The 56,040-nt window shown below is 73.1% G+C and carries 48 protein-coding genes, 5 tRNA genes and 2 pseudogenes (1 of these 55 only partly in view); 40 read left to right on the top strand and 15 right to left on the bottom strand.

Translation table 11 applies throughout. The annotated features are described in order from the left end of the window. Both ACZ4U4_RS27495 and ACZ4U4_RS27490 read right to left on the bottom strand, forming a co-directional pair. Nucleotides 1–92, bottom strand: a pseudogene (locus tag ACZ4U4_RS27495) (roadblock/LC7 domain-containing protein); the annotation flags it as partial. A gap of 9 nt (nt 93–101) precedes the next feature. Further along, the gene (locus ACZ4U4_RS27490) at nt 102–3,854 is read right to left on the bottom strand and encodes a sensor histidine kinase (protein ID WP_467879527.1); all 3,753 of its coding nucleotides are present in this window, start codon (nt 3,852–3,854) and stop codon (nt 102–104) included. 668 nt (nt 3,855–4,522) lie between these two features. Here ACZ4U4_RS27490 and ACZ4U4_RS27485 point away from each other — a divergent pair. The 8 genes from ACZ4U4_RS27485 (at nt 4,523) to ACZ4U4_RS27450 (ending at nt 7,963) form a co-directional block, all read left to right on the top strand. Continuing rightward, entirely contained in the window at nt 4,523–4,708 is a 186-nt protein-coding gene (locus tag ACZ4U4_RS27485) for a hypothetical protein (protein ID WP_345080354.1), read from the top strand. An 81-nt stretch (nt 4,709–4,789) separates the two neighbouring features. Then, on the top strand, nt 4,790–5,551 hold the full coding sequence (locus ACZ4U4_RS27480; RefSeq protein ID WP_345080351.1) for a fumarylacetoacetate hydrolase family protein: 762 nt from the start codon (nt 4,790–4,792) through the stop codon (nt 5,549–5,551). After that, complete coding sequence (gltX, locus tag ACZ4U4_RS27475) at nt 5,544–7,022, top strand: glutamate--tRNA ligase (RefSeq protein ID WP_467879523.1); 1,479 nt, start codon at nt 5,544–5,546, stop codon at nt 7,020–7,022. The genes ACZ4U4_RS27480 and gltX overlap by 8 nt, the downstream gene beginning before the upstream one ends. 409 nt (nt 7,023–7,431) lie before the next feature. Continuing rightward, nucleotides 7,432–7,503 (top strand) — tRNA-Gln (locus ACZ4U4_RS27470). A 51-nt stretch (nt 7,504–7,554) separates the two neighbouring features. Then, nucleotides 7,555–7,627 (top strand) — tRNA-Glu (locus tag ACZ4U4_RS27465). 63 nt (nt 7,628–7,690) lie between these two features. Next, nucleotides 7,691–7,763, top strand: a tRNA-Glu gene (locus tag ACZ4U4_RS27460). Nucleotides 7,764–7,779: 16 nt separating this feature from the next. Further along, a tRNA-Gln gene (locus ACZ4U4_RS27455) sits at nt 7,780–7,851 on the top strand. A 39-nt stretch (nt 7,852–7,890) separates the two neighbouring features. Next, a tRNA-Glu gene (locus ACZ4U4_RS27450) sits at nt 7,891–7,963 on the top strand. A gap of 288 nt (nt 7,964–8,251) precedes the next feature. On the opposite strand, the gene ndgR is transcribed toward ACZ4U4_RS27450, so the two are convergent. Continuing rightward, the gene (gene ndgR / locus ACZ4U4_RS27445; RefSeq protein ID WP_026169203.1) at nt 8,252–8,968 is read right to left on the bottom strand and encodes an IclR family transcriptional regulator NdgR; all 717 of its coding nucleotides are present in this window, start codon (nt 8,966–8,968) and stop codon (nt 8,252–8,254) included. Between the two features lie 173 nt (nt 8,969–9,141). Between ndgR and leuC the strand changes: the two genes are divergently transcribed. The 5 genes from leuC (at nt 9,142) to ACZ4U4_RS27420 (ending at nt 12,700) form a co-directional block, all read left to right on the top strand. Continuing rightward, nucleotides 9,142–10,572, top strand: coding sequence for a 3-isopropylmalate dehydratase large subunit (leuC, locus tag ACZ4U4_RS27440; RefSeq protein WP_467879520.1), 1,431 nt, complete (start codon nt 9,142–9,144; stop codon nt 10,570–10,572). Nucleotides 10,573–10,578: 6 nt separating this feature from the next. After that, nucleotides 10,579–11,172: a 3-isopropylmalate dehydratase small subunit gene (leuD, locus tag ACZ4U4_RS27435; RefSeq protein ID WP_467879517.1), complete on the top strand. Its 594-nt coding sequence runs from the start codon at nt 10,579–10,581 to the stop codon at nt 11,170–11,172. Between the two features lie 135 nt (nt 11,173–11,307). Then, entirely contained in the window at nt 11,308–11,553 is a 246-nt protein-coding gene (locus tag ACZ4U4_RS27430) for an SCO5555 family protein (protein WP_467879514.1), read from the top strand. Nucleotides 11,554–11,677: 124 nt separating this feature from the next. Beyond that, on the top strand, nt 11,678–12,367 hold the full coding sequence (locus tag ACZ4U4_RS27425; protein WP_467879511.1) for an HU family DNA-binding protein: 690 nt from the start codon (nt 11,678–11,680) through the stop codon (nt 12,365–12,367). 129 nt (nt 12,368–12,496) lie between these two features. Then, complete coding sequence (locus ACZ4U4_RS27420; RefSeq protein WP_467879544.1) at nt 12,497–12,700, top strand: hypothetical protein; 204 nt, start codon at nt 12,497–12,499, stop codon at nt 12,698–12,700. Between the two features lie 15 nt (nt 12,701–12,715). Here ACZ4U4_RS27420 and cofC read toward each other — a convergent pair. Then, a pseudogene (gene cofC / locus ACZ4U4_RS27415) lies at nt 12,716–13,354 on the bottom strand (2-phospho-L-lactate guanylyltransferase); the annotation flags it as partial. A 141-nt stretch (nt 13,355–13,495) separates the two neighbouring features. Here cofC and ACZ4U4_RS27410 point away from each other — a divergent pair. From ACZ4U4_RS27410 to ACZ4U4_RS27400, 3 genes are all read left to right on the top strand, one after another. Further along, nucleotides 13,496–14,305, top strand: a complete 810-nt coding sequence (locus ACZ4U4_RS27410; RefSeq protein WP_467879509.1) for a lysophospholipid acyltransferase family protein — start codon at nt 13,496–13,498, stop codon at nt 14,303–14,305. After that, entirely contained in the window at nt 14,302–15,303 is a 1,002-nt protein-coding gene (locus tag ACZ4U4_RS27405; RefSeq protein WP_467879506.1) for an NAD(P)H-dependent glycerol-3-phosphate dehydrogenase, read from the top strand. The genes ACZ4U4_RS27410 and ACZ4U4_RS27405 overlap by 4 nt, the downstream gene beginning before the upstream one ends. 109 nt (nt 15,304–15,412) lie before the next feature. Further along, the gene (locus tag ACZ4U4_RS27400) at nt 15,413–16,549 is read left to right on the top strand and encodes a D-alanine--D-alanine ligase family protein (RefSeq protein ID WP_467879503.1); all 1,137 of its coding nucleotides are present in this window, start codon (nt 15,413–15,415) and stop codon (nt 16,547–16,549) included. A 37-nt stretch (nt 16,550–16,586) separates the two neighbouring features. On the opposite strand, the gene ACZ4U4_RS27395 is transcribed toward ACZ4U4_RS27400, so the two are convergent. Then, nucleotides 16,587–17,075, bottom strand: a complete 489-nt coding sequence (locus ACZ4U4_RS27395; RefSeq protein ID WP_467879501.1) for a DUF3515 domain-containing protein — start codon at nt 17,073–17,075, stop codon at nt 16,587–16,589. Nucleotides 17,076–17,083: 8 nt separating this feature from the next. Further along, entirely contained in the window at nt 17,084–17,317 is a 234-nt protein-coding gene (locus tag ACZ4U4_RS27390; RefSeq protein ID WP_467879498.1) for an Lrp/AsnC family transcriptional regulator, read from the bottom strand. Nucleotides 17,318–17,475: 158 nt separating this feature from the next. Between ACZ4U4_RS27390 and ACZ4U4_RS27385 the strand changes: the two genes are divergently transcribed. After that, a complete protein-coding gene (locus ACZ4U4_RS27385) occupies nt 17,476–18,486 on the top strand; it encodes a thiamine-phosphate kinase (RefSeq protein ID WP_467879496.1) in 1,011 nt (336 codons plus the stop codon). Nucleotides 18,487–18,496: 10 nt separating this feature from the next. Then, entirely contained in the window at nt 18,497–19,300 is an 804-nt protein-coding gene (thiD, locus tag ACZ4U4_RS27380) for a bifunctional hydroxymethylpyrimidine kinase/phosphomethylpyrimidine kinase (RefSeq protein WP_467879494.1), read from the top strand. Between the two features lie 176 nt (nt 19,301–19,476). Here the strand turns inward: thiD and metX are convergent, their stop codons facing one another. The 3 genes from metX to rpmB form a co-directional block, all read right to left on the bottom strand. Beyond that, nucleotides 19,477–20,631, bottom strand: coding sequence for a homoserine O-acetyltransferase MetX (metX, locus tag ACZ4U4_RS27375; protein ID WP_467879541.1), 1,155 nt, complete (start codon nt 20,629–20,631; stop codon nt 19,477–19,479). Beyond that, nucleotides 20,628–21,992 carry a bifunctional o-acetylhomoserine/o-acetylserine sulfhydrylase gene (locus tag ACZ4U4_RS27370; protein WP_467879491.1) on the bottom strand — a complete coding sequence of 455 codons (1,365 nt, stop codon included), beginning with the start codon at nt 21,990–21,992 and terminating at the stop codon, nt 20,628–20,630. The genes metX and ACZ4U4_RS27370 overlap by 4 nt, the downstream gene beginning before the upstream one ends. A 418-nt stretch (nt 21,993–22,410) precedes the next feature. Continuing rightward, entirely contained in the window at nt 22,411–22,596 is a 186-nt protein-coding gene (gene rpmB / locus ACZ4U4_RS27365) for a 50S ribosomal protein L28 (protein WP_030287328.1), read from the bottom strand. Nucleotides 22,597–22,827: 231 nt separating this feature from the next. Here rpmB and ACZ4U4_RS27360 point away from each other — a divergent pair, with 231 nt between their 5' ends. The 9 genes from ACZ4U4_RS27360 to mutM all read left to right on the top strand — a co-directional run bounded on the left by ACZ4U4_RS27360 (nt 22,828) and on the right by mutM (nt 32,235). Continuing rightward, nucleotides 22,828–24,531, top strand: a complete 1,704-nt coding sequence (locus ACZ4U4_RS27360) for a DAK2 domain-containing protein (protein ID WP_467879488.1) — start codon at nt 22,828–22,830, stop codon at nt 24,529–24,531. 93 nt (nt 24,532–24,624) lie between these two features. Then, nucleotides 24,625–26,856 (top strand): ATP-dependent DNA helicase RecG, encoded by a 2,232-nt coding sequence (gene recG, locus ACZ4U4_RS27355; RefSeq protein WP_467879486.1) that lies wholly within the window; start codon nt 24,625–24,627, stop codon nt 26,854–26,856. A 165-nt stretch (nt 26,857–27,021) separates the two neighbouring features. Then, nucleotides 27,022–27,621: a 16S rRNA (guanine(966)-N(2))-methyltransferase RsmD gene (gene rsmD, locus ACZ4U4_RS27350; protein WP_467879484.1), complete on the top strand. Its 600-nt coding sequence runs from the start codon at nt 27,022–27,024 to the stop codon at nt 27,619–27,621. Then, nucleotides 27,618–28,127 carry a pantetheine-phosphate adenylyltransferase gene (gene coaD, locus ACZ4U4_RS27345; RefSeq protein ID WP_030287336.1) on the top strand — a complete coding sequence of 170 codons (510 nt, stop codon included), beginning with the start codon at nt 27,618–27,620 and terminating at the stop codon, nt 28,125–28,127. Before rsmD ends, coaD begins: the two co-directional genes overlap by 4 nt. 131 nt (nt 28,128–28,258) lie before the next feature. Beyond that, nucleotides 28,259–29,344: an ATP synthase F0 subunit B gene (locus ACZ4U4_RS27340; RefSeq protein ID WP_467879480.1), complete on the top strand. Its 1,086-nt coding sequence runs from the start codon at nt 28,259–28,261 to the stop codon at nt 29,342–29,344. Between the two features lie 205 nt (nt 29,345–29,549). Continuing rightward, complete coding sequence (locus ACZ4U4_RS27335; protein ID WP_467879477.1) at nt 29,550–30,158, top strand: YceD family protein; 609 nt, start codon at nt 29,550–29,552, stop codon at nt 30,156–30,158. A 2-nt stretch (nt 30,159–30,160) separates the two neighbouring features. Further along, entirely contained in the window at nt 30,161–30,334 is a 174-nt protein-coding gene (gene rpmF / locus ACZ4U4_RS27330) for a 50S ribosomal protein L32 (protein ID WP_030287342.1), read from the top strand. A gap of 7 nt (nt 30,335–30,341) precedes the next feature. Continuing rightward, nucleotides 30,342–31,196: a ribonuclease III gene (gene rnc, locus ACZ4U4_RS27325; protein ID WP_467879474.1), complete on the top strand. Its 855-nt coding sequence runs from the start codon at nt 30,342–30,344 to the stop codon at nt 31,194–31,196. Nucleotides 31,197–31,284: 88 nt separating this feature from the next. Then, complete coding sequence (gene mutM, locus ACZ4U4_RS27320) at nt 31,285–32,235, top strand: bifunctional DNA-formamidopyrimidine glycosylase/DNA-(apurinic or apyrimidinic site) lyase (protein ID WP_467879472.1); 951 nt, start codon at nt 31,285–31,287, stop codon at nt 32,233–32,235. Between the two features lie 24 nt (nt 32,236–32,259). On the opposite strand, the gene ACZ4U4_RS27315 is transcribed toward mutM, so the two are convergent. Continuing rightward, nucleotides 32,260–32,457: a hypothetical protein gene (locus ACZ4U4_RS27315; protein ID WP_467879469.1), complete on the bottom strand. Its 198-nt coding sequence runs from the start codon at nt 32,455–32,457 to the stop codon at nt 32,260–32,262. 205 nt (nt 32,458–32,662) lie between these two features. On the opposite strand from ACZ4U4_RS27315, the gene ACZ4U4_RS27310 reads away from it, so the two are divergent. Together ACZ4U4_RS27310 and ACZ4U4_RS27305 are read left to right on the top strand one after the other, a co-directional pair. Beyond that, nucleotides 32,663–33,436 carry a MerR family transcriptional regulator gene (locus ACZ4U4_RS27310; RefSeq protein ID WP_467879467.1) on the top strand — a complete coding sequence of 258 codons (774 nt, stop codon included), beginning with the start codon at nt 32,663–32,665 and terminating at the stop codon, nt 33,434–33,436. After that, nucleotides 33,433–33,945: a hypothetical protein gene (locus ACZ4U4_RS27305; RefSeq protein ID WP_467879464.1), complete on the top strand. Its 513-nt coding sequence runs from the start codon at nt 33,433–33,435 to the stop codon at nt 33,943–33,945. Before ACZ4U4_RS27310 ends, ACZ4U4_RS27305 begins: the two co-directional genes overlap by 4 nt. Before the next feature lie 27 nt (nt 33,946–33,972). On the opposite strand, the gene ACZ4U4_RS27300 is transcribed toward ACZ4U4_RS27305, so the two are convergent. Further along, the gene (locus tag ACZ4U4_RS27300) at nt 33,973–34,866 is read right to left on the bottom strand and encodes a CAP domain-containing protein (RefSeq protein WP_467879462.1); all 894 of its coding nucleotides are present in this window, start codon (nt 34,864–34,866) and stop codon (nt 33,973–33,975) included. 135 nt (nt 34,867–35,001) lie between these two features. On the opposite strand from ACZ4U4_RS27300, the gene ACZ4U4_RS27295 reads away from it, so the two are divergent. From ACZ4U4_RS27295 to ACZ4U4_RS27280, 4 genes are all read left to right on the top strand, one after another. Further along, nucleotides 35,002–35,283: an acylphosphatase gene (locus ACZ4U4_RS27295; RefSeq protein ID WP_467879460.1), complete on the top strand. Its 282-nt coding sequence runs from the start codon at nt 35,002–35,004 to the stop codon at nt 35,281–35,283. 381 nt (nt 35,284–35,664) lie between these two features. Beyond that, nucleotides 35,665–35,859, top strand: coding sequence for a hypothetical protein (locus ACZ4U4_RS27290; protein ID WP_467879458.1), 195 nt, complete (start codon nt 35,665–35,667; stop codon nt 35,857–35,859). 281 nt (nt 35,860–36,140) lie between these two features. Next, nucleotides 36,141–39,821 (top strand): AAA family ATPase, encoded by a 3,681-nt coding sequence (locus ACZ4U4_RS27285; RefSeq protein WP_467879456.1) that lies wholly within the window; start codon nt 36,141–36,143, stop codon nt 39,819–39,821. A gap of 207 nt (nt 39,822–40,028) precedes the next feature. Further along, entirely contained in the window at nt 40,029–41,447 is a 1,419-nt protein-coding gene (locus ACZ4U4_RS27280; RefSeq protein ID WP_467879454.1) for a sugar porter family MFS transporter, read from the top strand. A gap of 196 nt (nt 41,448–41,643) precedes the next feature. On the opposite strand, the gene ACZ4U4_RS27275 is transcribed toward ACZ4U4_RS27280, so the two are convergent. Beyond that, nucleotides 41,644–42,666 (bottom strand): helix-turn-helix domain-containing protein, encoded by a 1,023-nt coding sequence (locus tag ACZ4U4_RS27275; protein WP_467879451.1) that lies wholly within the window; start codon nt 42,664–42,666, stop codon nt 41,644–41,646. Nucleotides 42,667–42,737: 71 nt separating this feature from the next. Here ACZ4U4_RS27275 and ACZ4U4_RS27270 point away from each other — a divergent pair, with 71 nt between their 5' ends. After that, complete coding sequence (locus ACZ4U4_RS27270) at nt 42,738–43,151, top strand: cupin domain-containing protein (RefSeq protein WP_467879449.1); 414 nt, start codon at nt 42,738–42,740, stop codon at nt 43,149–43,151. A gap of 117 nt (nt 43,152–43,268) precedes the next feature. On the opposite strand, the gene ACZ4U4_RS27265 is transcribed toward ACZ4U4_RS27270, so the two are convergent. Beyond that, nucleotides 43,269–44,255: an LLM class flavin-dependent oxidoreductase gene (locus tag ACZ4U4_RS27265; protein ID WP_467879447.1), complete on the bottom strand. Its 987-nt coding sequence runs from the start codon at nt 44,253–44,255 to the stop codon at nt 43,269–43,271. Nucleotides 44,256–44,522: 267 nt separating this feature from the next. After that, on the bottom strand, nt 44,523–45,995 hold the full coding sequence (locus tag ACZ4U4_RS27260; protein ID WP_467879445.1) for a purine-cytosine permease family protein: 1,473 nt from the start codon (nt 45,993–45,995) through the stop codon (nt 44,523–44,525). Between the two features lie 379 nt (nt 45,996–46,374). Here ACZ4U4_RS27260 and ftsY point away from each other — a divergent pair, with 379 nt between their 5' ends. Next, complete coding sequence (gene ftsY / locus ACZ4U4_RS27255) at nt 46,375–47,610, top strand: signal recognition particle-docking protein FtsY (protein WP_467879443.1); 1,236 nt, start codon at nt 46,375–46,377, stop codon at nt 47,608–47,610. Nucleotides 47,611–47,694: 84 nt separating this feature from the next. Here ftsY and ACZ4U4_RS27250 read toward each other — a convergent pair whose 3' ends face one another. Beyond that, entirely contained in the window at nt 47,695–48,372 is a 678-nt protein-coding gene (locus ACZ4U4_RS27250; RefSeq protein WP_467879440.1) for a bifunctional DNA primase/polymerase, read from the bottom strand. 500 nt (nt 48,373–48,872) lie between these two features. Between ACZ4U4_RS27250 and nsdA the strand changes: the two genes are divergently transcribed. The 5 genes from nsdA to ffh all read left to right on the top strand — a co-directional run. Continuing rightward, on the top strand, nt 48,873–50,342 hold the full coding sequence (gene nsdA, locus ACZ4U4_RS27245; protein WP_467879538.1) for a transcriptional repressor NsdA: 1,470 nt from the start codon (nt 48,873–48,875) through the stop codon (nt 50,340–50,342). Nucleotides 50,343–50,604: 262 nt separating this feature from the next. Then, nucleotides 50,605–51,987, top strand: coding sequence for an ammonium transporter (locus ACZ4U4_RS27240; RefSeq protein WP_467879438.1), 1,383 nt, complete (start codon nt 50,605–50,607; stop codon nt 51,985–51,987). Further along, nucleotides 51,984–52,322, top strand: a complete 339-nt coding sequence (locus ACZ4U4_RS27235) for a P-II family nitrogen regulator (RefSeq protein ID WP_467879435.1) — start codon at nt 51,984–51,986, stop codon at nt 52,320–52,322. Before ACZ4U4_RS27240 ends, ACZ4U4_RS27235 begins: the two co-directional genes overlap by 4 nt. Next, nucleotides 52,312–55,209, top strand: a complete 2,898-nt coding sequence (locus ACZ4U4_RS27230) for a [protein-PII] uridylyltransferase (RefSeq protein ID WP_467879432.1) — start codon at nt 52,312–52,314, stop codon at nt 55,207–55,209. Before ACZ4U4_RS27235 ends, ACZ4U4_RS27230 begins: the two co-directional genes overlap by 11 nt. Nucleotides 55,210–55,315: 106 nt before the next feature. After that, nucleotides 55,316–56,040, top strand: the 5' portion of a protein-coding gene (ffh, locus tag ACZ4U4_RS27225) for a signal recognition particle protein (RefSeq protein ID WP_467879430.1). Its footprint extends 832 nt past the window's final position; 725 of the gene's 1,557 nt are visible here — the first part of the coding sequence; the start codon lies at nt 55,316–55,318; the stop codon falls past the right edge of the window.

Here is a 56,040-nt window from a genome sequence, read left to right as displayed (position 1 = left end):
TCCGCGGAGACCACGACCGTGTGGGACACACCGGGGGTGTTGTCCACGAAGTTGGTGATCAACCAGTTCAGGTTCTGCGCCGCCTGGCTCATCGGACTCAACTAACGCTCCTGCTGGTGAGTGGGGTCCACCACGCCGTGCTGCCCGGTGTCGCCACCGGCCTGCCGACCCTGCTGGATACCCCGGCGAAGACTGGTCAGCCGGCCACGTACGTCGCTGGGCGCGCGCGAGACCTGCGGACCGCTCTGGGCGGGCTGCTGCTGTGCCGTACCGGCGACGAGGTTGGCGCGCGGCACCCGGCGGGGCAGCCCCGACGTGGTCACCCCGCCCGCGGCCGGCTGACGGATCTGCTCCGCCTGCCGCCACGTCTCGTCGTTCGGCGAACTGCGCCAGCCGGTGGTGTCGAAGCCTCCGGCGGGGGTGGCGTCCGGGGCGTCCGCGGGCTGCGGGGCCTGAGGCGCCTGCGGCTGCGGCACCTCGGCGGTGACGGAGGGCTGCGGCTCCACCCCGGCGGCGGCCGCCTCCGGCGTGTGGAACCAGCTCGACTCGATGGTGTCGAAGATCGGCGTCCCGCCGCCACCGGTGCCGGCCGACGGGTCGCCGAGCCAGTCCGCCGACGGGGCGGGCTCCGGCGCGGCGTCCGGCGACGGCTGCGCCGGGACCTGGCCGGTGGTGTGCGGTGCCTCGGGGGCGACACCGAAGAGGCTCGTGGCCTCCGCCGGTGCCTCGCCGCTCTCCTGCGGCGCCGGACGCGAGGCGTCGGGCCGTGCGGTGTCCCGCATCGGGAGCCCGGAAGGGGTCTGCCCGAAGTGCTCGGGAGCCCCGGCGGCGCCGCCGGGCGCCGGGTACCGGCCGGTGTCACCGGGCGCCCCGGCGTCGGCCCGCGGGGTGCCGGGCGGCGGCCCGTTGAAGTCGGGCCGGGCGAAGGCGGTGGTGTCACCGGGGCCACCGGTCGTCCCGGGCGCCACGGGGCGCTCGAAGGTGCCCGTGGTCTCCGGGGGAGCCGGACGCTCGAAGGCGCCGGTCGTCTCGGGGGGCGCCGGACGCTCGAACGTGCCCGTGGTCCCGGGCGCCGCCGGGCGCTCGAAGGTGCCGGTGGTCTCCGGCTCCTCGTGGCCGCGCGGGGTGTCCTGGGGCTCACGGGGCGCGAGCGGCCAGTCGTCGGTGGCGCCGCGGTCGCGGCGCACGCCCCAACTGGTGCCCGGCTGCGGGGAGTCGGCGGCCGGTGCGGCCTCGGCGGGGGAGCCGGCCAGCTCCGCGGCCGGACCACGGGGCGGCAGCTGCGGGCGCTCGTCGCGGCCCGGCGCACCGGTGGGCGGCGCCACCGTCGGCGTGGCACCGGAGGTCTCGGCGGGCGCCTCACCGCGCTGGACGTGACGGGTGGGCAGCGCGGGACGGCCGCCGTCATCCGGGGCGTTCGCCGGGCGGGCGGTGCCGCGGGGCGACGCGTCCGGCGCCGCGGGCGGCTGCGCGGTGGGGCCACCGGAGGGGACCGGGCCGCCGAAGCCGCCGGGGGCGGTGCGCCCACCACCGGGACCGCCGCGGCCGGGCAGCGCGGGCCGCCCGGCGCCGCCGGGGCCCGAACCGACCTGGCCGCGCGGCTGCAGCCCGGCGAGACGGCTGGTCCCGCCGGAACCGGAGCCCGGACCGGCACCCGTACCGCCCTCGGACGCATGGCCCTTCGCGGTGGACGGCGCCGGCTTCTTGCCGCCCTGCGCGACGTCGACGGGCAGCATGACCAGCGCGGTCGTGCCACCGGAGTCGGAGGGCCGCAGCTGGATGCGGATGCCGTGGCGCAGCGAGAGGCGGCCGACCACGAACAGACCCATCCGGCGGGAGACCGAGACGTCCACGGTCGGCGGGCTGGCCAGCCGCTCGTTGATGGACGAGAGGTCCTCGGGGGAGAGGCCGATACCGGTGTCGTGGATCTCGACCAGCACCCGCCCGTCGGGCAGCGCGTGACCGGTCACCTTCACCTTGGTCTGCGGCGAGGAGAACGACGTGGCGTTCTCCAGCAGCTCCGCGAGCAGGTGGACGAGGTCGTTGACGACGCGGCCGGCGACCTCGGTCTGCGGCACGGCGCTCAGCTCGATGCGCTCGTACTGCTCCACCTCGGAGGCGGCGGCGCGGAGCACGTCGACCAGCGGGACCGGACGCGTCCAGCGACGGCCCGGCTCCTCACCGGCGAGGACGAGGAGGTTCTCACCGTTACGGCGCATACGCGTCGCGAGGTGGTCGAGCTTGAAGAGGGAGGACAGCTGGTCCGGGTCGGCCTCGCGGGACTCCAGCTCGGAGATGAGCGAGAGCTGGCGCTGGATCAGACCCTGGGAGCGGCGCGAGAGGTTGGTGAACATCGCGTTGACGTTGCCCCGCAGCAGCGCCTGCTCGGACGCCAGCCGGACCGCCTCACGGTGCACGTCGTCGAAGGCCGCGGCCACCCGGCCGATCTCGTCCCGGCTGTGCACACCGACCGACTCGACGGAGGTGTCGACGTCCTGCGGGTCGGTGTCGGACAGCTGCTTGACCAGCTCCGGCAGCCGCTCCTGGGCCACCTTCTGCGCGGTGTCCTGGAGACGGCGCAGCGAGCGGACCATGGACCGCGCCACGACGAACGCGCCGACCAGCGAGACGCCGAGGACGAGGAAGATCAGCGCACCGTTGATGATCGCTTCCTGCGTCGCCGCGTTGCGCAGCTCGCGGGACTTCTGCTCCATCTCGGTCAGCAGCGAGGTCTCGATCCGCGACATCTCGTCGATCTTGACGGTGTCGGAGTCGTACCAGTCCAGGTACTTGTAGTCCTGGCTGCGGATGCCGCTGCTGCTGGCGAAGGCGCGGTGCGCGAAGGCGACCGCGGCCTTGATCTCGTCGTTGTTGCCGTCCAGACCGCGGGTGAGGGCGCCGGCGTTGTTGGCGTAGATCTGCGAGAAGCGGTCACGGGCCGCCTTCTCGTCGTCCTCGGCGGTACGGCCGGCCAGCCGGTCGTTGGCGGAGAGCTGGGGGCCGCCCTTGTGGGCGAGACCGGCACTGACCAGGGCACGCTGCATCGACGCGTACTCCTTGGCCGAGGAGAACGCCGCCAGCGCACGGGTCGCCCGGATCATCTCCGGGTTGCTGGTGGCCTGCGCCATGTCCTGGGAGAGGGAGAGCAGCGAGTCGATCAGCTGGTTGTAGTTGCTGATGGTGCGCGCGGCGTTGCCGTCGTCCTTGTACGCGCTGCTGCGGATCTCGTTGAGGGTGTTGAGCTGGCGGCCGATCTCCAGGACGGTCGCCCGCACACCGGTCATCGTGGCGTCGACACCCTGGATGTCGCCGGTGCCCTGGTTGAACGCGATCCGCGCGTGGTCGGTGGCCTCCCGCGGTGCGACGACGTTGGCGTCGTCCTTGGCGTTGCCCGAACCGGCCAGCGGGCCCGCCGACTTGTCCCGCTCGGTCTGGAGCGCGTCGGCCAGCTCGGTGGCCTGCCGCGTCATGTCGGTGAGCATCTTCATCTTGTCCAGCTGCTCGATGTTCTCCATCGAGTCCTGGATACGGATGGCGCCCAGCGAGGTCGCGGCGACGACGGGCAGTGCGAGCAGGGAGATCAGACGGGTGCTGATGCGCCAGTTGCGCAACGCGACCCGGGAGCCGGGACCGCCCGGACCCGACTGCTCCTTGGCCGGTCCCCGGTCGGCGTCCCCGCCGCTCCGGTCGCTGCGATCGGACGGTGCCGGGGTGTTCGCCGGACCGCCCCCCTGGGCACGCTGGGGAGAGGAGGCGCGGTCGGTCCCGCCGCGCGGCTCCGGCTCCGCCGCAGCTTCCCGGCCCTGGCGGGCCTGGGAAGGCTCCGTGCCATCCCTCTTGAAACGTCCCTGCACTAGCGTCGCAACCTCTGGACCAGGCGTCCCCCCGCGCGAGCGGCGGGACGGTGTCGAGTCGTGGGGGACCGCAAGTCCCCCGTGCGGTCGTGAATTGACCGGCGGGCTTCCCCCTCTGGCCGAGAGAGCAACTCCACCGCGCTGCGCCACATCGCGCTCTGCGCGCCGGTTGATACATGCGGCGGTCCGTGGAATTCCAGCACAGTGCCGGATCTCCAACAAGAGCGGAACCGCGCGGTGCGACATGGGTGACACACGGTGCGGATCGTGTCACGACACGTAGAGGGATCCATGGTCGATAACGGACTTTTGATATCGAACTGCTTCGACTTGTCGCCTGTCCCAGGTGCGGTGATCGGCGGCGAAATAAAGCCTTCTGATGATCGATGTCCCGTTCATCCCTTGATGTTGATCATGGGAATTGCGGCATTTGTCACGGACTCAGTGAGGAAACTCACAGGTTGGCCGGTGACTTTCCCTCCGCATCGCAGGGAATGGCCCGCTTAGTCTGATGCTTTACACAGGCAGCCGGCGCGACAAGGACCCCCTGCGCGACCTCCCCGTTTCCCGCCTCCGCCCTTCCCGCGGACGCGACGGGCCGGTCCGCACCGCCCTCCGGGCCGGCCGTCCTTTTCCGATGCATCCCGATCTACGCGAGGCGTGAAGCAGTGAAGACCACGATGATGTTCCGCAACATAGCCAACCCGCGGCGCACCACGCTGGCACACCTCAAGGACGCCGACGAGCTGACCGCCACCCCGGCCCCGGAGCACGCCGTCGAGCTGCCCACGCAGACCGCCAACCCCCGCCGTACCGTCCTGATGGACGCCCCCGGCCAGGACACCGCGGCGTAATGCCGTAGCGGGTGAGCCGCGCCCCCGCGTTAGCCTGGAGTGTCCACTCCGGCCAGTGATCAATGAGGGGCAGCGGCACCCGTGCGCATCGCCAGATTCTCCATCGACGGCAACGTCGGCTTCGGCGTCCTAGAGGGCGACGAGATCGACGTCATCAAGGGCCACCCCTTCGCGGAGTTCGAGCGCTCCGGCCAGAAGGTCCCCCTCGACAAGGTCCGTCTGCTGCCGCCGGTGCTGCCCAACAAGGTCGTCGCGGTGGGTCGCAACTACGCCGCCCACGCCGCCGAGCTGGGCCACGACGTCCCCGACGCCCCGTTCACCTTCTTCAAGCCCTCCACCTCCGTGGTCGGCCCCGGTGACCCCATCGCGTACCCCTCCTTCTCCGAGGAGGTGCACCACGAAGCGGAGCTGGCCGTCGTCATCGGCCGGATGTGCCGCGAGGTGCCCCGCGAACGCGTCAAGGACGTCATCCTCGGCTACACCTGCGCCAACGACGTCACCGCGCGTGACGTCCAGCGCCGCGAGAAGCAGTGGGCGCGCGCCAAGGGCTTCGACACCTCCTGCCCGCTCGGCCCCTGGGTCGAGACCGAGCTGGACCCCTCCGATCTGACCATCCAGTGCACCGTCAACGGCGAACAGCGTCAGCTGGGCCGGACGAGCGAGATGGTCCGCTCCGTCGAGGACCTGATCGTCCACATCACCGAGGCGATGACGCTGCTCCCCGGCGACGTCGTCCTCACGGGCACCCCGGCCGGGGTCGGCCCGCTCACCGTCGGCGACGAGGTCGCCGTCACCATCGAAGGCATCGGCACTCTCACCAACAAGGTGATCAAGCGTGGCTAACGCGACCCCCGTCCGCGTCCGTTTCTGTCCCTCCCCGACCGGCAACCCCCACGTGGGACTGGTCCGCACCGCCCTGTTCAACTGGGCGTTCGCGCGCCACCACCAGGGCACCCTGGTCTTCCGCATCGAGGACACCGACGCGGCCCGCGACTCCGAGGAGTCCTACAACCAGCTGCTCGACGCCATGAAGTGGCTGGGCTTCGACTGGGACGAAGGCCCCGAGGTCGGCGGCCCGCACGCGCCCTACCGCCAGTCGCAGCGCATGGACCTCTACAAGGAGGTCGCCGACAAGCTGCTCGCCGGCGGCTACGCCTACCCCTGCTACTGCACCACCGAGGAGCTGGACGCCCGCCGCGAGGCCGCCCGCAAGGCCGGCAAGCCCTCCGGCTACGACGGCACCTGCCGCTCGCTGACCGAGGAGCAGAAGGCCGCCTACGAGGCCGAGGGCCGCGCCTCGATCATCCGCTTCCGGATGCCCGACGAGCCGATCACCTTCACCGACCTCGTCCGCGGTGAGCTGACCTTCACCCCGGACAACGTCCCCGACTACGGCATCGTCCGGGCCAACGGCGCGCCCCTCTACACGCTCGTCAACCCCGTCGACGACGCGCTGATGGACATCACCCACGTCCTGCGCGGCGAGGACCTGCTCTCCTCCACCCCCCGCCAGATCGCCCTCTACAAGGCGCTCATCGAGCTGGGCTACGCCAAGTACATCCCGGCCTTCGGCCACCTGCCGTACGTCATGGGTGAGGGCAACAAGAAGCTCTCCAAGCGCGACCCGCAGGCATCCCTCAACCTCTACCGCGAGCGCGGCTTCCTCCCCGAGGGCCTGCTCAACTACCTCGCGCTGCTCGGCTGGTCGTTCTCGGCCGACCGGGACCTCTTCTCCGTCGCCGAACTGGTCGAGAAGTTCGACATCGGGGACGTCAACGCCAACCCGGCCCGCTTCGACCTCAAGAAGGCCGAGGCGATCAACGCCGACCACATCCGGCAGCTGGACCTCCCGTCCTTCATCGCCGCCTGTGAGCCCTGGCTGACGGCCCCGCACGCCAACTGGGCGCCCGAGGACTTCGACCAGGCCGCGTGGGAGGCCATCGCCCCGCACGCCCAGACCCGGCTGACGGTCCTCTCGGACATCACCGCCAACGTCGACTTCCTGTTCCGCAAGGAGCCGGTCGAGGACGAGGCGTCCTGGACGAAGGCGATGAAGGGCGACCCGGTGGCGCTGCTCACCACTGCCCGCGCCAAGCTGCTGGACGCCGACTGGTCCAGCGCCGAGTCGCTGAAGAACGCCGTCCTCGCCGCCGGTGAGGAGCACGGCCTCAAGCTCGGCAAGGCCCAGGCCCCGGTCCGCGTCGCGGTCACCGGCCGCACCGTCGGCCTGCCGCTCTTCGAGTCCCTGGAGATCCTGGGCAAGGACCGCACGGTGTCCCGCATCGACGCCGCCCTGGCCAAGCTCGCCGCCTGACCTCGTACGCGCCCGAAGGGCCCGGAAGCCGTATCGGCCTCCGGGCCCCTCGGCGTATCCGGAGGGGCCGCATTGCCGGGCGAGCGGCCCGGAAGGCGCTCAGCGGGGCGGTGAGGGCCGCGGACGGCCCGATTCCGCTGCTGCCTGCCCTGTGGGGTCTTGACAGGGCGGGGGAGCGGCTCCGGGGCCGCTGCGGCAGCCTCGTACGACCGGGCCGCCGGCCGTCGCGACCACCGCCGTCAGGCGTCCGGGAGGGCCGGACGGCGCCTCCCGCCCTGCTCCGCGGCCTATCGGTTTTGGAGCCCCGTCCACCTTCGGGTAATGTTCTTTCTGCGCCGCCCGGGAGGGCCGAGAGGCCCGGCCGGAAAGCGCAAGCCGAACAAAATCCCCTCTGGGGGTTGCGTTTTGGTGGGCTATGGTGTAATTGGCAGCACGACTGATTCTGGTTCAGTTAGTCTAGGTTCGAGTCCTGGTAGCCCAGCAAGAGATCTTTCTCTTCGAGAATTCCATGGTCTCTTGAGTGCAGTATCAGGCCCCCGTTGTGTAGCGGCCTAGCACGCCGCCCTCTCAAGGCGGTAGCGCCGGTTCGAATCCGGTCGGGGGTACAGATCCTTTCTTTCCGTCACCTTCGGGTCGCTCCCGGATGTGCCGATGTGAGGATCGCTAGGGCCCCCGTTGTGTAGCGGCCTAGCACGCCGCCCTCTCAAGGCGGTAGCGCCGGTTCGAATCCGGTCGGGGGTACTGGTCTAAACCACCATGGGCTATGGTGTAATTGGCAGCACGAGTGATTCTGGTTCATTTAGTCTAGGTTCGAGTCCTGGTAGCCCAGCGCAGAGAAGTCGCCCAGCGGCTCAACTGCACAAAGCAAGCCCCCGTTGTGTAGCGGCCTAGCACGCCGCCCTCTCAAGGCGGTAGCGCCGGTTCGAATCCGGTCGGGGGTACGCAATAACAAAGGCCCCTGCTTCGGCAGGGGCCTTTGTTATTGGAATTCGGGAAAGGGCCCGGAAAGGAATCCGTGTGGCTCGCGCGCACGGATTCCCTCTCCCGGGCCGTGGCGGCGGGCGGGGCGTCGAAGCCGTGACCGGCCACGGGCGCCATCTGCCGTGCGTACGGCGTGAGTTCGGCCTCGGTGGCCGGGTGGTCCCGCTCCAGCAGGCGGGCCGTGGCCCGGGGCGCCCGTCGTGGGGCTTTTCCCCGGGCCACGGCCCGTAAAAGGGGTGGGAGATCTCTCAGCCGGTGCGGCGCAGGCCCTCGGAGAGGCGGGCGGCGGCGTCGATGACGGCCTGGGCGTGCATCCGGCCCGGGTGGCGGGTCAGGCGCTCGATCGGGCCGGAGACCGAGACGGCGGCGACCACGCGGTTCGAGGGGCCGCGGACCGGCGCCGAGACGGAGGCCACGCCCGGCTCCCGCTCGCCGATCGACTGGGCCCAGCCGCGGCGGCGGACGCCGGAGAGCGCGGTGGCGGTGAAGCGGGCGCCCTGGAGGCCGCGGTGGAGCCGCTCGGGCTCCTCCCAGGCCATGAGGATCTGCGCCGCGGAGCCGGCCTTCATCGGGAGCGTGGAGCCGACCGGGACGGTGTCCCGCAGTCCGGACAGCCGTTCCGCCGCCGCCACACAGATCCGCATGTCGCCCTGGCGACGGTAGAGCTGGGCGCTCTCGCCCGTCACGTCGCGCAGATGTGTGAGCACCGGTCCGGCCGTCGCCAGCAGGCGGTCCTCACCGGCCGCTGCGGCCAGTTCGGAGAGCCGGGGGCCGAGGATGAACCGGCCCTGCATGTCCCTCGCCACCATCCGGTGGTGTTCCAGGGCCACGGCCAGTCGATGGGCCGTGGGCCGTGCGAGCCCGGTCGCCGCGACCAGCCCGGCGAGGGTGGCCGGACCGGACTCCAGAGCGCTCAATACGAGAGCCGCCTTGTCGAGAACGCCGACGCCGCTAGAGTTGTCCATGCAACGATACTTGCGTCTCACAGTGTGAAACGCAAGTTCAATTTTCCGTGGAAGTCGTCACTCTGTAGCCACGGCCCTCGACCAGGGCCCGGTGCGGGGCCCGGCACGGGGATGCGGGGACCGTGCGCACAGTACGAGTTGGGCCGGCGAAGCGGCCGGTCGGAGGGAAAGCGATGGGACGGACACTCGCGGAGAAGGTCTGGGACGACCATGTCGTCCGGCGCGCGGAAGGCGAGCCCGACCTCCTCTTCATCGATCTCCACCTGCTGCACGAGGTCACCAGCCCGCAGGCGTTCGACGGCCTCCGCAAGGCCGGACGGCAGGTGCGCCGTACGGACCTGACCATCGCCACCGAGGACCACAACACCCCCACCCTCGACATCGACAAGCCGATCGCCGACCCGGTCTCGCGCACCCAGCTGGAGACGCTGCGCAAGAACTGCGCGGAGTTCGGCGTGCGGCTGCACCCGCTGGGCGATGTCGAGCAGGGCGTTGTCCACGTGGTGGGACCGCAGTTGGGACTGACGCAGCCCGGCACCACCGTGGTCTGCGGTGACAGCCACACCTCCACGCACGGTGCGTTCGGCGCGCTGGCGTTCGGCATCGGCACCAGTCAGGTCGAGCACGTCCTCGCCACCCAGACGCTGCCGCTGGCCCCCTTCAAGACCATGGCGATCACCGTCGAGGGTGAGCTGGCCGAGGGCGTCACCGCCAAGGACCTGATCCTGGCGATCATCGCGAAGATCGGCACCGGCGGCGGCCAGGGCTACGTCCTGGAATACCGCGGCCCGGCCATCGAGAAGCTGTCGATGGAAGCCCGGATGACCGTCTGCAACATGTCGATCGAGGCGGGCGCCCGGGCCGGGATGATCGCCCCGGACGACACCACCTTCGCCTACCTGCGCGGGCGGGCCCACGCCCCCGAGGGCACCGACTGGGACGACGCCGTCGCCTACTGGCGCACGCTGCGCACCGACGACGACGCGGTCTTCGACGCGGAGGTCGTCATCGACGCCGCCGAGCTGGCGCCGTTCGTCACCTGGGGCACCAACCCGGGCCAGGGCGCGCCGCTGACCGCGCGCGTCCCCGACCCCGCTTCGTACGAGGACGCCTCGGAGCGGTTCGCCGCCGAAAAGGCGCTGGAATACATGGGGTTGACGGCTGGTCAGCCGCTGCGCGAGATCGGTGTGGACACCGTCTTCGTAGGTTCCTGCACCAACGGCCGGATCGAGGACCTGCGCTCCGCCGCCTCCGTGCTGGAGGGGCGTTCGGTCGCCGACGGCGTGCGGATGCTGGTCGTTCCCGGCTCGGTGCGGGTCGCCCTCCAAGCGGTCGACGAGGGGCTGGACAAGGTCTTCACCGCGGCGGGGGCCGAATGGCGGCACGCCGGTTGCTCGATGTGCCTGGGTATGAACCCCGACCAGCTGGCGCCGGGCGAGCGCTCCGCGTCCACCTCCAACCGCAACTTCGAAGGGCGGCAGGGCAAGGGCGGCCGCACCCACCTGGTCTCGCCGCAGGTCGCCGCCGCCACCGCGGTCCTCGGCCACCTGGCCTCGCCCGCCGACCTGTCCGACGCCGACGTCTCTACGCCCGCGGGGGTCTGAGGAACCATGGAAGCTTTCACCACCCACACCGGCCGGGCCGTGCCGCTGCGCCGCAGCAATGTCGACACCGACCAGATCATCCCGGCCCACTGGCTGAAGAAGGTCACCCGCGACGGCTTCGAGGACGGGCTCTTCGAGGCGTGGCGCAAGGACCCGCAGTTCGTCCTCAACCAGGAGGCGTACCAGGGCGCCACGGTGCTCGTCGCGGGCCCCGACTTCGGCACCGGCTCCTCCCGTGAGCACGCCGTCTGGGCGCTGCAGAACTACGGCTTCAAGGCCGTCATCTCCTCGCGGTTCGCGGACATCTTCCGCGGCAACTCCCTCAAGAACGGGCTGCTGACGGTGGTCCTGCCGCAGGAGACCGTGGAGCGGCTGCAGCAGCTGGCCGAGGCGGACCCCACCGCCGAGGTGACCGTCGACCTGGTCGCGCGCAAGGTGCTCGCCCCGGGCGTGGAGGCCGACTTCGCGCTGGACGAGAATGCGCGGTGGCGTCTGCTGGAGGGGCTGGACGACATCAGCCTCACCCTCCGGGAGGAGCCGGCCATCGCCGCGTACGAGGCGAACCGACCGTCGTTCAAACCGCGGACCATGGTGGCCTGACCTCGGACTTTTGGCTCAAAGGCATATTGCGTACGATGCGCCCTCTGTGCAGTTGGCAGGGGGCGCATCGGCGTGTTCAGGCGCCTGTTGAGGCCCCGTGAAGCGACAACTCGCCGCAGATGGCACAATTAGCGCATGGAACGCGACGACCAACTCCAGCTCTACGGTTTCGTCGCCGACCAACTCAAGGACGCACACGCAAGGGTGCGGACACTGCAAGTCCCGGAGGGCGTACGGATGGCGCTGACCCGGAAGCTGCTCGTCATCACGGCCGCGGCACAACACGATCTTGCGAACGCGGCAAGGCGTCTGGAGAGGTTCATGGCCGACCTCGACGAAGGTCGTTATCCCGAAGACGTGCACACCGACGGAAGTGCGTGAGGTCGAGTGCGTTGCGGCACAAGGGTGATTAGCCCGTTTCGTGTTTGATTTGCGGTATATATCTGCCTAACGTGCGAAAAAGCTTGGAATCTATCGTTCCAGCAATGTCTCCGAAGGGGAAGACGTGAACAAGGCGCAGCTCGTAGAAGCCATTGCCGACAAGCTCGGCGGCCGTCAGAACGCCGCGGACGCGGTGGACGCCGTACTGGACGCAATCGTCCGTGCAGTTGTCGCCGGCGACCGCGTTTCGGTCACCGGATTCGGGTCGTTCGAGAAGGTCGACCGCCCGGCCCGCTACGCGCGGAACCCGCAGACCGGCGAGCGCGTGCGGGTCAAGAAGACCTCGGTGCCGCGTTTCCGTGCGGGTCAGGGATTCAAGGACCTGGTGAGCGGTTCCAAGAAGCTCCCCAAGAACGACGTGGCCGTCAAGAAGGCCCCCAAGGGCAGCCTCTCGGGCGGCGCTTCCACGCGTACGACCGTGAAGAAGGCGGCCGCGAAGAAGGCCACCACCGCCAAGAAGGCCACGGCGAAGAAGACCACCGCAGCGGCGAAGAAGACCACCGCCGCGAAGAAGACCACCGCCAAGAAGGCGACGCCGGCGAAGAAGACCACGGCCGCCGCCAAGAAGACCACGGCGGCGAAGAAGACCACCGCGAAGAAGGCCGCCCCGGCGAAGAAGACCGCCACCGCCGCCAAGAAGACCACGGCGAAGAAGACGGCGCCCGCGAAGAAGACCACCGCGAAGAAGGCTCCCGCGAAGAAGACCACGGCACGCAAGACCGCCGCGAAGAAGACCACCGCCCGCAAGCGGTAACGACCGGGGGAGCAATTCCCTCAGCGGTGACGCTTCGCGCCGGGCCGGTCTCCCTCCGGGGAGCCCGGCCCGCGGTGCGTGGCGACCGCGCGTTCACCCGGGCCGACCGGCTCCTTTAGGCTCTGCACCATGCAGGCCACCGCGTACACCTACGACTCGGACACCCGCTCCGGCAGCGTGCTGCTGGACGACGGCACCCCCGTGCCCTTCGACGCCGCCGCCTTCGACGCGGGGGGTCTGCGGCTGCTCCGCCCCGGCCAGCGGGTACGGATCGAGACCACCGGCGAGGGCGACGCCCGCCGGATCACGCTCGTCACGCTCCTGACCCTCTGAGCCGCCCGCGGCGCCCGCCGCCGCGGCCACCCGCGCCGTGTGCGCGCCCACCCCGAGCGCCAGCGCCTGCCGCAGATCCGCGCCGGTGTCCACGTCCCGGCGCGCCGAATCCGCCCGTACGGTGATCTCCCGCGCCCCCGAGGCGCGGTGCCGCTCCCGTGAACGGCCGCCGAATGCCGGGGCCAATTCCGTACCGGAACGCGCGGTGAGAAGAGTTGTTCCGATATCCGCCGCGTCGGCGAGAAAAGCCCGCGGAAATTGTGCCGCGCTTTGCAGTACGGCTTCCAGTTCGGCGGTGCGCAGGGCCGGCAGATCGGCGTTGAGCGCCGCGACCGACGCGCCCGGGCGGTGTGCGCGGACGCGCGCCGCGCCGTGGGCCAGTGCCGCGTTGAGGCCGCGCCCCGGGGTGTCGGGCACAATCCGCGCGCCGAGCGCCGAAAGCGGACCGGCGGCCACCGGATCGTCCGTGACAACCGCCACATCCATGACATCGTCGCAGGCCAGTGCCGCGCCGATGGTGTCCAGGGCGAAAGCGAGCGCCCACCGCGGACGGAACTCCTCACCGACCGCCGGGGAAAGCCTGCTCTTGGCCCGCACCAGCGGCTTCAGCGGCACGACCAGGCTCCAGCCCACATCCACTCCGTCTCCTCGCATAGGATTCGATTTTCCCTGCTGCCGCAGCTCGCCGGGGACCGCGGGGTTACGGTGTTCTCGACATAGCGGGTACCTGGGGCGACACTTGTGCGGCTGCCGGCTCGCAGCAGCTCAGCAGGTCCCCACAAGGAGGGTGTCCACGTGTCCCGCCGCAGAATCGGCTTCTGGTACCGCCTGGCCGCGGTCATCTGCAAACCGCCGCTCTTGGTTCTGTTCAAGCGGGACTGGCGAGGAATGGAGAACATTCCGGCCGACGGCGGATTTATCACCGCCGTCAACCACAACTCGTATCTCGATCCGCTGTCGTACGCGCACTATCAGTACAACACCGGGCGGGTTCCCCGATTCCTCGCCAAGTCCGGGCTCTTTCGCAGCGGCTTTGTCGGCGTGATGATGCGCGGCACCGGTCAGATCCCCGTGTACCGGGAAACCACCGACGCCGCCAACGCCTTCCGCGCCGCCGTGACCGCCATCGAGAAGGGCGAATGCGTCGCCTTCTATCCCGAGGCGACGCTCACCCGCGACCCGGCGATGTGGCCGATGCAGGGCAAGACCGGCGCCGCGCGGGTCGCCCTGCTCACCAAGGCGCCGGTCATCCCCGTCGCGCAGTGGGGCGCCAACGAGGCGATGCCGCCGTACGCCAAGGAGAAGAAGCTCCGCCTGCTGCCGCGCAAGACGCTGCGGGTGCAGGCCGGCCCGCCGGTCGACCTCAGCGCGTACTACGGCAAGGAGCCCACCGCCGAGGTGCTCCGCAAGGTCACCGAGACGATCATGGCGGCGATCACCGCACAGCTGGCGGACGTTCGGGGCGAGACCCCGCCCGCCGAACCGTTCGACCCGCGGCGGGCGCTCGCCCGTGAGCGGCGCGCGGCCCGCGAGGCGGCCCGGACGGCGGCCGCCACCGAGCCGGCACACAGCACCCGGCAGGCACAGGAGGATGAAGGCAAGTGACGCGCTGCGCCGTCTACGGCACGGGGTCCTGGGGCACCGCATTCGCGATGATCCTCGGCGACGCGGGCTGCGAGGTGACCCTCTGGGCCCGCCGCTCCGACGTCGTCGACGGGATCAACAAGGACCGGACCAACCCCGACTACCTGCCAGGGGTCGAACTGCCCGCGTCCGTGCGGGCCACCACCGACCCCGCCGAGGCCGCCGCGGGCGCCGACTTCACCGTCCTCGCCGTGCCCTCGCAGACGCTGCGCGACAACCTCGCCGACTGGTCTGCGCTGCTGCCCGCCGACACCGTCCTGGTCTCCCTGATGAAGGGCGTGGAGCTGGGCACCGCCAAGCGGATGAGCGAGGTGATCGAGGAGGTCGCCAAGGTCCCCGCCGAGCGGGTCGCGGTCGTCACCGGCCCCAACCTCGCCAAGGAGATCGCCGCCCGGCAGCCCGCCGCCGCGGTCGTGGCCTGCGCCGACGAGTCCGTCGCCCGCCGGTTGCAGACCGCCTGCCACACCCCGTACTACCGCCCGTACACCAACACCGACGTCGTCGGCTGCGAGCTGGGCGGCGCCGTCAAGAACGTCATCGCGCTCGCCGTCGGCATCGCGGGCGGCATGGGCCTGGGCGACAACGCCAAGGCGTCGCTGATCACCCGCGGCCTGGCCGAGACCACCCGGCTGGGCCTGGCCATGGGCGCCGACGCGCACACCTTCGCGGGCCTGGCCGGCATGGGCGACCTCGTCGCCACCTGCTCCTCGCCGCTCTCGCGGAACAACACCTTCGGCACCAACCTCGGCCGCGGTATGAGCCTCGCCGAGACCATCGCGGTGACCAAGCAGACCGCCGAGGGCGTCAAGTCCTGTGAATCCGTACGGGATCTGGCCCGCCGCCACGGCGTCGACATGCCGATCACCGAGACGGTCTTCGACATCGTCCACGAGGGCAAGCAGCCGATGGTCGCCCTCAAGGAACTGATGTCGCGCAGCGCCAAGTCCGAACGGCACTGACCGCCCGCGCGCGGCGCCCGGACCGCCCCGTGCGGGGCGCGGACACGGCGTCGCGCACGGCCACCGCCACGCCGAGTCCGCCTCCACCAGCAGGTACCCTCAAGCCGATATGAGCAGCCAGACTCCTCCCCACAAGCCCCGTGTCGCCGTCGTGTTCGGTGGCCGCAGCTCCGAGCACGCCATCTCCGTGGTCACCGCGGGAGCCGTCCTGCGCGCCATCGACCGCGAGAAGTACGACGTGCTGCCGATCGGCATCACCACCGACGGCCGCTGGGCCCTGACCGCCGACGCCCCGGAGCGGATGGCCATCGCCGACCGCAAGCTGCCGAGCGTCGCCGAGCTGGCCGAGTCCGACGAGGGCGCCGTCGTCCTGCCGGTCGACCCGACCAACCGCGAGCTGGTCTACAGCGAGCCGGGCTCCGTCCCCAAGGCGCTGGGCGAGGTCGACGTCGTCTTCCCCGTGCTGCACGGCCCCTACGGTGAGGACGGCACCCTCCAGGGTCTGCTGGAGCTCTCCGGCGTCCCCTACGTCGGCTGCGGCGTCCTCGCCTCCGCCGTCGGTCAGGACAAGGACTACATGAAGCGGGTGTTCACCTCCTTCGGGCTGCCCGTCGGCCCGTACGAGGTCATCCGCCCGCGGGAGTGGGAGCGCAGCCCCGAGGCCGCCCGCAAGAAGATCGTGGACTTCGCAGCCGAGCACGGCTGGCCGCTCTTCGTGAAGCCCGCCCGCGCCGGTTCGTCCATGGGCATCACCAAGGTCGACGACGCCGACGGGCTGGACGGCGCCATCGAGGAGGCGCGGCGCCACGACCCCAAGGTCATCGTCGAGTCGCTGCTGCGCGGCCGGGAGATCGAGTGCGGCGTCCTGGAGTTCGAGGACGGCCCGCGCGCCAGCTTCCCGGCGGAGATCCCGCCGGTCACCGCCCACGACTTCTACGACTTCGAGGCGAAGTACATCGAATCGGCGGCGGGTCTGGTGCCCGCGCCGCTCACCGCCGCGGAGACCGCCCGCGTCCAGGAACTGGCCGTCGCGGCGTTCGAGGCGGCGTCCTGCGAGGGCCTGGTCCGGGCGGACTTCTTCCTCCAGGAGAACGGCGAGTTCGTGATCAACGAGATCAACACGCTCCCCGGCTTCACGCCCATCTCGATGTACCCGCGGATGTGGCAGGAAAGCGGCGTGAGCTACCCGGAGCTGATCGACCGGCTCCTGCAGTCGGCGCTGCACCGCTCGACCGGCCTGCGCTGACCCGTCCGGTGCCGGGCCCGCCCGCCGCGGGTCCGGCTCAGATGCCTTCGGGCACGGTCTTCTTCACCGCGGCGGCGAGATCGGTGAGCGCATTGACCTCGGGGGCGTACTTCCCCGGCACCGTCACCTCCACGTAGGTCTTGCGCAGCACCGTCGTGAAGCGGTAGCCGTCGTCGCGCTTCTCCAGGAACCACGAGACGCCGTTGACGTCCACCGCGTCGGCGGCGGGGTTGTAATGTTCACTCCCGGACGTCAACACGCCCGGCTTGGGCACTCCGCAGCGCAGCTGCACGGCGGGATCGCCCCATGCGGCCGCGAAATCCGACGCGGGCTCGGTGCTCCTGCGCGCCAACCCGTCGACGGTGTCCGGCAGCTCCTTGTGGAGGGCCCGGCAGTGCCGGGCCGACGCGCCCCCGGGTGCGGGCGGCGTGACCTCGTCCGTGGAGGAACAGCCCGCCGTGCAGCACAGCACGGCGAGCGACGGCAGGACCGTGAGCCAGCGACGAGAGATCACCCGGCCGAGCATACGGGGAGCTAGATATGGACGATCGGACAGGTCAGGGTGCGGGTGATCCCCTCGACCCGCTGCACATTGGCGACGACCAGCCGGCCCAGCTCGTCGACGGTGTCCGCCTGCGCGCGCACCACGACGTCGTAGGGACCGGTCACGTCCTCGGCCGTCAGCACGCCGGGGATCTGCGCGATCACCTCCGCCACCGCCGAGGCCTGGCCTACCTCGGTCTGGATCAGGATGTACGCCTGTACCACGGGACCTCCAGGGCGGCTTCGAGGATCATGGGGGAAGAAGGGACGCCACGGTACCGCGTCACCGAGCGGAGCGGGGAGATCCGCGCGGTGACGCCATCCGGTGCGGCGCCCAGGCCAGCGGAGTACGGACCGGCCGTACGCAGGAGAAGGGCGACAGCATGAAGGGCACCGTGGGCGAGCTGGGGGAATTCGGGTTGATCCGGGAGCTGACCTCCCGCATCACCCCCACCCCGGCGGTACGGATCGGTCCGGGGGACGACGCCGCGGTGGTCACCGCGCCCGACCGGAGGGTCGTCGCCAGCACCGACGTCCTCCTGGAGGGCCGGCACTTCCGCCGCGACTGGTCCACCGCGTACGACGTCGGGCGGAAGGCCGCGGCCCAGAACCTCGCCGACATCGCCGCCATGGGCGCCGTGCCCACCGCCATCCTCCTCGGCCTCGTCGTGCCCGCGCAGCTCCCCGCGACCTGGCCGACCGAGCTGATGGACGGGTTGCGCGACGAATGCCAGGTGGCCGGTGCCGCGGTGGTCGGCGGGGACGTCGTCCGCGGCGACACCATCACCGTCGCCATCACCGCCCTCGGCGATCTGCGTAACGCCGAGCCGGTGACCCGCGGCGGCGCGCAGCCCGGCGACGTCGTCGCGGTGACCGGCTGGCTGGGCTGGTCGGCCGCCGGGCACGCCGTGCTGACCCGCGGGTTCCGCTCGCCGCGTGCCTTCGTCGAGGCGCACCGGCGGCCCGAACCGCCGTACCACGCGGGCCCGGCGGCGGCCGGACTGGGCGCCACCGCCATGACGGACGTCAGCGACGGCCTCGTCGCCGACCTCGGGCACATCGCGGAGGCCAGCAACGTCCGCATCGACCTCGCCTCCACCAAGATCGACATCCCGACGCAGATGTCCGACATCGGCACCGCCGTCGGCGTCGACCCCATGCAGTGGGTGCTCAACGGCGGCGAGGACCACGCGATCGTCGCGACGTTCCCGCCCGATGTGAAGCTGCCCGCCCGCTGGAAGGTCATCGGCGAGGTGCTGCACCCTTCCGCGCTGCCGCAGGTGACGGTGGACGGGGCGCCCTGGGCGCGCGCCGGATGGGACCACTTCGGGGACAACGGCGACGCCGATTCCCCGCCCCGGGGCGGCTCCGTGGCGCCCGGCGGCGGCCGGTAGATTCGGCGGCGTGCAGACCCCACCACGCGTACTGACCGTCGCCGGCTCCGACTCCGGCGGCGGCGCGGGCATCCAGGCCGACCTCAAGACGATGCTGGCGCTGGGCACCCACGGCATGAGCGTGCTCACCGCCGTCACCGCGCAGAACTCCCGGGGCGTCCAGGGCGCCTGGGAGCTGCCCGCAGAGGCGGTGCGGGCACAGTTCCGCAGCGTCGTCGACGACATCGGCGTCCAGGCGGTGAAGACCGGGATGCTCGCCTCGCCGGAGCTGGTGGAGACCGTCGCCGCGCTCCTCGCGGAACTGACCGTGCCCGTCGTCGTCGACCCCGTCGGCGTCTCCAAGCACGGTGACGCGCTGCTCGCCGCGACCGCCCTCGACGCGGTCCGCACCAAGCTGCTGCCGACCGCCACCGTCGCCACCCCCAACCTCGACGAGGTGGCGCAGCTGACCGGCGTGCGCGCCACGGATGAGACCGGGATGCGCCGCGCCGCCGACGCCGTCCTCGCCTTCGGACCGCGCTGGGTGCTCATCAAGGGCGGCCACCTGCCCGCCGCGGCCGACGCCGTCGACCTGCTCACCGACGGCACCGAGGAACACTGGCTACGCGCCCCGCGCCACGACAACCGCCACACCCACGGCACCGGTTGCACCCTCGCCTCCGCCGTCGCCGCCCGCCTCGCCCACGGCGACACCGTCCCGCAGGCCGTCACCGCCGCGAAGGAGTACGTCACGGGTGCCCTCGCGGCGGGCTTCCGATTGGGCAGCGGCATCGGGCCGGTGGATCACGGGTGGCGGTGGCGCGGGGGAGCGTGAGGGGCTGGGGGCAGCTTCGGGGCCGCCCCGTGCGGCGGCTCCGTGCGGGTCTTGCGTGCGCCCCCGTTCCTGGGCTCGCGCCCGCCCCGTGCGGCGATGCCGGATTCGCCCCATGCCGCCGCCCCATGCGCGCCGGCACGGGGCGGTACGAACCGGTGACGGACCGGGGCACCCCCTCACCCCCGCTCCAATACCTCCCGCACCGCCGCCCCGACCTGTTCCGTCTCCGTGAGGAAACCGTCGTGGCCGGCGGGTGAGTCGAGGATGCGGGGCCGGTCGGCGCCCGGGAGCAGTGCGGCCAACTCCGCCTGCTGGGCCGGCGGGTAGAGCCGGTCGGAGCTGATGCCGGCGACCACCGCGGGCATCCGGGCCCGGGCCAGCGCCGCCGCCGCGCCGCCCCGTCCGCGCCCCACGTCGTGCGCGTTCATCGCCTCGACGAGCGTGACGTAGCTGCCCGCGTCGAACCGGCGCACCAACTTGCCCGCGTGATGATCGAGGTACGACTCCACCGCGTACCGCCCGCCGTGCCACGGGTCCTCGCCGGGCTGGGCCCGCCGCCCGAACCGGTCCGCCAGCTCCGGTTCGCTGCGGTAGGTGAGGTGGGCGATCCGCCGGGCGATGCCCAGCCCGCGGTGCGGCCCCGCACCGTCCGGGGCGCCGTGGTACCGCCCCGCGCGCCAGCCCGGATCGGCCCGCACCGCCGCCGTCTGCACCGCGCCCCACGCGATCTGCTCCGCCGACGCCGCCGCCCCGCACGCCAGCACCAGCAGCGCCCCGGTCCGCTCCGGCAGCCCCGCCGCCCACTCCAGGGCCCGCATGCCGCCCATCGAGCCGCCGAGCACCGCCGCCCACCGCGTGATGCCCAGCGCATCGGCCAGCCGCGCCTCGGCCGCCACCTGGTCCCGCGGCGTGACCAGCGGGAAGTCCGGCCCCCACGGCCCCGCGCCGTCGGGGCGGGGCGACGCCGGACCCGTACTGCCCTGGCAGCCGCCCAGCACATTGGGCGCCACCACGAACCACCGCCGGGTGTCCAACGGCGCACCCGGCCCGACCAGCGCGTCCCACCAGCCCGCCGTGGGATGCCCGGGCCCCGCCCCACCCGCCACATGGCTGTCGCCGGTCAGCGCGTGCAGCACCAGCACCGCGTTCGAGGCGTCCGGGGCGAGCGTGCCCCATGTCTCGTACGCGAGCCGCACGCCGGGCAGCGTGCCACCGGCCTCCAGCGGCAGCGCGCCGGGCACCGTCACCCACCGGCGGCGGCCCGGCGGATCGCCCTCCCGCCAGGCCCCGGAGGCCGGCGGGAGGGCGGTGCCCGACGCGACGGTGCTCAGGACGCCGCCTTCGCGGCCCGGAACCCCGCCTCCAGGTCGGCCCGCAGATCCTCCAGCCCCTCCAGCCCGACGGAGAGCCGCACCAGGCCCGGCCCCGCGCCGGTCGCCGCCAACTCCTCCTCGCCGAGCTGGCTGTGGGTGGTGGACGCCGGGTGGATGATCAGGCTCCGTACGTCACCGATGTTCGCGAGGTGGCTGAAGAGCTGCACCGCGTCCACGAACTTCTTGCCCGCCTCGATGCCGCCCCGCAGCTCGAACGAGAGCACCGCGCCCGCACCGCGCGGCAGATACTTCTGCCCCGCCCCGTACCAGCGGTTGGAGGCCAGCCCCGGGTAGTGCACCGCCGCCACCTCGTCGCGCTGCTCCAGCCACTCGGCGAGCGCCTGCGCGTTCGCGGTGTGCCGCTCCAGGCGGAGGCTGAGCGTCTCGATGCCCTGGAGCAGCAGGAACGCGGAGTGCGGCGCGATGGCCGGGCCGATGTCGCGCAGCAGCTGCACCCGCAGCTTCACGGCGAACGCGCCCGGGCCGAGGTCCGGCCAGTAGCGCAGCCCGTGGTAGCTCGGGTCGGGGGTGTGGAAGGCGGCGAACCGCTCGGTGTGCGCCCCGAAGTCGAAGGTGCCCGCGTCGACCACCACCCCGCCCAGCGTGGTGCCGTGCCCGCCGAGGAACTTCGTCGCCGAGTGCACCACCACGTCCGCACCGTGCTCGATGGGCCGCAGCAGATACGGCGTGGGCACCGTGTTGTCCACGATCAGCGGCACGCCCGCCCCGTGCGCCGCGTCCGCGACCGCCCGGATGTCGAGGACGTTGCCCCGCGGATTGCCCAGCGTCTCCGCGAAGAACGCCTTCGTCGTGGGACGTACGGCCGCCTGCCAGGCGGCGATGTCGTCCGGATCGTCGACGAAGGAGACCTCCACGCCCAGCCGCGGCAGGGTGTGCCGGAACAGGTTGTACGTCCCGCCGTACAGCGAGGACGAGGCCACGATGTGGTCCCCGGCGCCCGCCAGCGTCAGCAGCGCCAGCGTCTCGGCGGCCTGTCCGGAGGCGAGCGCGACGGCCGCGACACCGCCCTCCAGCGCGGCGACCCGCTGCTCCAGGGCGTCCTGGGTGGGGTTGTGGATACGGGTGTAGATGTTGCCGGGCTCGGCGAGCGAGAAGAGGTCCGCGGCGTGCTGCGTGTCGCGGAAGGCGAAGGACGTCGTCTGGTAGATCGGCACCGCACGGGCCCCGGTGGTGGGATCGGGGGCCGCACCCGCGTGGATCTGCCGGGTCTCGAAGGACCACGCGGCGGACGGGTCCTCCGCCCCGGCGCGGTCGTCGGTGGGGGGTGCTGCGGTGACGGAGTCGACGGGCTGGCTCATGAACGGTCCTCGCACAGGGGGTGACGGACGGACCCGGCAGGGGAGTGCCGCGTCCGGGACCCGGACACTAGGAGCGGCGAGGGACGCCCCGGAAGCGGTACCGGCACCCGGCCACGAAACCGCAACGACGGCGCAACGAGCGGCGTCCGCCCGTAACGCACGGCAACACGGGGCCCATCCGCGGCAACAGTGCGCGCCGTGCAGGGACGGGGCGCGGCCCACCGTGCGGGGCACCCGAACCCGCACCGTGCGTGAGCGTTACGGGGCGCCGGACTCCGCACCGCGTGGCCGTGGCACGGTGCGCCGACCGCCCGCGGCGATGCCCCGGCCCCGTGCGACAACGACGGAAAGCCGGCCCACCTTTCGGTGGACCGGCTTTCCGACAAGCAACCGGCTTGGCTGCGCTACGGCTAAGACGTCAGCGCGAGACCTTGCCGGCCTTGATGCACGAGGTGCAGACGTTGAGCCGCTTCGGCGTACGCTCGACCACTGCACGAACCGTCTGGATGTTGGGGTTCCAACGACGGTTGGTACGGCGGTGCGAGTGCGAGACACTCTTGCCGAAGCCCGGCCCCTTGCCGCAGACGTCGCAGTTGGCAGCCACGGGTCACTCCAAAGACTTCAGATGCACTTACGGTGAATCCTGACGGGCCGAGTGCATTGACCGACCGGCGTCGCCAGGAGAGGAATGGCCCGATTCGCACCGGGCAACCGGAGCAGCATACAACGGCCGCGTCCGTAGAACGAAACTACCATGCGCGCTCCGGGCCCCGCCCCGGCCTCCCGGTGTGACCGCGGCTACTGTGCGGACATCCCGTGCATCCAGGAGGACGCTGTGCCGCACCCGCTCGACGCCGCCGCGATCCGCACCTGGTGCGGGCTGGCGCTGGAGGCGCTGGGCCGGGAACGCGCCCGGATCGACGCGATCAACGTCTATCCCGTGGCCGACGGCGACACCGGCACCAACCTCTACCTCACCCTCGAATCCGCCGCCCGCGCGGTCGAGGCGGCCTTCGACGGCCACGCCTCCGCGGGCACCGCACCCTGCCTCGCGGATGCCGCCGGAGCGATGGCGCACGGCGCCCTCATAGGGGCGCGCGGCAACTCCGGCACCATCCTCGCCCAGCTGCTGCGCGGCATGACCGAGATCCTGGCCGCCCCGCCGGCGCCCGCCACCGGGCCGGACGCCACCGGTGAGCTGCCCGGCGGCTGCCCGCCCGCCACCCTGGGACGGGCGCTGCACCGCGCCGCGGTCGCCGCCCGGGAGGCCGTCGCGCACCCCGTGGAGGGCACCGTGCTGACGGTCGCCGCCCGCGCCGCCGACGCCGCGGAGGCCGCCGCGGCCACCGCACCGCACACCGCCGCCGTGGCGCGCGCCGCCCACGACGGCGCCCGCGACGCGCTCCGCGCCACCCCGGGACAGCTCGCCGCCCTGGGCCGCGCCGGAGTCGTGGACGCTGGGGGCTGCGGCCTGGTCGCCCTCCTGGGGGCGCTCTCCGACGCGCTGTCCGGCGAAGTCACCACCACCCCCGTCGCGGTACGGGCCGACGCCCCGCTTCCGGAGGCCGCGGGCCCCGCGGCCGTCACCGGGGCCGCCCCGGAGAGCTGCCCGCCCGGAGAGGAGACCGGCCCCGCGTTCGAGGTGATCTACCTCCTGGAGGCCACCGACGCCGCCGTGGCGCGGCTGCGCACCCGGCTCGACGCGCTCGGTGACTCCCTCGTCGTGGTCGGCGGCGACGGCCTCTGGCACGTCCATGTCCACGTCGACGACGCGGGCGCCGCCGTCGAGGCCGGTATCGAGGCGGGCCGCCCGTACCGCATCCGCATCACCCACTTCGACGGCGCCGCGCACGCCGCGCGGCCCGTGGCGGAGCCGGCCGCCCGGGGCGTCGTCGCCGTCGTCCCCGGGGAGGGCCTGGCCGCGCTCTGCCAGGAGGCGGGCGCGACCACGGTGCGCGTGCGCCCGGGGGAGCCGCCCGCCTCGGGGGAGTTGGTCCAGGCGATCCGGCAGGCGCACGCCCGCGAGGTGCTGCTGCTGCCGAACGACCCCGAGCTGCACCACACCGCCGCCGCGGCGGCCGAGGCGGCCCGTACCGAGGGCATCCGGGTGGCGCTCATCCCCACCCGCGCCGCCGTCCAGGGCCTCGCGGCGCTCGCCGTGCACGAGCCCGACCGCAGCTTCGACGAGGACGCCGTCGCCATGACCTCGGCCGCCGGGGCCACCCGCTACGCCGAACTGGCCGTCGCCGAACGGCAGGCGTGGACGATGGCGGGCATCTGCCAGCAGGGCGACGTCCTCGGGCTGATCGACGGCGACGTCGTGGTCATCGGCGGCGATCTGACGGAGACCGCCCTCACCGTCCTGGACCGGATGCTCTCGGCCGGCGGCGAACTCGTCACCCTGGTCCGCGGCGCCTGCGCCCCCGACGGCCTCGCCGCCCGGCTGGAGGCCCACGTCCGCGAACGGTTCCTCGCCGTCGACACCGTCGTGTACGAGGGCGGCCGCCATGCGGCGCCGTTGCTGATCGGCGTCGAGTAGGGGGAGCGGCAGGCCGCGCACGGGCCCGCGCGCCCCGTCCGCAACAGGCCCCGCACCCCGCGGGAGGCCCCGTTGTCGGTGGCATGGTGTGCAATGGGTTCCGTGGCCCCGCTCGACGAACCTCTGAAGAAGACCCTCGGTGGCACCACCGCGAAGGTGCTCGCCGACCACCTCGGCCTGCACACGGTCGGGGATCTGCTGCACCACTACCCGCGCCGGTACGCCGAGCGCGGTGAGCTGACCCGCCTCGCCGACCTCCCGCTCGACGAACACGTCACCGTCGTCGCCCAGGTCGCCGACGCCCGCGTCCTGCGGTTCAACGGCGGCCGCGGCCAGCGTCTGGAGGTCACGCTCACCGACGGCGGCGGCCGCCTCCAGCTGGTCTTCTTCGGCAAGGGCATCCACAAGCCGCACAAGGACCTGGTGCCCGGCCGCCGCGCGATGTTCGCCGGCAAGGTCTCCGTCTTCAACCGCAAGCTCCAGCTCGCCCACCCCGAATACGCCCTCCTCGACCAGGAGTCCGGCAGCGAGGCCGTCGACGCGTTCGCCGGTGCGCTGATGCCGATCTACCCCGCCTGCCAGCAGATGGCGTCCTGGAAGCTCGCTAAGGCCGTCGACGCGGTGCTGCCCCACGCCCGGGACGCCGTCGACCCGCTGCCGGAGGCGCTGCGCACCGGCCGGGGGCTGGTGGAGCTGCCCGAGGCGCTGGAGAAGATCCACCGCCCGCGCACCAAGGCCGACATCGCCGACGCCCGCGCCCGGCTGAAGTGGGACGAGGCGTTCGTCCTCCAGGTCGCGCTGGCCCGCCGCCGCTTCGCCGAGACCCAACTCCCCGCGGTGCCCCGGCCATTGACCGAAGGCGGCATCCTCGACGCGTTCGACGCCGGGCTGCCGTTCACCCTCACCGAGGGCCAGCGCAAGGTCAGCGAGGAGATCTTCACCGACCTCGCCACCGACCACCCCATGCACCGCCTCCTCCAGGGCGAGGTCGGCTCCGGCAAGACGATGGTGGCGCTGCGCGCGATGCTCACCGTCGTCGACAGCGGGGGACAGGCGGCGATGCTCGCCCCCACCGAGGTCCTCGCCCAGCAGCACCACCGCTCCATCACGGAGATGATGGGGGAGCTGGCCGAGGGCGGAATGCTGGGCGGTGCGGAGCACGGCACCAAGGTGGTGCTGCTCACGGGCTCCATGGGCGCCGCCGCCCGCCGTCAGGCGCTCCTCGATCTCGTCACCGGCGAGGCGGGAATCGTCATCGGCACCCACGCCCTGATCGAGGACAAGGTCCAGTTCCACGACCTCGGGCTGGTCGTCGTCGACGAACAGCACCGCTTCGGTGTCGAGCAGCGCGACGCCCTGCGCGGCAAGGGCCACTCCCAGGGCGAGAAGCGGACCCCGCACCTCCTGGTGATGACCGCCACCCCCATCCCGCGCACCGTCGCCATGACCGTCTTCGGCGATCTGGAGACCTCGGTCCTCGACCAGCTCCCCGCCGGGCGCTCGCCCATCGCCACCCACGTCGTGCCCGCCAAGGACAAGCCGCACTTCCTCGCCCGCGCCTGGGAGCGGGTCCGCGAGGAGGTCGCCGCGGGCCACCAGGGTTACGTCGTCTGCCCCCGGATCGGCGACGAGGAGGACGCCCCCGGCACTGCCAAGGGCCGCAAGGGCGCCGACGAGGACGGGCCGTCGCCGGAGGACGCCGAGGAGAAGCGGCCGCCGCTCGCCGTGGTCGACCTCGTACGGCAGCTCACCGCCGGGCCGCTGGCAGGGCTGCGGGTGGCCGCCCTGCACGGCCGGATGGCGCCCGAGGACAAGGACGCCGTCATGCGCCGCTTCGCCGCCGGTGAGCTGGACGTGCTCGTCGCCACCACCGTCATCGAGGTCGGCGTCAACGTCCCCAACGCCACCGCCATGGTGATCATGGACGCCGACCGCTTCGGCGTCTCCCAGCTCCACCAGCTGCGCGGCCGGGTCGGCCGTGGCTCCGCCCCCGGGCTCTGCCTGCTGGTCAGCGAGATGCCCGAGGCCAGCCCCGCCCGCGCCCGCCTCGCCGCCGTCGCCGCCACCCTCGACGGCTTCGAACTCTCCCGTATCGACCTCGAACAGCGCCGCGAGGGCGACGTCCTCGGCCAGGCCCAGTCCGGCGTCCGCTCCTCGCTGCGGATGCTCGCCGTCATCGAGGACGAGGAGGTCATCGCCGCCGCCCGCGAGGAGGCCACCGCCGTCGTCGTCGCCGACCCGGCCCTCGACGCCTACCCGGAACTGCGCACCGCCCTGGCGGCTCTGCTGGACGACGCACGCGAGGAGTACCTGGACAAGGGGTGACGCGGGGCGGCGCCCGGCCACGCCCACGTGAGAAGCCTCACCCTCCCCGCCCGGCCCGTCCGTCACCGTGCCCCGCCCCGCCCCCGGCCGGAATATCGTGGAGGCCGCGGCGCCGCCCCCGGCCGCCGTCTCCCCACCGACCCCGCACCACGTAAGGACGGGCCCATGACCCGCGTGATCGCCGGTACGGCCGGCGGCCGCCGCCTGGCCGTACCCCCCGGCAACGGCACCCGCCCGACCTCCGACCGCGCACGCGAGGGCCTCTTCTCCACCTGGGAGTCGCTGGACGGCCCGATGACCGGCGCCCGGGTCCTCGACCTCTACGCGGGCTCCGGCGCGGTCGGCCTGGAGGCGCTGTCCCGGGGCGCCGCCCACGTCCTGCTCGTCGAGGCCGACGCCCGCGCCGCCCGCACCGTGCGCGAGAACGTCAGGGCCGTCGGCCTGCCCGGCGCCGAGGTTCGCACCGGCCGCGCCGAACAGGTCGCCGCCGGCGCCGCACCCGGCGACCCGTACGACGTCCTCTTCCTCGACCCGCCGTACGCCGTCACCGACGACGAACTGCGGGAGATCCTGCTCACACTCCGCCGTGCGGGCTGGTGTGCGCCGGACGCACTCGTCACCGTGGAGCGGAGTACCCGAGGCGGCGCGTTCTCCTGGCCGGACGGATTCGCGGCGATCAAGGCCCGCCGCTACGGCGAGGGGACGCTTTGGTACGGTCGCGCCGCTTCCACGTCCCCCGACGAGACGTCGGAACGCGTGTCATGAACGCACCGGAGAGCGAGGAACCAGAGTTGCGCCGCGCCGTCTGTCCGGGGTCCTTCGACCCCATCACCAATGGGCACCTGGACATCATCGCCCGTGCCTCCAAGCTGTACGACGTCGTCCACGTCGCCGTGATGATCAACCAGTCGAAGCAGGGGCTCTTCACGGTCGACGAGCGCATCGACCTGATCCGCCGCGCCACCGCCGAGTACGGCAACGTCGAGGTCGAGGCGTTCCACGGCCTGCTCGTCGACTTCTGCAAGCAGCGCGACATCCCCGCGATCGTCAAGGGTCTGCGCGCCGTCAGCGACTTCGACTACGAACTCCAGATGGCCCAGATGAACAACGGGCTCTCCGGTGTGGAGACGCTGTTCGTCCCCACCAACCCCACCTACAGCTTCCTCTCCTCCAGCCTCGTCAAGGAGGTGGCGGCCTGGGGCGGCGACGTCAGCCACCTCGTCCCGCCGTTCGTCCTGGAGGCACTGACCGAACGGCTGCGGGAGCGCTGAGCGGCACCCCGGCGCACCCGCCGGGCGTCACCACCTGCTGACGCCCCGTCAGCAGGTGTCGGGGCGGGGCCCGGTGGCCGTACAGTCGTGGCGTTCCTGGTTCCATCCCTTCAGAGAGTGGCGAGTCCAACGTGGACGTGCAGAAGAAGCTCGACGAGATCGTCGACAACATCGGCAGCGCCCGTTCCGTGCCCATGTCGGCGTCCTGCGTGGTCAACCGGGCCGAACTGCTCGCCATGCTGGAGGAGGTGCGCGCGGCACTGCCCGACTCGCTGGCGCAGGCGCAGGAACTGCTCGGCGGGCGCGAGCGGATGGTCGAGGAGGCCCGCGCCGAGGCGGAGCGGATCATCGAGTCCGCCCACGCCCACCGCGGCTCGCTGATCTCCGACACCGAGGTCGCCCGCCAGTCGCAGGACGAGGCGGACCGCATCCTCGCCGAGGCCCGCCGCGAGGCCGAGGAGATCCGCGCCGAGGCCGACGACTACGTCGACAGCAAGCTCGCCAACTTCGAGGTCGTCCTCACCAAGACCATCGGCTCCGTCGACCGCGGCCGCGAGAAGCTGCTCGGCCGCGGCCCCGGCCTCGACGACCAGGGCTACGCCGACGCCGACGCCCCCGAGCGCAGCGCCGACCCGGCGACGCTCACCGAGCGGGCCGACGCCTACGTTGACGCCAAGTTCGGCGCCTTCCAGGCGGTGCTGACCAAGACCCTCGAAGCGGTCGGCCGCGGCCGCGACAAGCTCCAGGGCGCCCGCGCCATCGACGAGCTGGGCGCCCACCTCGCCGCCCAGACCGACGGGCCGGCCGGGGGCCACCAGGCCGACGCGGAGTACCTCGCCGGCCTCGCCGACATCGCCGCCCCCCAGCAGCCGGCCGCCCCGGCCCCGCAGCCGCTCGCCGCCGCGGAGGCCCCGCAGTACGCCCAGCCCGGCCACTACCCGGACCAGGGCTACGCGGCGGGCCAGGACGGCTACGCCTACGGGCAGCAGCAGTACGCCCAGCAGCAGGACCCGTACGGCTATGGCTGGCAGCAGCAGGCCGCCCCGCAGGTCCCGCAGCAGGGCTACGACCCGCAGGCGGGCTACGCACCCCAGCAGGTGCCCCAGCAGCCCCCGCAGGCGCCCGCACAGCCCGGTGCCCTGGAGGAGACCAGCCTCTTCGACACCAGCATGATCAACATCGATCAGATCCGGCGGTACGAGGAGGGCCGCCCCTAGGGGCCTTCTCCGGAGCGGCCCGGATTGGGCCTATCCGGGCACGTCCAGTATCCTGGCTGTTCGGTCGCGTGTACGTCCGCGATCCCGGCTGCCCGTTTCCGTATCCGCCCGCTCCCGAGCCGGTGGCCGGAAGTCGGCGCACCGGACCCCCGGTACAGAAAGCAGGAAAGCCATCAACGCCCGCCTCGACCACCGTTCCCCGCTCGTGTTCGACACGCGCGAGCTGGGCCGTCGTCCCGGCGCGCTCCAGCGGCTCTCCCGCACCGTCGAGGCCCCCCGGGACCTCGGCAACGAGGTGATCGGCGTGCCCGAGGGCACCTCGATCGCGCTCGACCTCCGCCTGGAATCGGTCATGGACGGGGTGCTTGTCACAGGTACCGCCCGTGCAACCGTGAAGGGGGAGTGCGTAAGGTGTCTGGAGCCGCTGGAGCGCGAGCTCGTAGCGGACTTCCAGGAGATGTTCGCCTACCCCGACGCCGATGCCCGGACCCGCCCCGCGGAGTCCGGCGACGACGCCGAGGACGAGGAGGACACACTCTTCGTCGAGGACGACCTGTTCGACCTCGAACCCGTGCTGCGGGACGCGGTGGTGCTCGCACTGCCGCTGCAGCCGGTGTGCCGGGAAGACTGCCCGGGTCTGTGTTCCGATTGCGGAGCACGGCTCGCGGACGACCCGGACCACCACCACGACGCCGTCGACATCCGTTGGGCGGCACTGCAGGGACTCGTCGGGACCAACCAGGACGACGAGAAGGACAAGTTGAGCGGCGACGCGCCTCGATCAGCGCACGTCGACGAGAAGCAGGAGAAGTAGCCGTGGCTGTTCCGAAGCGGAAGATGTCGCGCAGCAACACGCGCCACCGCCGGTCGCAGTGGAAGGCTGCGGTCCCCACCCTGGTGGCGTGCGAGCGCTGCCACGAGCCGAAGCAGCAGCACATCGCGTGCCAGAGCTGCGGCACCTACAACAAGCGCCAGGTCCTCGAGGTCTGAGCGGCTGGTGACAGGCACTGTGTCTAGCCCCAAGAAGGCGCAAGACGCCCGCCCCTCGGCGCGCACCCACGGCGAGGAGCAGGCACCGGCGGACACGGCCTCGTCCCACACGATTCTGGAAGGGCGGCTCGGGTACCACCTTGAGTCCGCCCTTCTGGTACGTGCGCTGACGCACCGTTCCTACGCGTACGAGAACGGCGGTCTGCCCACCAACGAGCGGCTGGAGTTCCTCGGGGACTCCGTGCTGGGCCTGGTGGTCACGGACACGCTGTACCGCATCCACCCCGATCTCCCGGAAGGCCAGCTGGCCAAGCTCCGGGCCGCGGTGGTCAACTCGCGCGCGCTCGCCGAGGTGGGCCGCGGCCTCGACCTCGGCGCCTTCATCCGCCTCGGACGGGGCGAAGAAGGCACGGGCGGCCGGGACAAGGCGTCCATCCTCGCCGACACCCTTGAAGCGGTGATCGGCGCGGTCTATCTCGACCAGGGCCTCGACGCGGCCGGCGAGCTGGTGCACCGGCTCTTCGACCCGCTCATCGAGAAGTCCTCCAGCCTCGGCGCCGGCCTGGACTGGAAGACGAGTCTCCAGGAACTCACCGCGACCGAAGGTCTCGGCGTCCCGGAGTACCTGGTCACCGAGGCCGGACCGGATCACGAGAAGACGTTCACGGCTGCCGCCCGCGTCGGTGGTGTCTCGTACGGCACCGGCACCGGCCGCAGCAAGAAGGAAGCCGAGCAGCAGGCGGCGGAATCCGCATGGCGCGCCATCCGCGCCGCGGCGGACGAGCGCGCCGAGGACGGGCAGGGCGGTTCCGCCGCCGACCCGGCCGCGGCTTCCGGCGACTCCTCGACGCCGGCCCGCTGAACCACCCCTTCTGACCCCGCCGGGCGACACCGCCCGACGGGGTCAGAAGTCTTTTCCCACCCTGCCGAAACCCGTGAGGAGAGCCGCGGTGCCCGAACTGCCCGAGGTCGAGGTCGTACGCCGAGGACTGGAGCGCTGGGTCAGCGGCCGGACCATCGGCTCGGTCGAGGTGCTGCACCCCCGGGCCATCCGCCGCCACACCGCGGGCGCGGCCGACTTCGCCGCCCGGCTGACCGGACTGCGCATCGAGGCGGCGCGCCGTCGCGGCAAGTACCTCTGGCTGCCGGTGTCCGGCGGCGGCCCCGCCGCGCAGACCGCGGCCGAGGGCCTGGCGCCGCAGATCACCACCGATGTCACCCACGGCCTCGCGGTCCTCGCCCACCTCGGGATGAGCGGCCAGTTGCTGGTGCAGCCGCAGGACGCGCCGGACGAGAAGCATCTGCGTATCCGGGTCCGCTTCGACGACTCCGTGACCCCGCCGCCCGAGGACGCCGCCGGGACCGAGCTGCGCTTCGTCGACCAGCGGACCTTCGGCGGTCTCTCGCTGCACGACACGGTGCCGGGCGATACGGACCAGCTTCCGGACGCCATCGCGCACATCGCCCGTGACCCGCTCGACGCGGCCTTCGACGACGCCGCCTTCCACGACGCACTGCGCCGCCGCCGCACCACCGTCAAGCGCGCCCTGCTCGACCAGTCCCTGATCAGCGGCGTCGGCAACATCTACGCCGACGAGGCGCTGTGGCGCTCGCGCCTGCACTACGAGCGTCCCACCGCCACCCTCACCCGCCCGCGCACCGCCGAACTCCTCGGCCATGTACGGGAGGTGATGTCCGCCGCCCTCGCCGTCGGCGGCACCAGCTTCGACAGCCTCTACGTCAACGTGAACGGCGAGTCCGGCTACTTCGAGCGGTCCCTCGACGCGTACGGGCGGGAGGACGAGCCGTGCCGCCGGTGCGGCACCCCGATCCGCCGCCGGCCCTGGATGAACCGCTCCAGCTACTTCTGCCCGCGCTGCCAGCGTCCGCCGCGGCCCTGACCGGGCGCCGTCCGCAGGCCGCGGTCAGCCGGTGGGCGCCCCGGTGAGGTGCCAGCGGCCGACCTCGCGGTACTCCGAGTCGTGGACGGGCGAGCCGTCGCCGGGCTTCATCGCGTAGTGGTGGAGGTTGCCGCCCCAGTAGCGCAGGATGCGGCCCAGTTCGCCCGCGGGGTCCTGCGCGATCTTCCCCTCGTCCACCTCGACCTCAAGGACGAACTTCATGCCGCGGCCTCCTTCTCGTCAGGGGCGTCCCTCCGCCCGGTCTCCAGTCTTCCATTCAAGTGCGAACAGGGATTTTGACGGCATACACGCAGGTCGGCGCGGGAAATGGGCGGGAAAATCTCAACCGGGGACGAGACCTGCCGCAGCGGTCGTCCGGTCCGTAAGCTGATCGCGTCGGACGGGCGGGGCGACGGGGGAGGACGGCGTGGGAGACCGGTTGCGGGCCGGTGAGCTGGCGCGGGCGGCGGGCCTCTCCGTGCAGCAGCTGCGCAGCTATCTGGAGAGCGGGGTGCTGCCGCCGGCGGCGCGCGGTGCGGGCGGCCACCGCCGGTTCACCACCGTGCACGCCGAGGCGCTGACCGCCGCCCGGGCGCTCGCCGCCGGACACGGCTGGGCCACCACCCGCACCGTGCTGCGCGCCGTCCACGACGGCGACGAGGAGAGCGCACTGGCCGCGCTCGACGCGAGCCATGCCCGGCTGGACCGCGAGCGCGGGGAGCTGATCGCGGTGCACGACGCCCTCGGCACCGTGCTCGCCGCGGAACCGCCCGCGTCCGCGCCGCGCCCGCTGCGCATCGGCGACGCCGCCCGCGCGGTGGGCGTCCGCCCGCCCGTGCTGCGGCTCTGGGAGCGCCACGGTCTGCTGCACCCGGAGCGTGAACCGGCCACCGGATACCGCCGCTACTCCGCCGCCGAACTGCACCTCGCGCACGTCACCGCGCTGCTGCGGCGCGGCGGCCACCCGCTCGCCGCCATCGCCGCCGTCCTGCGCGAACTGCGGACGACCGGCAGCCCCGACCGCCTCCGCACGGAGCTGGCCCGCCGCCGCGCGGCGCTGCACCAGGCGTCCCGCCAGCGCCTCACCGCCGCCGCGGCGCTGCACACCTATCTGCTGCGGCGGGCGGAGCGACGTCCGCAGGACGGTACGGAAGGAAGCATGGGGCCGATGGGTGACGCGGGCACGGAGCCGCGGGGATGAGCGCCGTCATCGCCGCCATGATCACCGCCGTCGTGGGCGTCCTGGGCACGCTCTTCGCCCCGCTGCTCACCCACCACATCACACGGCGGCAGCGCGCCGAGGAGGCGGAAACGGAAGCGGCGCGCCGCTCCCTGGAGGAGCGCCGCGCCGCGTACACCGCGCTCAATCGCGCCTCCCGGCAGTTCCACACCCTCCTCAAGGACGCGCTGCACCGCCTGCGCGACGGCGTCTACGGCGCGCACGAACGCGAGCAGACGGAGGAGGCGCGGCTGGAGTACCGCGACCGTTACGCCGAGGCGCAGATGATCGTCCCCGAGGCGGTGCTGGTCGCCTCGCGCGACGTCAACCGGGTCCTGGCGCGCGCCGACGCCGTCGTCAAACGTCTCGACCGGGGCCGTGCCGACGACGGCGAGAGCGCGGACGGCGCCTTGGCGGACCTGAAGGCGGCGCAGCCCGCGCTGAGCGTGTTGAGCGCGGTGATGCGGCGCGACCTCGGGGTGGTGGACTGACGGGGGCGGGCCCGGCGGCGCCCGGTGTCAGAAACCGAAGTCCTGCGTCCACCAGGGGCCGCCCGGTCCGCGGTGGATGCCGACGCCGAGGGTGCGGTAGTCGCAGTTGAGGATGTTGGCGCGGTGGCCGGGGCTGTTCATCCACGCCTCCATGACGGCCGCGGCGTCCGCCTGACCGCGGGCGATGTTCTCGCCGCCGAGGTCGGAGATGCCCGCGGCGCGGGCGCGGTCCCAGGGGCCCTTGCCGTCCGGGTCGGTGTGGTCGAAGAAGCCGCGCGCGGCCATGTCGTCGCTGAATGCCCGAGCCAGCGAGGCCAGTTGGGTGTCGGCCGTGACCGGCGAGCACCCGGCCTTGGCGCGCTCGTCGTTGACCAGCGACAGCACCTGCGCCTCGGCCGACGTCCCGGCGTCCACCGAGCGCTGCGGCCGGGTGGTGGGCTTCGGCGCCGTGGAGGGCGAGCTGCTGCCGCCCCCGTCGTGCCCGGAGCCGGCCGTGGGCGACGCCGACCGGTGGTGCTTCTTCGGGGACGGCGAGGTGGACGGGGAGGCCGCGGAGGTCGGCCGGTCGGTGCCGGTGACCGTGCCGCGGGTGCTGCCGCGGGTGACCCCGCCCGACGCCCGGTCCGTCGGCGTGGCCGACTCGCCGCCCTGCGGGGAGGCGTCCGGCAAGGAGTTGGCCCGGACCGGCTGCCCGGCCTCCTCACCCACGACGTACCGGTCGCCGCCGCCGGGTATCAGCCCCGAGGCGACCGCGACGGTGCCCATCGCCACCGCGGCGGACGCGCCGATCAGCCCCGTGCGCACCGGCACCGCGCGCCGGGCACGGCGGCTCCGTCGGGGGCCCTCGCCGGAGGTGGTGTCGGTGGGCGGGGTGCCCACCGGTCCGGTGGCAGGGGGAACAGCGCGTCTGTGGCGGCCCATCCGCTGGCGTCCTTCCGTCCTCAGCATCGAGAAATTCACCCGAACGGGTGAGCTGGATTGCCGGGTGACTGTACGCCATGACCTGCCGGACCGCCGATGTGCTCATCGGCCGATCGGCCGGATACCGTGCACGCCATGAATGAAGAAGTCCGCATGACGGCATGGGTGCGCGGCCGGGTCCAGGGCGTCGGGTTCCGCTGGTTCACCCGCGCCAACGCCCTGCGGATCGGCGAGCTGGTCGGTTTCGCCCTCAATCTGGACGACGGACGCGTCCAGGTCGTCGCCGAAGGCCCGAAGGACCGCTGCGAGGAATTGCTGGAATGGCTGCGCGCCGGTGACACGCCCGGGCGGGTCGACGGTGTGACTGAGATATGGGACACCCCGCGCGGGGGTTATGACGGCTTCGCGACGCGTTGACGGACGGCGGAAAGCCGCCCCGTGGCGGCCTCGGGAATGATCTTCAGACCGTGCCCCGAAGTCCGGTCGTCGGGATATTTGGCCTGGTGGTTGCCAACTCGGCCGTCCCGTGCAAGGCTGCCGCTGTACGGATGATCTCCACGCCCCCGCGGGACCTTTCTGGAGAATCGGCGCCCGGCCCGCACGGCCGCGCCGTCTCGGGTGCCCGGCGATACGGGGCGTGATCGTGTTGACCGTCAAAACATTTGGTGAGACTCTGGAATCCCCGCGCACCTTAGCTGTTTGGCATTGAGAACCCCGCAAATGACAAGCACCGCGGGTGCGGAATCCCTCACGACCCAACCGCTTCGGTCGGTCACTCATTGTGGAGGACCATCCATCATGGCAAAGGCGCTTCTCGGTTACGTCGGCGGCTCCGACCCCCGAGTCCTCTCCGAGATGCGACGGCTTCAGCAGCGCGTGCAGGACCTGGAATCCGAACTGATCCGGATGCAGGCCGAAAACGACATGCTGTCCGCTGCCGCACGTCACGAAGGTTCGATGCTCGACGTACAGGCGGAGCCCGCGCTCACCTGACCCCCGCCTCAAGGGCCGGTACGGCGTATGCCACCTGCTTGAGGAACTGCAATCAGCATGATCCGCGCCACGCGAGATCTGCAAAAGGGACGCTTCGGCGTCCCTTCGTCATGTCCGCCCTCCCCGCGCCCGGGCACCGGCTCCGTCCAACGCCTCTCGCATGATGTGCCCTGCGCCACACTGCATGAAACCGAAAGCGAACGCGAGGCGGCGCCGCAGCTTCGGCCGGGCCCCGGGATGTCGTCCGGGGCGCCCGGAATCGGCCGGTAAAGTCGCACGGCGTGCACCTCAAGAGTCTGACCCTGCGAGGCTTCAAGTCCTTCGCCTCCGCCACGACGCTCCGCTTCGAACCGGGTATCACCTGCGTCGTCGGGCCCAACGGATCCGGCAAGTCCAACGTCGTGGACGCGCTGTCCTGGGTGATGGGTGAGCAGGGGGCCAAATCGCTGCGCGGCGGCAAGATGGAGGACGTCATCTTCGCCGGGACGACCGGGCGGCCCCCGCTCGGCCGGGCCGAGGTGTCGCTGACCATCGACAACTCCGACGGCGCACTGCCCATCGAGTACGCCGAGGTCACCCTCACCCGGACGATGTTCCGCAACGGCGGCAGCGAGTACCAGATCAACGGCGACACCTGCCGGCTGCTCGACATACAGGAACTCCTCAGCGACTCCGGCATCGGCCGGGAGATGCACGTCATCGTCGGGCAGGGGCAGCTCGACGGGGTGCTGCACGCCGACCCGATGGGGCGCCGGGCCTTCATCGAGGAGGCCGCCGGGGTGCTCAAGCACCGCAAGCGCAAGGAGAAGGCGGTCCGCAAGCTGGACGCGATGCAGGCGAACCTCGCCCGCGTCCAGGACCTCACCGACGAGCTGCGCCGCCAGCTCAAACCGCTCGGGCGGCAGGCGGCGGTCGCCCGGCGCGCCGCCGTCATCCAGGCCGATCTGCGCGACGCCCGGCTGCGGCTGCTCGCCGACGATCTCGTCACGCTGCGCCGTGCGCTGCACGCCGAGATCGCCGACGAGGCGGCGCTCAAACAGCGCAAGGAGGCCGCCGAGCACCGGCTGCGCGAGGCCCGGCAGCAGGAGGCGGAGCTGGAGGAGCGGCTGCGGACGCTGACGCCGCGGGTCCAGCGGGCCCAGCAGAACTGGTACGAGCTGTCGCGCTTCGCCGAGCGGGTGCGCGGCACCGTCTCGCTCGCCGAGGCGCGGGTCCGCAGCGCCCGGCAGGCACCGCCGGACGAGCGGCGCGGTCGCGACCCGGAGGACATGGAGCGCGAGGCCGCCCGCATCCGGGAGCAGGAGGCGGAGCTGACCGCCGCGGTGGAGGCGGCGACCCGGGCGCTGGAGGACACCGTCGAGCACCGCGCCGCGCTGGAGCGGGAGTTGGCCGACGAGGAGCGGCGGCTGCGCGATGTGGCGCGCGCCCTCGCCGACCGGCGCGAGGGCCTGGCGCGGCTCAGCGGGCAGGTCAGCGCCGCCCGCGGCCGGGCCGCTTCCGCCCAGGCCGAGATCGGCCGCCTCGCCGCCTCCCGCGACGGTGCCCGGCAGCGTGCGCAGGAGGCCCAGGAGGAGTACGAGCGGCGTGCGGCGGAGGCCGGCGCGCTGGACGCGACGCGCGCCGAGGACGCCGAACGGGACGAGGCCGCCCGGCAGGAACTCGCCGCCGCGGAAAGCGCGCTGGAGTCCGTACGCGAGGCGCTGACCGTCGCGGAGCGCAGGCGCGCCGCGACCTCGGCGCGGCACGACGCGCTCGCCTCGGGGCTGCGGCGCAAGGACGGCAGCGGGGCGCTCCTGGCCGCGTCCGAGGAGCTGACCGGTCTGCTCGGACCGGCCGCGGAGCTGCTCACCGTCGCGCCCGGCCACGAGGTGGCCGTCGCCGCCGCGCTCGGTGTCGCCGCCGACGCGCTGGCGGTCAGCGGCCCGGCGGCCGCCGCCGACGCCATCCGGCTGCTGCGCAAGCAGGACGCGGGCCGCGCGGCGATGCTGCTGGCCGCGCCGGGGGAGACGGTGCCCGCGACGGCCGGTCCCGCCGTGCCCGCGCCCGGGGCGCCCGGCGGTGCCGCGGCGCCGTCCGGCGTACGGGTGCCGGCGCCCGCGCGGGAGGCCGGTACGGAGCCGGACGCGGCGGGCGCCCCGCTGCTGCCCGGCCCCCGGGAACACGGGCTGCGGGCAGCCGAACTCGTCGACGGGCCGCCGGAGTTGACCGCCGCCGTGCGACGGCTGCTGCGGGACGTGGTGGTCGTCGCGACGCTGGAGGACGCCGAGGAGCTGATCGCGGCGCGGCCCGAGCTGACGGCGGTCACCGGTGAGGGTGACGTACTCGGCGGGCACTTCGCGCACGGCGGGTCGGCCGGGGCGCCGAGTCTGCTGGAGGTCCAGGCCGCCGTCGACGAGGCGGCCGCCGAACTCGCCGCACTGGACGACCGCTGCACGGCGCTCGCCGAGGAGCGGCACGGGGCCGCCGAACGGCGCACCGCCGCCGCCGCGCACGTCGCCGAGCTGGATGCCCGCCGGCGCACCGCGGAGCGCGAGCAGTCGCAGGTCGCCGGGGACCTCGGGCGGCTCGCCGGGCAGGCGCGGGCCGCCGCGGGGGAGGCCGAACGGGCCGCCGCCGCGACGGCGAAGGCCGAGGAGGCCCTGGCCCGTGCCACCGAGGAGGCCGAGGAGCTGGCCGAGCGGCTGGCGGTCGCCGAGGAGGAACCGGCCGAGGAGGAGCCGGACACCTCGGTACGCGACCGGTTGGCCGCCGACGGCGCCAACGCCCGCCAGACCGAGATGGAGGCCCGGCTCCAGACCCGTACCCACGAGGAGCGGGTCAAGGCGCTCGCCGGACGGGCCGACGCGCTGGACCGGGGGGCGCGGGCGGAGCGCGAGGCGCGGGCGCGCGCGGAGCGGCGGCGCGCCCGGCTGCGCCACGAGGCGGCGGTCGCCACCGCGGTCGTCTCGGGCGCTCAGCAGCTGCTGGCGCACGTCGAGGTCTCGCTCGTCCGGGCCGAGGAGGAGCGGGCGGTGGCACAGCGGGCCACCGCCGGGAGCGAGGAGGCGCTGGCCGCCGCGCGCGAGCAGGGCCGCGCGCTCGCGTCGGAGCTGGACAAGCTGACCGACTCGGTGCACCGGGGCGAGGTCCTGGGCGCGGAGAAGCGGCTGCGGATCGAGCAGCTGGAGACGCGTGCCCTGGAGGAGCTGGGCGTGGAGCCGGCCGCGCTGGTCGCGGAGTACGGGCCGGAGCAGCCCGTACCGCCGTCGCCGCCCGCGGAGGGTGAGCGGCTGCCGGAGGATCCGGAGGATCCGCGGAACCGGCCGGTGGCGTACGTCCGCGCCGAGCAGGAGAAGCGGCTCAAGGCGGCCGAGCGGGCGTATCAGCAGCTCGGGAAGGTGAACCCGCTGGCCCTGGAGGAGTTCGCCGCACTGGAGGAACGGCACCAGTTCCTGAGCGAGCAGCTTGAAGACTTGAAGAAGACCCGGGCCGATCTGCTCCAGGTGGTCAAGGACGTCGACAAGCGCGTGGAGCAGGTCTTCACCGAGGCGTTCCACGACACGGCGCGGGAGTTCGAGGGCGTCTTCGGGCGGCTCTTCCCGGGCGGCGAGGGCCGGCTGGTGCTGACCGACCCGGACCACATGCTGACCACCGGGGTGGACGTGGAGGCCCGGCCGCCGGGCAAGAAGGTCAAGCGGCTCTCGCTGCTGTCCGGCGGCGAACGGTCGCTGACCGCGGTGGCCCTGCTGGTCTCGATCTTCAAGGCGCGCCCCAGCCCGTTCTACGTGATGGACGAGGTCGAGGCGGCGCTGGACGACACCAATCTCCAGCGGCTCATCGGGATCATGGAGGAGCTGCAGGAGAGCAGCCAGCTGATCGTGATCACGCACCAGAAGCGCACGATGGAGGTCGCCGACGCGCTCTACGGCGTCTCGATGCAGGGCGACGGCGTCTCGAAGGTCATCAGCCAGCGGCTGCGCTGAGCCCTCTCGGTCTGTTCATCACTTGAACTCACATCATCCAACGGGGCGGCCACACATTTTCATCTCGTGCTATTGACTTAGAAACTTGAACGAATAGTCTCTGCAACGTCGCTTTTACCTTCACGTGGTGGCTGCCCTCGACGTATGCGCCACTGGAAGTGCCAGCCCCCTACGCCCGGCAGCGCAGCCGGGCCACTGGAGTACACGTTGACCAGCACCGCGCAGCCGGCGGTACCGGAAGGCCGTAAGGCCCAGCCGGACCATCTCGGCCATGTCATCTTCATCACCGCGGCTGCCGCGATGGGCGGCTTCCTCTTCGGCTACGACAGTTCCGTCATCAACGGCGCCGTCGAGGCGATCCGCAGCCGGTACGACGTGGGCTCCGCCGTGCTGGCGCAGGTCATCGCCGTCGCGTTGATCGGCTGCGCGATCGGCGCCGCCACCGCGGGCCGGATCGCCGACCGGATCGGCCGCATCCGCGTGATGCAGATCTCCGCGGCGCTCTTCACCGTGAGCGCCATCGGCTCCGCGCTGCCGTTCGCCCTCTGGGACCTCGCCATGTGGCGGGTGTTCGGCGGTATCGCGATCGGTATGGCGTCGGTCATCGGCCCGGCGTACATCGCCGAGGTCTCGCCGCCCGCGTACCGGGGGCGGCTCGGCTCGTTCCAGCAGGCCGCGATCGTCGTCGGCATCGCCATCTCCCAGCTCGTCAACTGGGGCATCCTCAACCTCGCCGACGGCAACCAGCGCGGCAGGCTCGCCGGGTTCGAGGCGTGGCAGTGGATGCTCGGTGTGATGGTGATCCCGGCGCTCCTGTACGGCCTGCTGTCGTTCGTCATCCCGGAGTCGCCGCGCTTCCTGATCTCCGTCGGCAAGATCACCAAGGCGAAGCAGGTGCTCTCCGACGTCGAGGGGCAGGCGGTCGATCTCGACACGCGGGTCGAGGAGATCCAGGAGGCGATGCGCCGGGAGCACAAGTCGACGTTCAAGGATCTGCTGGGCGGCCGGGGCGGCTTCCTGCCGATCGTGTGGGTCGGCATCGGGCTGTCGGTCTTCCAGCAGCTGGTCGGCATCAACGTCGCGTTCTACTACTCGTCGACGCTGTGGCAGTCCGTGGGCATCAACCCCGAGAGCTCGTTCTTCTACAGCTTCACCACGTCGATCATCAACATCATCGGCACCGTCATCGCGATGATCTTCGTGGACCGGATCGGCCGCCGCCCGCTGGCCCTCATCGGCTCCGGCGGTATGGCCGTGGCGCTCGCCCTGGAGGCGTGGGCCTTCTCCGCCAAGACCGCGGCCGGGACGCTGCCGGCGACGCAGGGCACCGTGGCCCTCATCGCGGCCCACTGCTTCGTCCTCTTCTTCGCCCTCTCCTGGGGCGTGGTGGTCTGGGTCTTCCTCGGCGAGATGTTCCCCAACCGCATCCGCGCCGCGGCGCTCGGCGTCGCCGCCTCCGCCCAGTGGATCGCCAACTGGGCCATCACGGCGAGCTTCCCGAGCCTGTCCGACTGGAACCTCTCCGGTACGTACGTGATCTACATGATCTTCGCCCTGCTCTCGATCCCCTTCGTGCTGAAGTTCGTGAAGGAGACCAAGGGCAAGGCGTTGGAGGAGATGGGCTGACCCACCCCGCCGCCCCGTCCCCTCGGAAGTCGACACCGCCCCGGCTCATACGGAGAGCCGGGGCGGTGCCGTGTGCGGGAGTACGGCGGTGGGGCGGGCATGGGGCGGCGGGCGGCTGCCGCCCCATGCGACGGTGAGACCTCCTGCGTGCCCGCCCCGTGGGCTCGCCCCGTGCCCGCCCCGTGCGCCGACGTGGTCAGGCGCCGTCGTGCTCCGCGGGCGTGGGGGAGCGATGGCGGAAGGTGCTGCGGTAGGCGGCGGGCGTGGTGCCGAGCGCGTGGTGGAACCGCCGCCGCAGATTGGCCGCGGACGACAGGCCGACGCGGACGGCCACCGCCTCGACCGGCAGATCGGTCTCCTCCAGCAGCGTCCGCGCCGCGGAGATCCGCCGGGCCAGCAGCCACTGCCCGGGGCTGACGCCCACCTGATCGGTGAAGCGGCGCGCCAGCGTCCGCGGCGAGACCCGCAGCTGCGCCGCCATCTCCGCCACCGACACCCGCGTCCCCAGCCGGCCGGAGACCCAGTCCAGCAGCGGGGCCACCGACGGCTCCGCCCGGCGGGGCACCGCGTCCCCGGTGAACTGCGTCTGGCCGCCCTCGCGGTGCGGCGGCACCCCCATGTCCCGGCCGACGCGCGCCGCGTACCCGGCGCCGTGGTCGGCGCGGACCAGATGCAGACAGAGGTCGATCGCGGCCGCCGCCCCGGCGCTCGTCGCCACGTCGCCGTGGTCGATGTACAGCACCGTGGCGTCCATCCGCACGCGCGGGAAGCGGGCCGCGAAATGCGCCGCGCGCCGCCAGTGGGTGGTCGCCCGCCGCCCGTCGAGCAGCCCCGCGGCGGCCAGGGCGTACGCGCCCGAGCAGAGCCCCACGATGCGGGCGCCGCGGGCGTGGGCCGCGCGCAGCGCCCCGCGTATCTCCTCGGGCAGCGGCGCCTCGGGCACCCAGCCGGGGACGACGACGGTGCCGGCCCCGTCCAGCGCGGACAGCCCCGCCGTGGCGTGCAGCGGATACCCGGCCGTCGTCGCCACGGGGCCGGGCCGCAGCGCGCAGATCCGGAAGTCGTAGTACGGGGGGAAGCCGGGCCGCCGGGTGCCGAAGACCTCTGCGGCGCAGCCCAGTTCGAACGTCGGCTGCGGTGCGTGCACCAGTGCCACGACCTGATGAAGTGCCCCGTCCCCGCCCGGTGGTGCGGCGGTCCGGGACGAAGGTTCGATCATGGCAGGAAAGTACCCGGTGAGGTCGCTTCCGGTACTGGGAACGTCGCCCACCGGCCCGACAAGCTGTCCGCATGAACGTGAACACACAGGTCGACGACGGACCGGACACGGCGCCCGTGGGCATAGCCGCCGGAGCGGTGGCGGGGGCGCACCCCGGGGGCGTGGGCGGCACACCTGGCTATCTCGTCAGCACCGTGGCCGATGCCGAGGCCAAGGAAGTCACCACCGGTATCACCGCCCGGCCGCTGTGGGCCGGGGAGAACGGCGCGAAGGCGATGGTCGTGGAGTTCGCCCCCGGCAGCTGCTGGGACGGGATCGACGTCCACGAGCCCGGCCCCGAGGAGGTCTACGTGGTCTCCGGAACCTTCCACGACGGCGACCGCGCCCATCCCGCGGGGACCTTCATCCACGCCCCCGCCGGATCCTGGCACGTACCGCAGTCCGCGGAGGGCTGCACGCTGTTCGTCTTCTACCCGGAGGGCTGACGGGCGGGGTACGGGGCGGGGCGCACGGGGCGGCGGCATGGGGCGGCCCGCCCCATGCCGGGCGCCGCACGGTGCCGGGCCGCCCCGCCCCGTACGGCCCCCGCCCCGTACGTCCTCTCACCCCAGCCCCGGCAGGACCTCGTCCGTGAACAGGTGGAGGGAGCGCCAGCCCTCGTCGACCGGCATACCGCCGCACAGCGGGTGGAGGATCAGCGAGCCCGGCGCGTCCGGCCCCTGGGCCAGCCGCAGGCACTCCTGCGGGGTGACGATGCGGTAGACGCCCTCCGCGCGCAGCTCGGCCACGTCGCGGGCGACGGAGCGCACCGCCGAGCGGGCGCCCTCGGGCTGCCAGGAGGCGTAGGCCCGGGCCTCGTAGAGCAGATGCGGCCCGTACCGCTCCCAGGCCCGCTCCGGGTCCTCGGAGAGGTGCAGCAGATAGGTGCGGGCATCGGGCTGCTGCACCCAGCCCTCGGTGCCGTACGCGGCGCACCGTTCGTGGTAGTACGCCACCAGCTCGGGCAGATGGGCGGAGGGGAACAGCGGCAGCCCCAGCCGGGCGGCGCGCCGGGCCGCGGCGCGCGAACCGCCGCCGATCAGCAGCGGTGGATGCGGCCGGGTGTACGGGCGCGGCGTCACGTGCACGGTGCGGCCCCGGTAGCGGAACGGCTCGCCGCGCCAGGCGGTGAGCATCGTCTCCAGCACCTCGTCCTGGAGGGCGCCGCGCCCCGCCCAGTCCCTGCCGAACGCGGCGTACTCCGGGGGCCGGTAGCCGAGCCCGGCGACGGTGATCAGCCGGCCACCGCCGAGCAGGTCGAGCACGGCGAGGTCCTCGGCCAGCCGGATCGGATCGTGCAACGGCGTGAGCAGCGCGGAGAGCGTGACCGCGATCCGGCGGGTGGCGCCGAGCAGCGCCCCGGCGAAGACCAGCGGGGCGGGCATCCAGCCGTCGCCGGTGGTGTGGTGCTCCTCGGTCTGCACGGTGGTCATGCCCCGCGCGTCGGCATGGGCGGCCATCTCCAGCGCCGCGCGGTAGCGGGCGGCGCCGGAGGCGGCGGAGGGATCGGGATCGACGAGGTTCAGGCGCAGAACGGTGACGGGCGGCATGGCGGCGTCCCCTTCGCCGGGTGGTGGGCGAAGGGGACGGTAGCTGACGGGGCGTCAGAATTCCAGGGCGGTGGCGGTCCGGTGCACGGGCCGCACGGGGCCGGGGAGGGGCGCCGTATCGGGGCCGGGTGCCGCCCGCATGGGGCGAGGCACGGGGCCGGGCGCGGGCCCGGCGCGAGGCCAGATCCGGGCCCGGCGCGGGGCCGTGCGTGGGCCGGTACGAGGCGCGGGCGCGGGGTCGAACGCCGACCCCGCGCCCCGCCTCCGTCAGCTCTCCCGGAGCGGCGTCCGGCCGTCGGCGGTCCGCTCGGCCGGGATCGGGACGTTTTCCTTCGGGCGGGGCAGCACCGCGGAGAGGACGGCGGCGAGGAGGATCGTGGCCGCCCAGCCCAGGCCGTTGCGGCCGATCCAGGTGGTGGCCAGCGGGCCGGTGAACCACTGCACCTTCGTGAAGCACAGCCCCGCCGCCAGCGCTACGGCCCAGGCGGTCATGGCCTGCCAGCAGAAGCCGCCCACGTACCAGTAGCGGCTGGTGCGTCCGATGGTCATCAGGCTGGCGGCGTCGTAGCGGACGGCCAGGGTGCGGCGCCGGGCCATGTCCACCGCGTAGACGCCGATCCAGGCGGAGAACGAGACCGCCAGCAGCGTCAGGAAGGTGATGAACTGCCCGATGAAGTCCTTGGCCACCAGCATCATGAACAACCCGCCGACCAGGCTGATGACGGCGTTGATGCTCACCGCCAGGGCGCGCGGCAGCTTGACGCCCATGGTCTGCGCGGTGAACCCGGCGGAGTACATCGACAGGCTGTTGATCAGCACCATCCCGACCAGCGCGGTGATCAGGTACGGCACCGCCAGCCAGGTCGGCAGGATGGTGCCGAGGAACGACATCGGGTCGGTGTTCCGCCCGGCCAGCTCCGGGTTGGAGACCGCCATCACGCCGCCCATCAGCACCATCGGCACCAGCACCAGCGCGGCGCCGGAGACCGTGGCGCCGACGATCCGGCGGCCCGATGCGGAGTGCGGGAGGTAGCGCGCGAAGTCCGGGCCGGTGGGCACCCAGCTGATGCCGCCCGCGGCGATGGTGCCGATGCCCGCGATCACCATCGCGGTGGTGCCCGCCTTCTTCGCGAAGATCGCCTGCCAGTCCATGGTGGCGATCAGATACACCAGCACCATCACGGTGAACGCGCCGAAGAGGTACGTGGAGTACCGGTTGCAGAGGTTGAGCGCCTTCCGCCCCATGCCGCTCACCAGATACGTACAGGCGACGAAGGCGAGCAGGGTGATGACGATCAGCAGGTTGTTGGCGCGGACGCCGAACAGCAGCCGCAACACCGTCAGCACCGCGTACGCGCCGGTGACGGCGTTGATCGTCTCCCAGCCGAAGCGGGCCACCCACAGGATCGCGCCCGGGAAGTAGTTGCCGCGGACGCCGAACGCCGCCCGGGAGAGCATCGCGCCCGGCGCGCCGCCCCACTTCCCGGACACCGACAACACCCCGACCATGCCGAACGCCACCGTCGCGGCGATGGCGGCGACCAGCAGGACCTGCCAGAAGTTCAGTCCGTTGTTGACCACCAGCGCGGCGCCCATGGTCAGCAGGAGCACGCTGATGTTGGCGGCTACCCAGGTGGGGAAGAGTTCACGGACGCGTCCGTGGCGTTCGCCGTCGGGTACGGGCTCGATGCCCCGGGTCTCGACGGCGCCCTCGGCTTCGGGGGTGGACGTGGTGCCCATGGTGCAGGTGTCTCCGTGCGCGGTTCTGGGGCGTCCCCCGGACGGCCGGGATACGCGAGGCAGCGGCTTTGGTGCCCGGCCAGGTTCGGTCGCCAGGACTCTACGCGCGTTGCGCAGCCGTCCACCATCGTACTTTGATCCAAGTTCGTGCCGTACGTCCTGTTGGACCCCTCCATGAAACCGCAGCTCCCCGCCGTCCGAGGAACCCTCCAATCGCATCCCGCCACCCCCCTGACCAGCGATTTCCGGCCAGCCTCGAAATATGGGACGCGCGCCCCGCGCACCGGGGCGCGGGGCGGGGGCGCGAGGGGCGCACGACGGTCACGGGATCGGCGCGTGCGGTCTCCGGGGACGGCAGGTGGCTGATACTGGGAGGGTTATGGAAATCGTCATCCTTGCTGTAGTCATCGCCGTGGTCGTGCTCGGCGCGATCAGCGGGCTCGTCGTCAGCGGCCGCAAGAAGAAGCAGCTGCCGCCGTCCCCGCCGGCCGCCCCCGTCACGCCCTCCGTCACCGCGCCGCCCGCAGAACCGCAGGTCGGTGAGGAAGCCGAGACCCCGAGCGACGAACCCCGTCGCACCATCGAAGACACCCCGCTGCCCGTCGCCGAGGCCCCCGAGGCCGAGGCGCCGGTCGCCGAGCCGGCGGCCCCGCCCGCCCCGGAGATCGAGGTCCCCGAGCCGACCGCCGGCCGCCTGGTGCGGCTGCGCGCCCGGCTCTCCCGGTCGCAGAACTCCCTCGGCAAGGGCCTGCTGACCCTCCTGTCCCGCGAACACCTCGACGAGGACACCTGGGAGGAGATCGAGGAGACCCTGCTCACCGCCGACGTCGGCGTCGCCCCCACCCAGGAACTGGTCGAGCGGCTGCGGGAGCGGGTCAAGGTCCTCGGCACCCGCACCCCCGAAGACCTGCGCACCCTGCTGCGCGAGGAACTGCTCGCCCTCATCGGCACCGACACCGACCGCTCCGTGCACACCGCCAACGGCATCGGCAACGGCGGCGACGAGATCCCCGGCGTCGTCATGGTCGTCGGCGTCAACGGCACCGGTAAGACCACCACCACCGGCAAGCTCGCCCGGGTGCTGGTCGCCGACGGCAAGTCCGTCGTCCTCGGCGCCGCCGACACCTTCCGCGCCGCCGCCGCCGACCAGCTCCAGACCTGGGGCGAGCGGGTCGGCGCCCGCACCGTACGCGGCCCCGAGGGCGGCGACCCCGCCTCCATCGCCTTCGACGCCGTCAAGGAGGGCATCGCCGAAGCCGCCGACGTCGTCCTCATCGACACCGCCGGCCGGCTGCACACCAAGACCGGCCTCATGGACGAGCTGGGCAAGGTCAAGCGGGTCGTCGAGAAGCACGGCCCGGTCGGCGAGGTGCTGCTCGTCCTCGACGCCACCACCGGCCAGAACGGCCTGGTGCAGGCGCGGGTCTTCGCCGAGGTCGTGGACATCACCGGCGTGGTCCTCACCAAGCTCGACGGCACCGCCAAGGGCGGCATCATCGTCGCCGTCCAGCGGGAACTGGGCGTCCCGGTCAAGCTCGTCGGCCTCGGCGAGGGCGCCGACGACCTCGCGCCGTTCGAGCCCGAGGCGTTCGTCGACGCGCTGATCGGCGACTGACCCCCGCCACCGGCGACAGGCGGCCCCCGGTACCCGCTCCCGTACGGAGCGCGGCGCCGGGGGCCGTCGCGTAGGAGGGGCGCGCTACCCGGCCGCCGCCCGGCGGTCCGAGCGGTGGCAGACGTACGCGAGCACCCCCAGCAGCAGCCGGGCCTGCGGCGGGCGGGCCGCCGTCTCCAGGGACGGCGGACGGAGCCAGCGCACGGGGCCGTCCGCGCCGAGGTCCGACGGGGGAGCGGTGAGGTGGTCGCCCCGCCCCAGGGGGCGCAGATCGAGCGCCGCGTCGTCCCAGCCCGTCCGGTAGAGCAGCCCCGGCAGCCCGGCGGCCGCCCCCGGCGCGACGAAGAACTGCGCGCGCCCCGTGGGCGTCAGCGCCACCGGGCCGAGCGGCACCCCCATCCGCTCCAGCCGCGCCAGCCCGCACCGGCCCGCCGCCTCCGGTACGTCGAGCACGTCGAACGACCGGCCCACCGGCAGCAGCACCGCCGCCCCCGGCGTCCGCGACCAGGCGGCCGTGACCGTCTCCAGCGAGGCGCCCGCCGCGATCTCCGCGCCGAAGGAGAGCGGGTGCGCGCCGGGCGCCGGGCAGGCGGACACCCCGCAGGAGCACTCCAGGTGCCCGCCGCCGGTCCGCGCCGCCCGGGCGCCGGGCACGACGTCCCAGCCCCACAACCCCGTGTACTCGGCCACCGTGGTGCTCTCGGGCGCGCGCACGCGGCGCCTGGCACCGATGTCCCGGATGCCGCCGATCGTGAAACCCATGCCCCCTCCAACGGGTGGTGTGTCGCTGTGGTTACGAGCCGTTCCGGGCCCCCGGAGCCGGTCGCGGTGCCCCGCCGCACGGGGCGCCGGAGCGCCGCCGTGACGCTCCGTCGACGGGGCGCGGACGCCCCGCGGCGCGCCCTCGGAGCGGGGGCGCGCCACGGGGCGTGTGCCGTGGTGCGCGCGCCGTCACGGGCATCGCTCCGCCGGGGCGCGCCCGACCTGTGTCAAGTCAATCGCGCGGAGCGGAGCGGCAGTTCATTCGAAGGGGTGGCGAATGGTGGCGTTTCTGTGCGCGGCCTCGCGAGGGGCGTGATCGTACGATTACTTTCGGTGCGCGAAGCCGGGGGGTGCCGTCCGGGGCGGCCCGCCGGCGGCCGGGCCGGCCGGAGCGGTGGCCGGAATGCGCGACCTGCCGGGGCCGGAGGGGCAGGATGCCTCAACAAGCCGGATCCTGCACCGGATTCGCGTCGGACGACACACGGTTGGGGGCGTTACCAGTGGGCGGCAACGGCGGCGGAACTGCCGAGAAGCGTCCCAACACGCAGTTGGGATCGTGGTTCGTGCGCAGCGGCTGGTCCAAGGGGGAGCTGGCCCGTCAGGTCAACCGCAGGGCCCGTCAGATGGGCGCGCACCACATCAGCACCGACACCTCCCGCGTCCGCCGCTGGCTCGACGGCGAACAGCCGCGCGAGCCCATCCCGCGCATCCTGTCCGAACTCTTCTCCGAACGCTTCGGCTGCGTCGTCGGCGTCGAGGAGCTGGGGCTGCGCGCCGCACACCGCTCCCCGTCCGTCTCCGGCGTCGACCTGCCCTGGGCCGGGCCCCAGACCACCGCCCTCCTCAGCGAGTTCTCCCGCAGCGACCTGATGCTGGCACGCCGCGGCTTCCTCGGCACCTCCCTCTCCCTCGCCGCCGGACCGTCCCTCATCGAGCCGATGCAGCGCTGGCTGGTGCCGGTCCCCCCGTCCCCGGGCGCCGTCCCGGAGCCCGAGCCCCTCCGCGACCGCGGCCGCCGCGTCCGCCTCTCCGGCCCCGAACTCGACCTGCTGGAGGCGACCACCGCCATGTTCCGGCAGTGGGACGCCCAGTGCGGCGGGGGGCTGCGCCGCAAGGCCGTCGTCGGCCAGCTCCACGAGGTCACCGAACTCCTCCAGGAGCCGCAGCCCGCCGACGTCGCCACCCGGCTCTTCAAGGTCGCCGCCGAACTCTCCCAGCTCGCGGGCTGGATGAGTTACGACATCGGCCTCCAGCCCACCGCCCAGAAGTACTTCGTCCTCGCGCTGCACGCCGCCAAGGAGGCCGGCGACCGCCCCCTGGGCGCGTACATCCTCTCCAGCATGAGCCGTCAGATGATCCACCTCGGCCGGCCCGACGACGCGCTGGAGCTGATCCACCTCGCGCAGTACGGCAGCCGCGACACGGCCACCGCCCGCACCCAGGCCATGCTGTACGCGGTGGAGGCCCGCGCCTACGCCGGGATGGGGCGCCCCAGCAAGGTCAAGCGCGCCGTCCGGATGGCCGAGGAGACCTTCGAGGACGCGCTGCCCCGTGAGCCCGAGCCCGACTGGATCCGCTTCTTCTCCGAGGCCGAGCTGAACGCCGAGAACGCCCACTCCTACCGCGACCTCGCCTACGTCGCCGGGCGCAGCCCCACCTACGCCGCCCTCGCCGCGCCGATCATGGAGCGCGCCGTCGAACTCTTCGCCAAGGACACCGAGCACCAGCGCTCGTACGCCCTCAACCTCATCGGGATGGCCACCGTCCATCTGCTCCAGCGCGAGCCGGAGCAGTGCGCGGCGCGGGCCGGGCAGGCCATACCGTTCGCCCAGCAGGTCCGCTCCGAGCGGGTCAACACCCGGCTGCGGAAGACCGTCGACACCGCCGCCCGCGACTTCGGCACCGTCGCCGAGGTGATCCACCTCGGCGAGGAGCTGGCCCGCCGCCTCCCCGAGGCTGAGGCCGTCTGACGACGCCGAGGCCGCACGACACCGGCCGCGGCGCCACCCCGTACCACCCGACTCGGCTTCCCCACGCCAGGTCTGCGGGTGGCGCCGCGGCCGGCCCGCGTCCGGGCCCGTTCACCGCCGCGTAACACCGGAGACGCCTTCGTCACGGCGGCGAAACACCCTTGGGCCGTGGCCGAAACCGTGCTGCGCCAGCCTCGTCAGGAACGACGGCCCACCCCCCCCACGCCACCCGCACGGGCCGCATCGACGACGGGAGACGCCGATGCCACCGGGCATCCAGACCCTTGCAGACGGGCTCGCGGCCAAGGCCACCCTGAGCCCGGCCGACACCGGCTTCATGCTCCTCTGCTCCGCCCTCGTCATGGTGATGACGCCGGGCCTGGCCTTCTTCTACGGCGGCATGGTGCGCGTCAAGAGCGTCCTCAACATGCTGATGATGAGCTTCGTCGGCCTCGGCATCGTCACCGTCCTGTGGGTCCTCTACGGCTTCGGGCTCGCCTTCGGCACCGACCACGGCGGAATCGTCGGCTGGCGCGGCGACTTCGCCGGACTCGGCGGCATCGGCCTGACCGAACTGTGGGGCACCAGCGGCATCCCCGTATACGTCTTCGCCGTCTTCCAGCTGATGTTCGCCGTGCTGACGCCCGCGCTGATCAGCGGCGCCCTCGCCGACCGCGTCAAGTTCACCGCCTGGGCCCTCTTCACCGCCCTGTGGGTCACCGTCGTCTACTTCCCCGTGGCGCACTGGGTGTGGGGCGAGGGCGGCTGGCTCTTCCGGCTCGGCGTCATCGACTTCGCCGGCGGCACCGCCGTCCACATCAACGCGGGCGCCGCCGCCCTCGGCGTCCTCCTCGTCGTCGGACGGCGCATCGGCTTCCGCAAGGACCCGATGCGCCCGCACAACCTGCCCCTGGTGATGCTCGGCGCCGGACTGCTCTGGTTCGGCTGGTTCGGCTTCAACTCCGGCTCCTGGCTGGGCAACTCCGACGGCGTCGGCGCCGTCGCCTTCGTCAACACCCAGGTCGCCACCGCCGCCGCGATGCTCGGCTGGCTGGCGTACGAGAAGCTGCGCCACGGGGCGTTCACCACGCTGGGCGCCGCCTCCGGGGCGGTCGCCGGACTCGTCGCCATCACCCCGGCGTGCGGCGCCGTCAGCCCGCTCGGCGCCCTCGCCGTCGGCGCCGTCGCGGGCGTCCTGTGCGCCCTGGCCGTCGGCCTCAAGCACAAGCTGGGCTACGACGATTCCCTCGACGTCATCGGCGTCCACCTCGTCGGCGGCATCGTCGGCTCCCTCCTCGTCGGCCTCTTCGCCACCGGCGGCGTGCAGTCCACCGCCCGCGGCCTCTTCCACGGCGGCGGACTCGGCCAACTCGGCAAGCAGACCCTCGGCGTGGTCGCCGTCCTCCTCTACTCCTTCGCCGTCAGCTACGCCCTCGCGAAGGGCGTCGACCGGCTGATGGGCTTCCGGGTGGCCGAGGACGAGGAGATCACCGGCGTCGACCGGACCGCCCACGCCGAGACCGCCTACGACTTCACCGGCGCGGGCGGCGGCGCCGTCCACCGCGCACCGGCCGCGGCCCTCGGAATCCTTGGCGGCGGACCGGCCCCTCTGCACGGCGCGGACACGGAGAAGGCGGACGCATGAAGCTCATCACGGCAGTCATCAAGCCGCACCGTCTCGACGAGGTGAAGGAGGCGCTGCAGGCGTTCGGCGTGCACGGCCTGACCGTCACCGAGGCCCGCGGCTACGGGCGGCAACGCGGCCACACCGAGGTCTACCGCGGCGCCGAGTACACCGTCGACCTCGTCCCCAAGATCCGCATCGAGGTCCTCGCCGACGACGCGGACGCCGCCGCCCTCACCGACACCCTCGTGGCCGCCGCCCGCACCGGCAAGATCGGCGACGGCAAGGTGTGGACCGTGCCGGTCGACGAGGCGGTGCGGGTGCGCACGGGGGAGAGGGGGACGGATGCGCTGTGAGAGCGGGGCGGGGGAGGCGCTCGGCTCGGGCCGCTGGTTCGGGCCGGCGTCGGCCGCCGGTTCAAGCTTTCGCTCCGGGTCGGCGTCGGGTCTCGGTTCATGCTCTTGCTCCGGTTCGGCGTCGGCTTCCGGTTCAAGCCTTCGCTCCGGTTCGGGGGCGGCTTCCGGTCCTGTTGCGGCCCCAGGCCGCTGCCCCGCCTCGGCTCCGTGCGGTGGGTCGGGGCCTGGCCGCGAGGGGGCCCCATGCCCTGCCCTGGGCCCCGGTTTCGCCTCTGTCCCGGGCTCTGTCCCGGGTGCGGCCCCATGCCCCGCCCCGAATCCCGGCTCCGTCTCCGCCCCATGCCCCGCCCCGGGCCCGGCCCCATGCCCCGCCCCGTCCGACGAGCACTCGGCCGCCCGCCTGCGTCTCCTCGGGGAGGCAGACATCTCCGGCCCCGAGCGGCGGGCCGCCCTCGCCCGGCTCGCCGACGGCTGGCTCGGGGCGCTGTTCGCCGCCGCGGTGGCCGACACCGGGGTGACCGGGGCGGCGCTCGTCGCGGTCGGCGGCTACGGACGGGGCGAACTCTCCCCGCGCAGCGACCTGGATCTCCTGCTGCTCCACGACGGCCGGGCGACCGCGCCGGACCTCGCCGCCCTCGCCGACCGGCTCTGGTACCCGGTCTGGGACCACGGCCTCGCCCTCGACCACGCCGTCCGTACCCCGGACCGGGCCCGGGCCGCCGCCCGTGCCGACCTCAAGGTGCAGCTCGGCCTGCTCGACGCCCGCCATCTCGCCGGCGACCGGGACCTCACCGACGCGCTGCGCACCACCGCCGCCGCGGACTGGCGCGCCGCCGCCCCCGCCCGCCTCCCGGAACTCCACGCCCTGGGACGCGCCCGCGCCGCGCGCCACGGCGACCTCCGCCACCTCCTCGAACCCGATCTCAAGGAGGCCCGCGGCGGACTGCGCGACGCCACCGCCCTGCGCGCCGTCGCCGCCTCCTGGATCGCCGACGCCCCACGCGACGGCCTCGAAGCCGCCCGCAACCGCCTCCTCGACATCCGCGACGCCCTCCACCTCGTCACCGGCCGCGCCACCGACCGCCTCGCCCTCCAGGACCAGGACCAGGTCGCCGCCGCCCTCGGCCTCCCGGACGCGGACGCCCTGCTCCGCCGCGTCCACGAGGCCGCCCGCACCCTCGCGTACGCCACCGACACCACCTGGCGCGAGGCCGACCGGATACTGCGCGCCCGCTCCGTACGCCCGGTGCTGCGCGGGCTGCTCACCCGGAGCCGCGCCGCCGCACGGGGCGAGCGCACCCCGCTCGCCGAGGGCGTCGTCGTCCACGACGGGGAGACCGTCCTCGCCCGCACCGCCCGGCCCGAACGCGACCCCGTCCTCGGCCTGCGCGCCGCGGCCGCCGCCGCCCGGGCCGGACTGCCGCTCTCCCGGCACGCCGCCCGCCGCTGCGCCGCCGCGGCCGATCGCCACCCGCTGCCCGTACCGTGGCCGGCCGAGGCCCGCGAGGCGTTCGTCACGCTCCTCGACGCGGGCGCCCCCACCGTCCCCGTCTGGGAAACCCTGGAGGCCGAGGGCCTGCTCACCCGGCTGCTGCCGGAGTGGGAACGGGTCCGCTGCCTGCCGCAGCGCAACGCCGTCCACACCTGGACCGTCGACCGCCACCTCGTCGAGACCGCGGTCCGCGCCGCCGCCCTCACCCGCCGCGTCGACCGGCCCGACCTGCTGCTCGTCGCGGCCCTCCTGCACGACCTCGGCAAGGGGATGCCCGGCGACCACGCGGCGGCCGGTGTGCCCCTGGCCCGCGCCGTCGCGGTCCGCCTCGGCTTCGGCGCCGACGACACCGCCGTCCTCGCCACCCTCGTCCGTCACCACCTGCTGCTCGTCGAGACCGCCACCCGCCGCGACCTCGACGACCCCGAGACGGTGACCGCCGTCGCCGCAGCCGTCGGCACCGCCCGCACCCTCGGCCTGCTGCACGCCCTCACCGAGGCCGACGCCCGCGCCACCGGGCCCGCCGCATGGAGCGCCTGGCGCGCCGCGCTCGTCGACGGCCTCGCCGCCCGCGTCGCCGAACGCCTCGCCGGCGCCCCTGTACCGGACGGCCCCGCCACCCGCGCCCCCACCGCGGAGGAGAACCGCCTCGCCGCCGAGGCCGCCCGCACCGGCGACCCCGCCCTCACCCTCCACACCGAGGACACCGCGCACGGGGCGGCGGACGACGGCTCCACCCACGGCCCCACGCGCGGCTCCACGCAAGGCCCCACGCGCACCGACACCGCCCCCGCCGCCCCCGAACCGGTCGGCGCCACGCTCCTCCTCGCCATCCCAGCCGACCGCTGCCCGGACCCGGCCTCCGCGGCGCCCGCCACCGGTGTCCTCGCCGCCGCGGCCGGGGTTCTCGCCCTGCACCGGATCACGGTCCGCGCCGCCGACCTGCGCACCCTCCACCCCGCCGGCACCCGCCCGATCGCCCTGCTGACCTGGCGGATCGCCGCCCACTACGGGGCCCTGCCCCCGGCGGCCCGGCTCCGCGCCGACCTGATCCGGGTCCTCGACGGCACCCTCGGCCTCCCCGCCCGCCTCGCCGCCCGCGAACGCACCGCCCGGCCCCACGCACCGGCTGCCCCGCCGCCCGCCGTCACCGTCGCCCCGGGCACCTCCCGCACCGCCACCGTCATCGACGTCCGCGCCCGCGACGCCCACGGCCTGCTGCACCGCGTCTGCCGCGCCCTCGAAACCACCGGTGCCACCGTCCGCGCAGCCCGCGCCGCCACCCTCGGCACCAGCGCCGTCGACGCCTTCTACCTCACCGACGGCGCGGGCGCCCCGCTCACCGGCGAACGGGCCGACGCCGCCGCCCGCGCCGTGCGCCGCGCCCTGGACTGACGCCGCCCGGCACCGGACCCGGCGGCCCGGAGTGGCCCGGTTGCCGGGCCGGATACCCTAGGAGTCGACTGCCTTACGCCCCCGACCCCGAGGAACGACGACCGCCGTGTTCGACACGCTTTCCGACCGCCTGGCGAGTACCTTCAAAAACCTCCGGGGCAAGGGCCGCCTCTCCGAGGCCGACATCGACGCCACGGCGCGCGAGATCCGTATCGCCCTTCTCGAGGCCGACGTCGCGCTGCCCGTCGTCCGCGCCTTCATCAAGCAGGTCAAGGAGCGCGCCACCGGCTCCGAGGTCTCCCAGGCGCTGAATCCGGCCCAGCAGGTCATCAAGATCGTCAACGAGGAGCTGATCGGCATCCTCGGCGGCGAGACCCGCCGCCTGCGCTTCGCGAAGACCGCGCCGACCGTCATCATGCTCGCCGGTCTCCAGGGTGCCGGTAAGACCACCCTCGCCGGAAAGCTCGGCCGCTGGCTCAAGACCCAGGGCCACACCCCGCTGCTCGTCGCCTGTGACCTCCAACGCCCCAACGCCGTCAACCAGCTCTCCGTCGTCGCCGAGCGTGCCGAGGTGGCGGTCTACGCCCCCGAGCCCGGCAACGGCGTCGGCGACCCGGTCAAGGTCGCCCAGGACTCGATCGAGTTCGCCCGCGCCAAGCAGCACGACGTCGTCATCGTCGACACCGCCGGCCGCCTCGGCATCGACCAGGAGCTGATGCAGCAGGCCGCGGACATCCGCGACGCGGTCAAGCCCGACGAGGTCCTCTTCGTCGTCGACGCGATGATCGGTCAGGACGCGGTCAACACCGCCGAGGCATTCCGCGACGGCGT

The sequence above is a fragment of the Streptomyces sp. NPDC029159 genome (genome assembly GCF_055564055.1).
The sequence above is the reverse complement of the archived record's forward strand: the minus strand, read 5'-3'. Positions and strand labels throughout refer to the sequence as shown.

What these genes read in the sequence shown, in the direction of transcription:
- ACZ4U4_RS27230 (WP_467879432.1), top strand. Translation starts at nt 52,312, where the DNA reads ATGCGCTGTGAGAGCGGGGCGGGGGAGGCGCTCGGCTCGGGCCGCTGG.
- recG (WP_467879486.1), top strand. Translation starts at nt 24,625, where the DNA reads ATGGGTTCCGTGGCCCCGCTCGACGAACCTCTGAAGAAGACCCTCGGT.
- ACZ4U4_RS27265 (WP_467879447.1), bottom strand. Translation starts at nt 44,255, where the DNA reads ATGCCGCCCGTCACCGTTCTGCGCCTGAACCTCGTCGATCCCGATCCC.
- leuC (WP_467879520.1), top strand. Translation starts at nt 9,142, where the DNA reads ATGGGACGGACACTCGCGGAGAAGGTCTGGGACGACCATGTCGTCCGG.
- ACZ4U4_RS27385 (WP_467879496.1), top strand. Translation starts at nt 17,476, where the DNA reads ATGAAGGGCACCGTGGGCGAGCTGGGGGAATTCGGGTTGATCCGGGAG.
- ACZ4U4_RS27260 (WP_467879445.1), bottom strand. Translation starts at nt 45,995, where the DNA reads ATGGGCACCACGTCCACCCCCGAAGCCGAGGGCGCCGTCGAGACCCGG.
- ACZ4U4_RS27270 (WP_467879449.1), top strand. Translation starts at nt 42,738, where the DNA reads ATGAACGTGAACACACAGGTCGACGACGGACCGGACACGGCGCCCGTG.
- ACZ4U4_RS27305 (WP_467879464.1), top strand. Translation starts at nt 33,433, where the DNA reads ATGAGCGCCGTCATCGCCGCCATGATCACCGCCGTCGTGGGCGTCCTG.
- ACZ4U4_RS27250 (WP_467879440.1), bottom strand. Translation starts at nt 48,372, where the DNA reads ATGGGTTTCACGATCGGCGGCATCCGGGACATCGGTGCCAGGCGCCGC.
- ACZ4U4_RS27290 (WP_467879458.1), top strand. Translation starts at nt 35,665, where the DNA reads ATGGCAAAGGCGCTTCTCGGTTACGTCGGCGGCTCCGACCCCCGAGTC.
- ACZ4U4_RS27395 (WP_467879501.1), bottom strand. Translation starts at nt 17,075, where the DNA reads ATGCTCGGCCGGGTGATCTCTCGTCGCTGGCTCACGGTCCTGCCGTCG.
- ACZ4U4_RS27420 (WP_467879544.1), top strand. Translation starts at nt 12,497, where the DNA reads ATGCAGGCCACCGCGTACACCTACGACTCGGACACCCGCTCCGGCAGC.
- coaD (WP_030287336.1), top strand. Translation starts at nt 27,618, where the DNA reads ATGAACGCACCGGAGAGCGAGGAACCAGAGTTGCGCCGCGCCGTCTGT.
- ACZ4U4_RS27275 (WP_467879451.1), bottom strand. Translation starts at nt 42,666, where the DNA reads ATGATCGAACCTTCGTCCCGGACCGCCGCACCACCGGGCGGGGACGGG.
- ACZ4U4_RS27370 (WP_467879491.1), bottom strand. Translation starts at nt 21,992, where the DNA reads ATGAGCCAGCCCGTCGACTCCGTCACCGCAGCACCCCCCACCGACGAC.
- ACZ4U4_RS27240 (WP_467879438.1), top strand. Translation starts at nt 50,605, where the DNA reads ATGCCACCGGGCATCCAGACCCTTGCAGACGGGCTCGCGGCCAAGGCC.
- leuD (WP_467879517.1), top strand. Translation starts at nt 10,579, where the DNA reads ATGGAAGCTTTCACCACCCACACCGGCCGGGCCGTGCCGCTGCGCCGC.
- ACZ4U4_RS27315 (WP_467879469.1), bottom strand. Translation starts at nt 32,457, where the DNA reads ATGAAGTTCGTCCTTGAGGTCGAGGTGGACGAGGGGAAGATCGCGCAG.
- ndgR (WP_026169203.1), bottom strand. Translation starts at nt 8,968, where the DNA reads ATGGACAACTCTAGCGGCGTCGGCGTTCTCGACAAGGCGGCTCTCGTA.
- ACZ4U4_RS27235 (WP_467879435.1), top strand. Translation starts at nt 51,984, where the DNA reads ATGAAGCTCATCACGGCAGTCATCAAGCCGCACCGTCTCGACGAGGTG.
- ACZ4U4_RS27300 (WP_467879462.1), bottom strand. Translation starts at nt 34,866, where the DNA reads ATGGGCCGCCACAGACGCGCTGTTCCCCCTGCCACCGGACCGGTGGGC.
- ACZ4U4_RS27295 (WP_467879460.1), top strand. Translation starts at nt 35,002, where the DNA reads ATGAATGAAGAAGTCCGCATGACGGCATGGGTGCGCGGCCGGGTCCAG.
- ftsY (WP_467879443.1), top strand. Translation starts at nt 46,375, where the DNA reads ATGGAAATCGTCATCCTTGCTGTAGTCATCGCCGTGGTCGTGCTCGGC.
- ACZ4U4_RS27430 (WP_467879514.1), top strand. Translation starts at nt 11,308, where the DNA reads ATGGAACGCGACGACCAACTCCAGCTCTACGGTTTCGTCGCCGACCAA.
- rsmD (WP_467879484.1), top strand. Translation starts at nt 27,022, where the DNA reads ATGACCCGCGTGATCGCCGGTACGGCCGGCGGCCGCCGCCTGGCCGTA.
- ACZ4U4_RS27400 (WP_467879503.1), top strand. Translation starts at nt 15,413, where the DNA reads ATGAGCAGCCAGACTCCTCCCCACAAGCCCCGTGTCGCCGTCGTGTTC.